The following is a 56,221-nucleotide window of genomic DNA, read 5'->3' as shown; positions in this document are numbered from 1 at the left end:
GGCTCAGGTCGGATGGTGGTTGATGGGCTTTGGTGCCGTGGGTTTGATCGGCAATGGTCTGGGTGGACGTTATGTGGACCGCAGCCCGCTGGGCTCGACCATGGTGTTCGCCTTGCTGTTGGCGCTGGGCATGAGTGCCAGCGTGCCGATGGCCGGTTCGTTGCCGTTGCTGGCGGTGGTGCTGATGGTATGGGGCATTGCACACACCGCGCTGTTCCCGATCTGCCAGATTCGCGTGATGAAAGCCGCACCGCAGGCCCAGGCACTGGCGGGCACCTTGAATGTGTCGGCGGCCAATGCCGGTATCGGGCTGGGCTCGATCATCGGCGGTGCAACCATCGAGCATCTTGGGCTTGGGTCGGTGGGGTATGTCGCAGCCGGGGTCGCGCTGCTTGCGATTGCCGTGGCATGGTGGACGCAGCGTCAGACTCGTCAGTTGCAGGGCTGACAGCATCTGGCTGAACAGCCCGCTTGTTTGGCCTGCCCCTGAGCGAATTCACTGGCTCTGCCTGCATCAAGTGTTGTGATGTCTCTGGCGCTGCGCTGGTAATACTGTGGGAGGCGGCTTGCCGGCGACAATATTTCGGGATTACTGGCAAAAGGCTCTTCCCATGTATGCCGCCATCAGGCGAAACTCTTGCCTTTCGGTCAAGTACAGGGGTTTCTGGCCGGGTCGCACAACAGTCCGGTAAGCGCTATGAACACACAACACGGCAAAGGTCTTTCATTTGCCAAAAGAATCTATGCCCCACGCACCCTTGGCGTGAGCATAGGTTTCTTCACTGTGGCAGTGTCGTTGTATCAGGTCAGTGCCCCACACTGGCTATGGCCGTTGGTATTGCTCAATGCCTTTGTCTGGCCTCACGTCGCTTACCAGATCGCAAAACGCTCCTCTTACCCCTACAAAGCCGAATGGCGCAATCTGCTCACGGACTCCCTGATGGGTGGTTTCTGGGTCGGGGCGATGGGGTTCAGCGTGCTGCCCAGCGTTACCGTGCTGGCGATGATGGCCATGCACAACATCGCAGCCGGTGGCACACGATTGATGCTCCAGGGTTTTCTGGCTCAGTTTCTGGGGACAATCATCGCGCTTCTGGCGCTGTCCCCGGTGATCAATATCGACAACAACACGGCCCAGATCTATGCCTGCCTTCCGGTGCTGGTGATCTATCCGATATTCATTGGCTGGATGAGCCATCAGCTCGCTCTCAGGCTATGGGAACACCGGAATATCCTGAGTGAACTCAGCCGCACCGACAGCCTGACGGGCCTCATCAATCACGGCTCGTGGAAAGACCTGCTCGAAGCCGAGTTCATCAAGAGCCGCAAACAGGAGCATCCGTGTTCCATCGCTCTGATCGACATTGACCATTTCAAGTCCATCAATGACACCTATGGCCACATCATGGGTGACACGGTGCTCAAGAACATCAGCGAAGCACTGTCTGAAAACCTGCGCGATACCGACCTGGCAGGCCGTTATGGCGGCGATGAGTTCTGCATCATCCTGCCCTCCACCTCCGCCGAGCAGGCCAGCGAGATACTTGAACGCCTGCGCAGTGTGGTCAAGGAAAATACCGACGCCCTGCTCCCTGACCTCAATATCAGCCTGAGCATCGGGATTGCGGCTTACCAGCCTGATATCACGGATGCGGCCATGTGGCTGCACGCCGCGGACAAGGCGCTCTACATGGCCAAGGCCAGCGGCCGAAACCGGGTGGTCAGCATCAAGGACAACTCGCAGGAATATCTGCGCCTGACGATCCAGCACTGATCACCCCGCCTCTGCCCTTGCCAGGCTCAGCCATCAATGGGAACTCCCCGCCAGTACGCAAAGGTTCTCCAGCAACCATTCAGGCGTATGCGTTTCGAAAATCACGCTCAGTGGCTGGGTCAGGTCGAGATTGCCGTACAGGGCTTCCTCGTGATCGAGATGGCTTTGCTGAACCGCTCGATAGTTGAGCGGGTAAATGCTCTGTTCCACCGGCAGCAAGCCGTCGAAATGTTCCAGCAGGCCATGAAAGACAATGCGCCGCTCGACCGTGTCACGAGTCGTGGCAATAAGCTTGGCGAAATACTCGCTATCGCGCTGGCGTAACGCTTCGCCTGCGGCATAGCGCTCAGCCTGGGTATAGGGCGCCGCTTCGTCATACACGACACAGCACAGGAACTCCCGGGACATCCCGGTAAAAGGGTTCTGCGTGACCTCGCGCCGACGGTAACGCCCAAGGATGAAGCGGACGGTCTTTTCTACCAGCAACTGATGGTCACGGTCCTTGATCTCATACAGGTCCTCAAAAACCGATGCCTGCCTCCCCAGTTGCGGGATCTCTTGGGAAAACCTGGCGAACAGCCCCTTGGGCCCCAGCAAGTTGGCCTGCTGCTCGCTGAGTTGGGCCATGGACAATGCGGACTGCCGGGCCGCCAGGTGTTGAAAATCCATCAGGACAGCAATACCTGACGCATGGAGGGCCAGCCGCACTGACTGATGCGGCTGCTCCTCACTCTGAATGAAACAGACATCCATGAAATAACTCCTTCTTATTGTTTGCTCTTTCGTTGTGCTGAATTTAAAAACCGATATTTATCGCCATGCCGCACAAACGAATGAGCGCCAAAGTTCAGCAATCGGTTCTGTGCCCACAAGTTTCATCCGGCAAGTAAAACCACGACAGCCTCCCCAACTGCCAGGTCACTGACTTCAAGGCACCGGACACTTTTTATCGAACAAACCGAATGCAGCCAGTCCCTTGATCACACTAACCGGCCCCACCCGGAACAAAGCGAATTATGTGCAGTCTGTCTCGTTGCACAACCCGACAGATGTAGGGGGTTGCACGTTCTTTCTTGTCATCAGCCGAGCAACATAGCCAGCAATAAGCTCGGTGCGAGTCTTTACCTGGCTCTTCCTGAGCAGCGAAGAAACGTGATCGCGCACGGTGTAGCCACTGATACAGAGCTGCTGCGCTATTTCCTTGTTGGTGCAGCCTTGCAATAGCAGATGCAAGACCTCCCGTTCCCTGATTGTCACCCACATGTTGTTTCTCCTTGTGATTAGCCTGTCCACATGCAAACTGTAGGAAGTTTCTTACACTCACCTTCCTTGGCATCAATAACAAATCGGCACACCCATACATTTATTTAGAACTATTTTTCACAGCTCACCCTGTACACAAAAACAAATTCAAACCCACATAAAGAAAACCACCAGAAACTCTCATAGACAAAGAAAACTCCTACACTACTGCCAGAACACTCCCAGCTAATTCATTAAAAAATCCCCATAGAAAACTTTTACCCAGCTTTTAGATTGGATAGTTTTATTCGACGGCATGAATAGCGCTGCGCATAGGCAGGCGAAAGATAAACTTGCACAATGAGAATTACAATCAGTTGTTACAATTGGATCCAGTTACTGACACATATTCAAACACACGTCACAACAATGTATGTCACAACCACTCAGCCCTTCTGCCATGGCAGGCAGGCTGAGTACTCGTCACGCTTGAGAGGGGGTTGAACATTGCCGGCGCGAGGCTCAACTCCGGCTGGCCGCACCATCATCGACCGACATTCCCTTGTGCAGGCCAAAGACGGCTGCGGTCAGCAAACCTGCGCCGCCCATGACAACGCCATAGGCGACACAGACCCATGGGCTCCAGGGCATCAGGGCAATGAGCATCAGCGGAGTGGTGCTGGCCCAGAGGGCGTAGGCGATGTTGTAGGTGAAGGAAATACCCGATACCCGAATGCCGGGCGGGAATAGCCCCACCATGACCGACGGCACGACACCGACAATTCCACAGGCCAGCCCGGCAATGGCATAGGCGATGGCCGGGGTAAGCCACTGCAGGATAAGGCTCGCGTACAGCACGCCGATGCCCAACGGCAGCAACAGGCTGTAGACGATCACGCCACGCCAGGCACCGATACGATCCACCAGCATGCCGGCCAGCACACAACCGATATTGAGGAACACAATGCCCACGGCACTCAGGGCAAAGGTGTCGCTGGCGCTGATGCCAAAGCGTTTTTGCATGACGGTCGGGGTGATCACCACCAGCACCACGACAGCCGAGGTCAGCACACAGGTGAGCAGGGCCGCAGGCAACAGCGACTGCCGGTGTTCGCGCAGCACCTGGCCCAGCGGCAGGCCCTGCATGTTTTCGCGCTGGGCCTGCATGGCGACGAATACCGGCGTTTCACTCAGCCAGCGACGTAACCAGACACCCACGACACCAAACACACCGCCCAGCAGGAACGGAATGCGCCAGGCGTAATCGAGGACTTCCGCCGGCGTGAACACTCTGGCCAGCCAGGTCGCTGTCAGCGCGCCCAGCAGATACCCGAACGTCAGCCCGGCTTGCAGAACGCCCAGGGCATAGCCGCGATGCCCTTGAGGCGCATGTTCGGCGACAAACACCCAGGCACTCGGCACTTCACCGCCCACGGCGGCACCTTGCAGGATGCGTAACGCCAGCAGGATCAACGGTGCCCAGTAACCGATCTGGGCGTAGGTCGGCATGATGCCGATCAGCAGGCAGGGTAAGGCCATCATCAGGATGCTCAGGCTGAACATCCGTTTGCGGCCCAGACGGTCGGCAAAATGCGCCATCAGAATTCCGCCCAGCGGACGCGCCAGATAGCCGGTGACGAAGATGCCGAAGCTTTGCAGCAGGCGCAGCCATTCGGGCATGTCTGGCGGGAAGAACAGCTGGCTGAGGGTCAGGGCGAAAAATACGAAGATGATGAAGTCGTAGATTTCAAGAGCGCCGCCCAGGGCTGCAAGGCTCAAGGTCTTGTAGTCGCCCCTGGAGAATGGCTGAGGGCGTGTTTTAACAATGGCTGTCATGGAGCCCTCGTAAACATGTCTGAAAAGAGCGCCTGCGTGCGCAAGGCGCGAAGATTTGCGTGGTGGAACGCCCAGTAGGAGCGAATTCATTCGCGATAGGCCGGTACATCCGAAGAAAATCTATCGCCTTCAATGATGCCTCGCGAATGAATTCGCTCCTACCTGTTCGCCTCCGGGTGCTAGAAATTGACCGAAGCCGACAGGGTCGCCGTTCTCGGAGCACCCATGAACAGGTAGTCGTCGCCCAGGTATTCCCCGGCATCGCGCCAGTAGCGTTTATCGAACAGGTTATCCACGGTCAGGCGAAATACGGTGTCGTAGTCGCCCAGGCGGGTGCTGTAACGGCTGCCGATATTGAACAGAGCGTAGTCGTTGACCTTCACGGTGCCTTCACGGTTGGCATATTTGCTGGCGCTGTACTGCATGCCGCCCAGCAGCGCCAGGCCACGGATCGGCAAGCTGTAATCGGCCTGGAGGCTGCCGCGATACTTGGGAACGTTGAGCGCCTGATGATCTTCATAAGCCGCCGTGCCGCTGCCCTCGACCCGCGCCCGGATCGCCGCCGCACTGGCAGAAAGTTGCAGACGGTCGGTCACCCAGCCATTGGCGCCCAGTTCAAGGCCGGTGTTCTTCTGCTCGCCCTGCTGAACGTAGGTGAAGCTGCCATCATCATTGGGTTTCGAGTACTGATAGGCCTGACGCGCCTGGAACAGCGCAGCCGTGAAGCTCATGCGCTGCCAGTCGTACTTGATACCGGCTTCCAACTGACGCGACACGGTCGGCGCAAGAATTTCACTGGCGTTGGTGGTGAACCAGGCCGCCGTGCCACCCAGCGACAAGCCTTTGCTATAGCTGGTGTAGAGAGAAATGTTTTCCACCGGCTTGTAGATCAGGGCCGCCTGCGGCAGGAAGATCGAGCGCTGGGTATGACGCTGTTCGCTGCCATCTTCGGCGTAGGCGTGTTCGTCGAGACGCACCTGACGCCCGCCCAGCACGGTCTGCCATTGTTCGTTGAAGCTGATCCGGTCAGTAACGAACAGCCCGTACTGGCGGCTGTCCAGACGGCGTTCGGTATGCGGCAACGGCAGATCCGAAGGCGAGATGGATTCAGGAGTCGTATTGATGTTGCCCGAACCGACCATCTCGTTGAAGGTGCCGCGAGTGTCCACGGTACGCCGGAACGCGCTGGTGCCGAAGGTCAGCTCATGCTTGAGCGAACCGGTGTCGAAGGTGCCGGTCATGGCCGCTTCGACTTCATCGTTGCGGCGCGTGTCGTCAGGGCTGCGGAAGTCGTAGATGTCGTAGCCGCCCTCGGCGCTGAAGTGATTGGGCACCGCTTCGGCGGCACAACTGGCCGAGCCATAGCAGCCCCAGGCGAAGGCGCTGTAGTCATCGATCACCACACGGCTGCGCGAAGCGCTGAGGCTGCCTTTCCAGGCATCGTTGAAACGGTACTCGAAGCGGCCATTCATGTTCAGCGAGTCAATGCCCACCGGGTTCGACCAGCTCTGATAGCCCAGCAGCCTGCGCGGCGAGGCGTTGTGGGGCAACGCCGTACCGCCCAGCAATTGATAGCCCGGCACCGAGCGCTGTTCCTTGGTCTGGTATTCGACGTCCAGTTGCAGCAAGGCCCGGTCGCTGATGTTCCAGTCAAAGGCCAGGGAAGCGAAGTCACGCTGGCCATCGGCATGCTCGACGTAGGAACGCAGGTCTTCATGGGCAAGGTTGGCGCGCAGGCCGAACTGGTTTTCGCTGCCAAACCAGCCACCGACGTCTGTCGCGATGTAGCGACCGCCGTGCTCATTGGTGGACACCGTCACAGAGCGCACATCCTGGGCACGCTTGGTTTCGTAGTTGATCAGGCCGCCCGGCGCGGCAGCACCGCTCTGCAATCCGGACAAGCCCTTGAGTAATTCCACCTGTTGCTTGTTTTCCAGCGCCACATTCTGCTCGCCCGCAATGGTGCGGCCGTTGATGCGATAGCTGTTGGCGGCATTCAATGAAAAACCGCGAACCACGAAGTTCTCGTAATAGCCGACCGGGGCATAGCCGTCGCCCACTGAAGCGTCATTGCGCAGGACTTCACTGAGCAGCCTGGCCTGACGGTCCTTGATCAGCGCCTCAGTGAATACCGATACCGAAGCCGGCGTGTCGATCAGTGCTGTCTCGCCAAAGCCACCCACCGATGCCTGACGGGCCTGATAATCGGGGCTGGATGCGTCTGCGGTTCCCGACACTTTAACGGCATCCAGATTCACCGGCTCTGCGGCCAGCAACGGTGAAGTGACGGCCATGCCAAAGGGCAACAGACACGAAGCCAGACGCGCGGCAGGTCGGCGTGACGTACTCATCAATGAAACTCCAGCGGAATGGGGACCGGGAAAGCGACGAGGCACCATCCGGCCGGGGGCCACCTTTTACGTTCACCGCCGCTTTTTTACAACCTCTGCCTGCCTGCGTCGGAAACTTTGTCTACCAAGACGCAAGAGGCGACTTTCGGCCAGACACGCACACCTTGAACATTTAAGGATGAATTAAGTAAGGCGCATTAATCTGGCTTCAACAAAACAGTTGAACGAATCAACTGGTAAAGCATCCATTAAGCAGTCCCATCAGAAGGAATAACCCATGAAACTTATGCCTGCTCTTTTCACCGCCTTTGCACTGACCACTGCTGCCGGTATGGCCCAAGCCGATATTGGCCCTGACGAAGTAATCCGCCTGCAGAAATCCGGCGCAGTCGGGGACTTTGAACAGTTCAACAAACAGGCACTGGCCAAACACCCAGGCTTCCAGATTCACGATACCGAGCTTGAAAGACACGCTGGCCGTTACGTGTATCAGATCGAGCTGAAAGACGCCAAGGGCGTGGAGTGGGACTTCGAGGTCGACGCCAAGACCGGTGAAGTGCTGCGCGACGCTCAGGATCGCTAAGCGATTCGCTCAAGCCTCCCCGTTTGAGAACGCTCCCGCATGAACCTTTCATGCGGGAGTTTTTATTTATTATTGCAAACCGACTTTGAGCAACTTCCCCTTATCGTCATCGGTCAGCACATACAAGTAACCATCCGGCCCCTGACGGACATCACGGATGCGTTGTTTCATATCGCCCAGGAAACGTTCTTCGTGAACAATCCGGTCGCCTTCAAACTGCAAGCGGATCAACTCTTCGGTGGCCAATGCGCCAATAAACAAGTTGTGATCCCAGGCTTTGAAACGGCCGTCGCTATAAAACGCCATGCCGCTAATACCCGGTGACTTTTCCCACACATGGAACGGTACTTTCGTGCCTTCAACAAACTTGCCCTTGGCTTCCGGAATCGGTTGCCCGGAATAGTTGATGCCGTGGGTCGCGAGTGGCCAGCCATAATTCTGGGCGCGCTCGATGATATTCACCTCGTCACCGCCCTTCGGGCCGTGTTCGTTGGTCCATACGGTTCCGCTCCAGGGGTTCAGGGCCGCGCCCTGCTGGTTACGATGGCCGTAAGACCAGATTTCGGGGCGCACATTGTTCTGCCCGACGAAGGGGTTGTCTTTCGGGACATTGCCGTCCGGGTAGAGACGCACGACCTTGCCTTGCAGCTTGTCCAGGTCCTGGGAAGTCGGACGGTTATTGTTTTCGCCCAGCGCGATGAACAGATAGCCCTCGCGGTCGAAGACCATCCGCGAACCGAAGTGATTCCCTACCGACAGCTTGGGCTGTTGGCGGAAAATCACGGTGAAGTCTTCCAGTCTGGTCAGGTCGGCCGACAGGCGACCGCGTCCGGCAGCAGTGCCTGCATTGTCGCCTTCGGCGGCTGTCTTGCCGCTGCCTTCGGAATAGGTCAGGTAGACCAGACGGTCTTTGGCGAAATCAGGAGAAAGCACAACATCCAGCAAACCGCCCTGCCCTCTTGCCCAGACTTGTGGAACACCGGAGATCGGGCTGGACAGCTTGCCCTCCGGCGAGACGACACGCAGATTGCCCGATCGCTCAGTGACCAGAATGCCTTTCTTGTCAGGCAGGAACGCCAGAGCCCAAGGATGATCCAGCCCGCCAACCACTTCACTGACACTGACAGTGCCCAGCTCGCTCTTGTACTGCTGCACGGCCTCGTCAGCCGCACTGGCAGTCAATGGCAGGCTCAACAAAGCGGTGGCACACATTGTCGCGATCAGGGTTTTTCTTAACATGGGCGATTCCTTATGCATTGAGTAGAAATCCCGACTTCTGCGGGAGATGAGTCATGGGCGTTTAGGCGTGGTGTTCTGATTGGTCGGGGTGGTCGGGCTGGTTGGCGTCTGCCGGGTTGGATAGCCATTGCGGATCCCGCCGTTTTCCAGGGTCGGCTGACGAGGCTCTGGCCCGATGCTCGGACGTACCTGAGGCGTGCTCGGCTGAGTGCCCTGGCGGCTGTTGGGATTGGCGCGATGAATCGGGCTGTTATAGGGGTTGCTGGTAGCACCGTTTCTGCCCGGCTGATCCTGCGCCTGGGCAATGCCGATGCCTGACAAGGCAACGAGCGCCGCGATTGCGAGGTTTCGCACAAAACTGTTCATCACTTGCCCTCAAGGGAAATGGTAAGGCTTTGATAGCGATTGGGTTGTCAGGTTCGACCTTGAATGACAGATGAGCAAGTTTATAACGAGGGAGTTTGTAACAAGGATGGTCTGGGGCAAGGCAACACAAAACGATGTGGGAGGCTGCGTGGTGTTGACGCAGCGCTCCGACGTCGTGCTCGCACCTGCGGATTTCAGGCTGTCTGGGGAATGCTCGCGGTAAAGGTCGTGCCATGTTCGGCCGTGGAAAGGACGGTCACGTCTCCCAGGTGTGCCCGGGCAATCTCCCGGACAATGAACAATCCCAGGCCAACGCTGCGATTTTCATCCGTGTCACCTGAGTTGCGCACAGCAGGCTCGAACAGGTTATCAAGCATTTCGGGCGGTATCGGCTCCCCGAAGTTATGCACCGACAATCGAACCCGGTTCGACTCCAGCGCGGAAGTCACCACAATTTCCCCATCCACCGAGCCATAGTTGATGGCATTGGCAACCAGGTTACTGATGACCTGCACCAATCGGTCTGCATCGGCAATACAGGAGCCCTGGCCTTCGCAACGATGAGTGATGACATGGCCAGGGAATGCCCCGCGCATTTCCTCAACACAGCGGGCAATCACGGCATGCAGGTCAATGGGCAGAGGAGAAACCGAGATGCCGCGCCCGACTCTTGCATCGGTGAAATCCAGCAGATCGACAATCATGCGCTGGGCGCGGTCGGTCGCATGATTGATGTGGCCCAGCATGCGTTCCTGCCGGGGTTCCAGCGCGCTACGCCCCAGTAATCCGGACGCCATCTTGATCGCCGATAACGGATTGCGCAGGTCATGGCTGAAAATGCTCACCATCTGCTCGGCAAAGATCGCCCGGATTTCGGCCTCGACATGGGCCAGGCGCAAGCGGTTGCGGGCCGATGTCAGCTCTGTCTGGACGCTCATCTGTTGCAGCAGCAGCTCTTCGGCAAGCTTTTGCGCCGACAGCAGTTCACGTTCGTACTTGTTGCGCTCTTCAGCCACAAACACTGCAAGTTCATGGAAGAAGCCGCCAGCATGTTCACGGCGTATACCGTTGAGCATCATCGGGATCGGGCGGCCATCAGCATGAAGCAGCTCAAGTTTGACTTCGGCAACCGAACCACGCGCCTGTAGCAGAGGCGCCCAGTGAGTCTGATGGAAAATCTTGCCGGCCATGCTCAACAAGTCTTGAAAACGCCGCCCCAGCAGCGACTCGCGCTCCATGCCCAACCAGACACAGAAGGCCTGGTTGACCCGTTCGATGGTGCCGTTTTCCCGTGTCAGCAATAAACCGCAGGCAGCTCCGTCAAACAGGTCGTCAGCATCAGGCAAGGCAGGTGAATCAGACCGCATGTTCGGCATATCCAAAAGGTTGCAGGAATTCGCTCATCGCCGCGATACAGGCTTTGGGCGCACTCATGTGAGGATAGTGGCCGACGTTTTCGATGACGCGCAATGTGCTGTTCTCAATGACACGGTTAAGGTACTCGCCCACCTGGACCGGCACGATCATGTCATCGCTACATTGCAGAATCAGGGTTTTACCCGAAAAATTCGCGACATCCCTGCGGTGGTCCGACATGAAGGTCACGCGGGCAAACTGCTTGGCGATATCGGCATTGGTGCGACAGAAACTGTCGGCCAGTTCCTCGCCCAGTTCGGGACGGTCAGAAGAGCCCATCAGCGTTGGCGCCATAGTGCTGGACCAGCCCAGATAGTTGCTTTCCAGGATATGCAGCAATGAGTCGATATCCGCCTGGCTGAAACCGCCGACGTAATCGTCATCGTTGAGGTAGCGAGGCGACGGGCCGACCATGATGTGGGCGGCAAAACGGCCGGGAGCCTGGATTTCAGCCAGTACCGCGATCATGGCGCTGACCGAATGCCCGATATGAATGACCGGCCCGGTATTGGCGAACTCCTCGACAACTTCCAGCAAATCGCTGGCATAACCGCGCAGGGAGGCATATTTGTGCGGGAAGTAAGCCGACAACTCGGACTTCCCGCTGCCCACCAGATCAAACAGCACGACCTTGAAATGTTTGGCGAACACCGGCGCGATGAAGCGCCACATGTTTTGATTGCAGCCAAAACCGTGAGCAAAAATCAATGTGGCCGGTCCATCGCCCATGACGTTTACGTTATTGCGTCGCTGAACCGGCATTACTGACTCCGTACCACATGAACAATGAGTCGAGATTAACACCCTTCACAGAGCCCGCGAAGGCTTGATAGCACTAAGCTTTCACTCCCCGATGTCTTCACTCCACAGCTCAGGCTTGCTGGCAATGAAACCATGCATCATGTGCTGGCAAGTCGTGTCGTGCAGCACATCGACTTGCACCCCACGGGAGCGCAAAAGCTCCTCTTCGCCCATGAATGTCTCGTTTTCGCCCACGATGACCTTGCCGATGCCATAGAGCAGAATCGCACCGCTGCACATCGCACAGGGCGACAACGTGGTATAGAGCACAGAGTCGCGATAAACGCTGGCAGGCTGGCGACCCGCGTTCTCCAGGGCGTCCATCTCGCCATGCTTGATTGCACTGCCCTCTTGTACCCGGCGATTGTGTCCACGCCCGATGATCTTGCCGTCATGAACGATGACCGAACCGATAGGAATCCCGCCCTCGGCCAATCCCTGTTGCGCCTCATCAATGGCGGCTTGCATGAATAGGTCCATGGTGTTGTTCCTCGCTTTCGTGTTGCTTTGATAGGAGCAGGCTCTGTACGAAATGTGTTCGAGCGAAGGTGAGCCTGTTTTCAACGCTGCATCACCGAACGCAGGTGGATTTCCTGCAGAGCCTCAATGGGCGAGTGACTTCTGAGCATTGCCCAGCGCTTGGGCAACGAAAGCCTTCAGCAGTTCGGACGAACGCGCTTTCATCTGTGCGCCGACCTCGTTGTTCCTGACCTTGAACTTGTTCATCAAGGACAGGGAACTGCTGCCCTGATTCAGAGACTGCAATTCTTGCGCCGTAAAGGAATGAGCATAGGCTGCCGCAAGATTGCGGTCCCACTGCATCTGATAGGTGGGTTGCAGGCGCTGCAATTCCTTCTGCACCAGGTCCTGGGCCTGGGTCTTGCCAATGGACTGGACAAGGCTTGCAAAGGTGACAGTGCGCGACGCGACCTGATAACCCAGCCAGGCCAGGCTGTCGCCAAGATGGCGTTCCTGAACGAACAGCAGCGCCGTATCGTCCGCGTCTTCATCGGCGCGAACATCCAGAGTCAGCGCCAAGGACAGCAGCAGGCTGCATCCCAAAAGGGTCAGGCTTGTTCTGGATACACGTGCCCTGAATACAACAGGCGGCAGACCCTGATAGTCATTCATGGCCTCCTCCCGAGATGAATTGACTGCAACCTTGAACTTAACAGTTAATCCACGCTTTTCCAGAGTCGGGGTCGCATCCCGTCGAGTCATGCCGTTATCAGGAAGATCCCGTCAGCCATTGCTCACACGTCATGCGATAAATCCGTACACCCAGGCGATGGTATTGGCTATGAATAAAGCCGCTGAACCCTGTCTTGCGCAGGATATTCACCGAAGCGGTGTTTTCAGGCTGCACGATTGCAATGACCGAAGGCATGCCCAGCACGGCAAAGCCGTGCTGCAACATGGCCCGGACGGCTTCGGTGGCAAGGCCCTGGCCCCAGAAGGCGGTGCCCAGCCGGTAGCCGATCTCGACTTCCCGGACGCCATCCACCCGTTCGGCGTTAAACCCGCAAAATCCGGCGAGCCGTGACGAAGCCTTTTCAATCACGGCCATCGGCCCAAAGCCATCGGTGTCATAGCAATGAATACAGCCCTGAACGAACTCGGCGGTGGCTTGTTCGCTGAGCACGCCCCGGACCGAATAGCGCATGACCTGAGCATCCCCAAGAATCGCCGCCAGGGCCGGGATATCGGTGCTGCCCAGCTCACGGATCAGCAAGCGGGGAGTATGCAATTCAACAGGTTTTCGGCTCATGGATAAATCATAGACCGCGGTTGATATGAGTCACGTCAGCGGGTCGGGCCTCTGTATGATGGCCCGCCTCGAACAGCAGAGCCCGACCATGCCCGACATTCAGTTCAGCATCCTGCCTGATGCCTGCCGCCCCTTGCTGGACAAGTTCTACCGCGAGCATAAATCGTCCATGCGCGCCGTGCCCCGCGGGACTCTGTGGGTGGCAAAACAGTCGCAGATCGTCGGCGCTCTTTGCCTGAGCGAAGTCGCCGACGGACATTGGCTGACCGGGTTGTTTGTCGACCCGCACCTGCGTGGCCAGGCCGTTGCCCGACGCCTGATCGGGCATGCCGTGGAGCCATTGGCGGGGCCGGTCCGGCTGTTCTGTCATCCGGATTTGCTGGAGCTCTATCGGCTGAGTGGTTTCGAGCCAGCCCAGAGGCTGCCGCATGCACTGGGCGAAAAGTTCATGCGCTTCAGCCGCAGCAAGGCGCTGGTTGCCTTGTGCCGGGCAGGCCACTGAGTCAGTCGTCGGCGTTGGGGTCCATGTCCGGGAACATGACCTCGATAAAGCCGAACTTGCTGAAGTCGGTGATGCGCGAAGGGTACAACCGACCAATCAGGTGATCGCATTCGTGCTGGACCACTCGCGCATGAAACCCTTGGGCGATGCGCTGGATCGGCTGGCCGTCGGGGTCAAAACCTTCATAGCGAATGCTTTCGTAGCGATCGACCATGCCACGCAGGCCCGGCACCGACAGACAACCTTCCCAGCCCGCTTCAAGAGTTGGGCTCAGTGGCGTGATCAGCGGGTTGAGCAGGATGGTCTGCGGCACCGCTTCGGCATGGGGATAGCGCTCACTGCGCTCGAAACCGAATATCACCAGTTGCAGATCGACACCGATCTGCGGCGCAGCGAGGCCAACGCCGCCGACACTTTTCATGGTCTCGAACATATCGGCAATCAGCGTCTTGAGTTCACTGCTGCCAAACATCTCACGGGGCACAGGCGGCGCAATGCGCAACAAGCGCTCGTCGCCCATCTTCAGAATGTTGCGGATCATGGTGAGTGTCGGTCCCTTGAACGAAAAAGCGATTCTGGCACTCTGGCTCAGGATTCGTCAGCCTTTAATGTGCCATGCACCGAATGATCGCGTCCCAGCCCGGAAACATGCTGCTTGGTGGTTGAGTGTACGCCATTGTCGCCGGCCTCTTTCTCTCCGGCATCCTTGCCCTCTTGGGACATGTGCTCGATCACGGCATTCATCTCGGCACCGAGCAGCAGTACCGCCGCCGATATGTAGAAATACAGCAACAGCACAATGATCGCGCCGATGCTGCCGTACATGGCGTTGTAGTCGGCAAAAGTCTTGACGTAGAAGCCAAAGCCCAGCGACGCGATGATCCACACCACCACGGCCAGTACGGAACCGGGAGTGATGAAGCGGAATTCCTGCTTCACGTCAGGCATGACGTAATAGATCAAGGCCACGGCAATCATCAGCAGCAGGATGATCATCGGCCAGCGCAGGACGGTCCAGAGCGTGACGATGAATTCCTCCATGCCGATCTGCGAAGCGAACCAGCTCATGACCTGCGGGCCGACCACCATGAACCCTGCAGCAGCCAGCAACATGCCAGCGATGCCCACGGTGTAGAGGATCGATAACGGAAAACGCTTCCAGATAGGCCGCCCTTCAACGACGTCGTAGGCCGCATTCATGGCGCTCATCATCAGGCGCACGCCTGCCGACGCAGTCCATAACGCAACAACGATACCGATGGACAGCAAGCCGCCCTTGGATTGTTGCAACTGATCGATTACCGGGTTGACCTGCTCCAGCGCCTGAGGTGGCAGAACCAGCTCAGACTGAAGACGCAGCCAGGAGAAGAAGTCCGGCAGGTGCAGGAAACCGATCAGGGCAATCAGAAACAACAGGAACGGAAACAGCGAAAACAGCATCTGGTAGGCCAGTGCCGATGCGTAGGTAGACATCTCGTCATCGAGAAACTCAGTGACGGTACGAACCATCACTTTGCCCAGTGGCAACTGACGCATGTGAGGAAAGATCATGGCGTCTCCTTGCGCTAAAAACCCGAATACATTACATCGCCCGACCGACAAACGCTGCGATTATGCGGCTGCCCATATGCCAGTAGCATTGCACTGGCGTCAAATGGACTGGGCGAGTTGTAAAAGGTTTCAAGGCCATGATGGATAAAGGCCACCTCGGCGATGACCTTTATCCGTTCTCCTTCAGGGCTACGCCTTGTCTACACCCTTTTTCAGTACTTCCTTGGTTTTACCTTTGGCTTGCTGGGCTTCGCCCTTGAGTTCCTGCGCCTTGCCTTCGGCCTTCAACCGGTTGTTGTCGGTCGCCTTGCCGATGCCTTGCTTGACGTTACCAGCCACTTCATTAGCTTTGCCTTTGATTTTGTCGCCAGTACTGCTCATGACGTTTCTCCCGGGTCTTGAAGACCGTTCTGAAATCAAATGTCGTAACCTCGACAAGAAAATTGACCGGGGGCCGTCGCGCAGAGTTTCAATTATTTTCCCGCCAAAGCCCTCCGTTCGTCAGCTTATGGGCAGGTCTTATTTCCGGTGTTTGTGCGAGAATGCGCGTCGCAGTCAGTCTGTGCCCGGCACACTGAACAAACCGATTCACAGGAACGTTATGAAACTCGATAAAAAGCTGGCCATCGCACGCAGGAACCAGGATCTGGGCGGCGCAGTGCTGGGCGTCAACAACACCCACTTCGCCATTCTGGATACCAAGCGCAATATCTGGTGGTTCGATCTGCCCGTGGCACGCCTGCAAGTCGGCCAGTACGAATGGCTGCATCTGCTGCTGCACACTCCGGCAACCGACCAATTGCTGCACCTGAAGGTGACCACCGTCTTCATGCGTGATCACATCGAAGGCCTGGAAGTGCGCAATGCCGGCAAGCGCAAGCCGACCGTCAGCCTTGAGTTGAGCGCCGACAAGGATTCGTTCCTCAAGGACATGCGCCCCAAGGGCAGCAACCTCAGCTTTGCGGGTTTTGTGCAGAAGTAAGGGGTTCAGGCAAGGCGGCGTGTCGCCAGATACCCCGCCGTCCCGGCCAGGGCCGAGACAACGGTGCCCCAGGCCAGATCGACCAGCGCCAACTGCGCAGGCCAACCCTGCAAGGTCGCCCAGTTCGTCAGGTCGTAAGTGCCGTAGGCAATCAGCCCCAGCAGCCCGCTATACAGGGTTGCATGCCCAAGGCGTTGCGCCTTGAGCGCGGGCAGTACGCCGAATATCACCAGCCCCGCCGCGTACAGCAGATAGAACACGACCGCCGGCCCCAACAGCGGCGCGGCGAGCATCAGCGGCCCGAGCCAGTCCCGATAGGTCGAGCCCATGAGCAATCCCAGCCAGATACCATCCAGGATCAGAAAAGCCAGAAGCGTACTGAAGTAGGCTGTAAGGACTTTTTTCATGGGCGCACCCGGTATCAGGTCAGTTCGATACGGTCAGGATGAATCACAATCTGACCCTGTTTATACAAGGCACCGATAGCCTTCTTGAAGTTCCCTTTACTGACGCCGAACAGGCCACTGATGACCTGTGGATCGCTCTTGTCGCTGACCGGCAACACGCCATTGTTCTCACGCAATCTGGCGAGAATCTTGGAGTTCAGGCTGCCCGCCGCTTCGGCGCCGACCGGTTGCAGGCTCAGACTGATGTTGCCGTCGGCGCGGATTTCCTTGATGAAGCCTTTTTCCTGCTTGCCGGGACGCAGGAACTTGAACACTTCGTTCTTGTGGATCAAGCCCCAGTGCTTGTTGTTGATGATCGCCTTGAAGCCCATGTCGGTGGCTTCGGCAACCAGCAGGTCGACTTCCTGACCCACGCTGTAATTGGCAGGCGTCTTGTCCAGATAGCGATCCAGGCGCGCAGTGGCGGTGATGCGGCGCGAGTGTTTGTCCAGATAGACATGCACCACGCAATAATCACCTGCCTGCAACGTGCGCTTCTCTTCGGAGTACGGCAGCAGCAGATCCTTGGGCAGCCCCCAGTCCAGGAACACGCCGATGCTGTTGACCTCTACCACCTTCAGGCTGGCGAACTCACCCACTTGAACCTTGGGTTTTTCAGTGGTGGCGATCAGCTTGTCTTCGCTGTCCAGATAGATGAAAACGTTGATCCAGTCTTCATCTTCAGTAGGAATATCCTTGGGGATATACCGGTTGGGCAGCAGGATTTCACCATCCTGAGCACCGTCCAGATACAGACCGAAGTCAGTGTGCTTGACCACTTGCAAGCTGTTGTAACGCCCGATTAACGCCATTTGCAGATACCCTCATTACGTAGGCGGCATTCTACCCGACTTTACGTCGGCATTCGCGCGGCAGATCACCGGCCCTCGCGGCGGGCAGCGTGCTGGCGAACAGATGCCCGGGATGTGCAGGCATTACTGACCAGCTCCCGCTCGTCAGTTTTCCGGGCAGAACATCCACAGACAAAACCAGCCGCCATCAATGATGACTTCCCATTTAAAACAGAGAGTTAAGGGTGTCATGCCGGGCCTTCACCTTCACTGCTCACGGGCCGCTCATTTGGCTGCGCGTCTTATTAAGCCAGCAGAGACCCTTCATTTCCTGTACGATGGCTGGCCGTACGAAGTTTATGAAGGTTATGGCAGTCATGCGTATCAAGGCATCCCACACCAAAGCAAAGCCAGCTCCAGCCGTTGAAACGAGCGATTCGATCAACGCCCAGATCGCAGCTTTCCTTAAGTCCGGCGGCGAAATCCAGCAAATCGCCAAAGGCGTGAGCGGCCAGACTTTTACCCCGTCCAAGCACATCAACCTCGGCAAGAAGTAATTCTCCCCGACTGCTTTGCGGTTTCTATGCGCCCTGATCAATGCAGGGCGCTAGCTACATCTCCCGTCTCACTGCTAATCTCCTTCATTATCTCCAAACCAAGAGCAGGAAAACGCTCTGGTAGCAGACCCCTTTTGCTTTGCGGAATGCTTGAATGAAGAACTGGATGCTTTTCGGCGCTCTGATCTACCTGGGTGGTTGTGCATCGCAGCATTGCGAAAACGGCCCCAATGAAAATCCCCTCACTGACAGCCCTTGCCGTGCAGGCCATCTGCTGTATCAGCACGATATGCTTCAGGCCAAGCTGCTGATCAGCGAAGCTGACCGCGAAAACTACGAACTGGCCGAAGCCATGCTGCGACGCGCCGCCATCGACGATGCATCCGGTGAAGCCGAGTTCTATCAGGCAGTGTTGCTGATTCGCGAGCAGGCCGAGCAGAAGCGGATCATCGATCTGTTGCAGACCGCAGCCGACAAATACCGGCACCCTCTGGCCATCGCCCTGCTCTCCCAGCAACTGAGCATGAGCGACCCGCAAAAGTCCGAGCGCTATCGCACCGAATACGCCGAACTCGACGTGGCCAAGAGCGGCTATCCCTCGTTCGAGCAGGCTCTGGTGGTGATTCGCGGGCTGATCATTGCGCCCACCGAGACAACAGCCAGCAACTGAAGCTCCTGCGGATCGACGAACGGTCCGCATCCCCGGCATTTCATCGGTATGCTTGCGAGGCTCTAGCTCGCGGCTTGTGTCGGGCCCCTGCGCCGTTTTCGATACGCCATTGTGACCACACTCCTCGACACGCTTAAGGAGTGAGCCATGCTCAATCTTCGATTACAGATGCTGTCTCTCAGCACGCTGCTGTTGTGCCAGCAGGTTTACGCCCAGGTTCTGGAACGGGACCTGGGCGACTTCGACCTCAAACTGGCGACCACCCCCACACGCAGCATGGCTCAGGGGCTGGTGACACCCAACGGCAACTCCGGCTCCTTCCACGGCGGGCTGGACCTGACCCATGAAAGCGGCTTTTACTTCGGTCAGTGGTCACCGAACATGGGCTTTACCGAAGACACGACACTTGAAGTCGACTCCTACATGGGCTTCAAGAAACCCTTCGACAACACCCTGGGTTACGAACTGGGGATGATTCGCTACAGCTATCCCGACACCAGCCAGATCGACAGCCATGAGTTCTATGCCGGGCTGCGCGTGCTCAACAGCCGGGTTGGCGCGGCATTCAGCAATGATGTCGGCATCCGCAACAGCACTGTTTTCATCGACCTTGGCGCCATTGAGCAACTGGGCCTGGGCGTTCGCATGCAATACGCTAATCACCAGTTCGACACGCCGCAGGCCGGCGATGACGGTTCATTGATCAGCGGTTTCAACGACTGGTCATTGAAGCTGTCACGACCATGGCTGGGGATCGACATGAACCTGATTTACAGCGGATCGAGCCTCAGCGGCTCCGATTGCAGCGTCTACAGCGGCCATAATTCCCGGTGCGAAGGGATGTTCACGATCAAGGCCGTACGCTCGTTCTTCTAGGCTTGCATGACACTTCAGGTAACCGGTTTTCGTGCAACGCCTCAAGTAAGTTGAACTGCCAGCTCCTACACTCCTCTACAAGTCACTCAATGCGTCGAGGAGCTGTCATGCATTGTTTCAAAGCCTTCATTAAGCTATTGATGGCCGTGCCGTTGCTTGTTGCATGCAGCCAGGTGGGTCTGGCGTATCGCAACCTTGACGTGATCATTCCCTGGACGCTCAACGACTATCTGGACATGAGTCGTACGCAAAAGAACTGGCTCGACGAACGCCTCAAACAGCACTTGAGCTGGCATTGCAGCACACAACTGCCCGACTACCTGACCTGGTTCAATCGCCTGGAAGACATGGTTAAAAACGATCAGGTCACCCAGGCAGAGCTGGAAGCGCGTACTGAAGAAGCCAAGGAAGCCATCGCGAAAATCTCCCGCCAGATCACGCCCTCGGCCGTCGAATTGCTGGCCCGCTTCGATGACAAGCAGGTTCAGGAGATGCAGAACGCATTCGCCAAGGACAAGCGCAAACAGGAAAACAAACTCCTCAACGAGCCGCTGGACAAGCAGATCGCTGAACGCTCCGAGCGCATGGAAAAACGCCTCACGCCCTGGCTTGGCCAGTTGAGCACAGCACAGAAAGCGCGGGTTCAAACCTGGTCGGCCTCACTGGGCGAACAGAACCGTGCCTGGATAGAAAACCGCACCCGCTGGCAGAACCTGTTCCTGGCTACGGTGCAGCAACGTCAGGCCAGCGACTTCCCGCAGCGCATTGCCGCCCTGCTGCAGAATCGCGAAACCTTCTGGACGCCTGAATACCGCCAGAACTACAACAAGGCCGAGCATGCCGCGATTTCGCTGCTCGTGGACGTGATCGCACAGAGCACACCCGAGCAGCGAAAACGCCTGTTGGCCAGAATCGCAGACATGCGTGAGGACTTCGCGGACCTGGATTGCCTGAAGGCCTCACAAAAGGCATGACGGGGGCTCAGGCCACTTGCGCCTTGGACGCGACCTCATCGAAGGTCGAAGGGTCGAGTGCATCGGCCTGATCATCCAGCACCTGCCGCGGATGATCGTTGCCCGGAATGCTGCTGTCGATCATCGCCAGCAGGCTCGACCCGCGAGCGGTCAGGACAAAGTTCGAGCCCGTGCCGCCTTCCTCTTCGGGACGCGGTTCGATGTAGTTGTGCTTGAGCAATAGCGCTTCCAGATCGGCAGCTTCGGTCTTCAAGTGATCCAGATTACCCACAGACTCGCCTTCAGCAGCCTTGGCTGCCGCATGATCCTCGGCATATTTGCGCGGAGCAAAGGACTCGCCAGCGCTGTTCTGTACTTCATGGAGCAGACGTTCGATAAGGTCCCAGTTGTAAGCCATTTTGTAAAACCTCCGTCCAGCATGGATGAATAGCCCATGACGTCCGGCCACGGGCTTGCTACTCAGAGGTTGTGACCTGTTGCGAGGGTGGCCGTTCAGCCGGGGAGACGGAGGGAGATCGTTCGTGACTGAAGTCGCTCCCACAGGCTGTGTGTGGGAGCGACTTCAGTCGCGAGTGGCAGATTACTCAGCCGCAGGTGCCGGTGTGCTGCGTTTCTTCAACGGCGCCATGCCGTCCTTGCTTACCAGCGAATCAGACTTGGGACGATTGACGCTCTTGCGCTTGGTCGGCCCCTTGGCGGCAACCTTTTTCTTGTCGCCCTTGGTATCAGTCTTTTTCTTCTTGGTGCCGACAGCCTTGCCCGACGCCTTGACCTTCTTCGGTCCGCCGTAGGTGCCTTTGACTTCCTTGACGGTGCGACGCTCGAAGCTTTGCTTGAGGTAGCGTTCGATGCTGGACATCAGGTTCCAGTCGCCGTGGCAGATCAGCGAAACCGCCAGACCTTCACTGCCCGCACGCCCGGTACGGCCTACGCGGTGAACGTAATCATCGCCGCTACGTGGCATGTCGAAGTTGATGACCAGATCCAGGCCATCCACATCCAGCCCGCGCGCCGCCACATCAGTGGCCACCAGTATCTTGGCGCCGCCCTGTTTCAGACGGTCGATGGCCGCCTTGCGGTCCTTCTGGTCCTTGTCGCCGTGCAGCACGAACGCCTTGTATTCCTGAGCGACCAGACGCCCGTACAGACGATCGGCCATTGCCTTGGTGTTGGTGAACACAATGGCTTTCTGGTAGGTCTCGTTGGCCAGCAGCCAGTTGAGAATCTGCTCTTTGTGGACATTGTGGTCAGCGGTGATGATCTGCTGACGAGTACCGCTGGCCAGCTCGCTGACGTTATTGAGCTGCAGGTGCTGTGGGTCTTTCAGCACCTTGCGGATCATGTCCCGCAGACCCGAACCACCGGTGGTGGCCGAGAACAGCATGGTCTGCTGGCGGTCGGCACATTCGCCCGCCAGACGCTCGACGTCTTCGGAGAAGCCCATGTCCAGCATGCGGTCGGCTTCGTCGAGAACCAGCACTTCAACCAGCTTGAGATCCAGGTTGCCGGCGTTGAGGTGCTCCAGCAGACGACCCGGCGTACCGATCAGGATATCCGGCACCTTGCGCAGCATTGCGGCCTGGACCTTGAAATCTTCGCCACCGGTGATCAGGCCAGCCTTGATGAAGGTGAACTGCGAGAAACGCTCGACTTCCTTGAGGGTCTGCTGAGCCAGCTCGCGGGTCGGCAGCAGGATCACGGCGCGGATATCCACACGTACCTTGGCCGGGCCGATCAGGCGATTGAGGATCGGCAACACAAAAGCAGCCGTCTTGCCGCTACCGGTTTGTGCAGTCACCCGCAGGTCACGCCCTTGCAATGCCAGCGGAATAGCGGCGGCCTGCACAGGCGTAGGCTCGACAAATTTAAGCTCGGCCACAGCTTTAAGCAGGCGTTCGTGCAGGGCGAATTCGGAAAACACGGGTACTACCTCGACGAAATACAAAAATACAGCTGCATAGCGTAACGGTTTCGAGCGCCGGGGCCGAGTTTCTTTACCACTGTGGGTGGATTTTGTTGCTCGACCGGGCATTTAGCCGCGCTCTACGAGGCCGGAATGCGCGAATCGGAGGGCATCACTGGATAACCGGTGGGCATGCATGACAGTCGATCAGCACCGGACGATTGCCGCCAGCCTGAAAAATGGTCATATTATGGGCATATACCCATTAAACCAGTGACGCTTGCCTTGCCGCTGATGCCCTTGCACTGATACCGGATCTGCCATGTCAAAACTCCCCCCGGTGGTTGCTCAGCAACCCGCAGCTACAGCATCGCGCCCCATCAACTCTGCCCGTGAGAGACTGCTGACCGGGCCGATTCTGTCGACGTTACTGCTGCTCGCCTGGCCAACGGTCGCCGTACTGCTGGCACAGACCGCCGTGACCATGGCCGAAGCCTATTACGTAGGGCTTTTGGGAACGGCTGCATTGGCAGGTGTCGCTCTGGTATTTCCGTTCTACATGCTCATGGTGACGATGTCCGGCGGCGGAATCGGCAGCGGCGTAGCCTCGGCGGTAGCCCGTGCCGTTGGAGCGAGAAACGAACACGATGCCGATTCACTGCTGATGCACTCCATCATTCTCGCGGTTTTCATCGGCCTGGCATTTACAGTGGCCGCGCTCCTGCTGGGGCCTTTTCTCTACCACGCAATGGGCGGGCGCAGCGAAGCTCTGGATGCGGCCCTGAAGTATTCCAACTATCTGTTTCTGGGCGCGGTGCCCATGTGGATCGTCAACATGATCACCGCATCGCTTCGTGGCTCGGGAAACGTAAAGATCCCCGCGCTCATCACACTCATAGGCGCAATCATTCTGATCCCGGCTTCCCCGGCGCTGATCTTCGGGTTTGGTCCAGTCCCGGCAATGGGAATCGCGGGCGCCGGTACGGCCTTCGCCATCTACTACGTGGCCGCCGCGTTTTTCCTTGTGCGCTACATGGTGTCCGGCAAGACGAACCTCACCCTCCGGAAAGTCTCGTTCGAGTGGCGCCTGATCAGGGAAATATTGAAAGTCGGCCTGCCCGCTGCACTCAGCACTGTAATGACCAACCTGATTGTCATCCTGATCACCGGCGCAGTCGGGCTGGCGGGTACGGACGCGCTGGCCGCCTTCGGGATTGCTTCGCGTCTGGATTACGTGATGATTCCGCTGCTGTTCGGTTTATCGGCTGCGGTATTGACGATGGTGGGCGTCAACATAGGTGCTGGCGAAACTGATCGGGCCAGACAGATTGCCTGGATCGGGATACTTGTCGGTACCGCCTTTGTCGGGGTCATTGGCGTGATAGTCGCAGTCTTCCCGATGCTGTGGCTGCAATTTTTCAGCACCGACCCGGCCGTGCTGGAGCCTGCGAAAAACTACCTGCACATTGTTGCGCCATTCTACGGCGCACTCGGGTTCGGCTTCGTCTTCGGGTTCGCTGCCCAAGGGGCTGGCCACGCAGGCGCGCCCTTCATTGCGATTACCACTCGCATGCTTTTGGCCACGTCGCTGAGCTGGCTGGCCGCTTTGTATCTGGAGCCCCAGCTATCAAACATTGCCATTGCCACGGCTTTTTCACTGGTGGCATATGCTCTGGTCAGTTACTTCGCGATGCTCAAAGGGGTCATTCGAGCGCCTTGAGCGCTCATCACTCTTCGGTGAGCACCAGGCGTTCGTCGTAGGCAATGCTGAGCAATGCCTTGCACAGCTCACCCGCCGCGTCCTCACCGAAAGTCTTGAGAAACCGCTCCTGAGCCTGTCGCCATAACGTGCGTGCATCCTTGAACGCCTTCTCCCCCTCAGCCGTCGCAACAATAAGACGGCGGCGACGATCAGCAAGGCTCGTCTGCTGGGCAACGAGCCCATCGCGCTCAAGGGGTTTGAGGTTGTGACCCAGCGAGGAACGATCCAGAACCAGCGCATCGGCCAGTTCCTGCAAGGTAGGAGGTGATTTGGCCCGAGGAACCAGCTCCGCAAGAATCGCAAACTGGGTCGAGCGAAGCCCCGAAGGGGCCAGAGCATCATCATAGAGCTGAGTAAGCCGTCTTGAAGCCTTGCGCATTGCCGTCGCGTAGCAGCGCACGGGCGGTTGAACAGCCATTTTTGAAACGCTCTATTGATGTGGGACCTGCCGGAGTATAGCGAGGTCGACAGCTCCACCACCAATAGCAACTTGAACGATAATGTTCGTTCCCAGAAACCAGGCCTCACTGCGCGGAGAAACCGATTTGAAAAAAAGTGAGCTGCCAGTCAAAACCTGTGCGACTTGTGGGCTGCCTTTCACCTGGCGCAAGAAATGGGCGCGCTGCTGGGATGAGGTGCGTTACTGCTCGGAGCGTTGTCGGCGACATAAACGTGTTGCCTGTCATTGAGTCGTCGCGGCCAAGGCCCCTCCCACAAGTGACAGGTATGCCTTAATTGATCAGCATTAGCCCTACTGCCCCCTCACCAGCAAAGGCCTGGCCCCCAACCGGCTGATCCAGAGTGACACCACGATCAGCGCGCCCCCAATGAACAGACGACTCAGGGACTCGTGCTGGTTCCAGATCAACAGGTTGACCAAAAGGCCTACCGGCACATGCAGGACGTTGAACACGGCCAGGGTTGACCCCGAAACGAGGCATGCCCCTTTGTTCCACCAGTACATGCCCAATGCAGTGGAGCACAGGCCCAGGAACAGCAACACGCTCCATTGCTGGACGTCGGTGGGAACATTCTGCGGGTTGCCGAACATCAGGAAGGCTGGCAGGACCACGGCCAGCGCGCCGAGGTAGAAGTAGCCGAAACGCCGATAATGCGGCAGGTCGCTCGGGTGGCGCGCCACCAGATGTTTGTAGAGCACCTGCCCGGCGGCGTAGGTGAAGTTGGCCAGTTGCAGCAGCAGGAAACCGCCAAGGAAATTGCCGTCCAGCCCGTCGTAGCGAATCACGCCCGCCCCCAGCACCGCGACCACGGCAGCCAGCAAGGCCCATGGGTTGAAACGCCGGTTGAGGGCGTCCTCGATCAGGGTCACATGCAAGGGAGTGAGGATGGTGAACAGCAGCACTTCTGGCACTGTCAGGACACGGAAGCTCAGATAGAGACAGACATAGGTAATGCCGAACTGCAACGCACCGATCAGCAGCATCCCGCGCATGAAACGCGGTTCGACCTTTCGCCAGTGGGTCAGCGGAATGAATACCAGCCCCGCCAGCACCACGCGAATCAGCACGGCGAGGTAGCTGTCGACATGGCCCGCCAGATAGACACCGATCAGGCTGAAGGAAAACGCCTGGATCAGCGTAACGATAAGTAGATAGCCCATGAGCGCCCCTTTTTTGAAGGTCGCGAACATAGCGGGTTGGTGGTTTGGGTGTCTAGCGATTCTGTAGGAGCGGATTCATCCGCGAGAGTTCAGTTGAGTCAGACAGGGGTATGTCGTTTTCAATGACGTCTCGCGAATGAATTCGCTCCTACACAGTCTTCAATCAGGCCACTTCAGCGAGCCTGGCAATCGCCTGATTCAGGCCTTTCTCACTGAATTCACCGCCCATGTTCAAGCCTTCGGCATGGATAAAGCTGACATCGTGAATCCCTACGAAACCCAGTACCTGGCGCAGGTAGGGTTCCTGATGATCATTGTTGCTGCCGGCATAGATGCCGCCGCGGGCGGTCAGCACGAAAGCGCGTTTGTCGGTCAGCAAGCCTTGGGGGCCGGTTTCGCCGTATTTGAAGGTCACGCCGGCACGCAGCACATGATCGAACCAGGCCTTGAGGGTGCTGGGGATAGTGAAGTTGTACATCGGTGCCGCCAGGACCAGCACGTCGGCAGCGATCAGTTCATCGGTCAGCAGGTTGGAACGCTCCAGCGCGGCTTGCTCGATGGCAGTACGCTGCTCGGCAGGCTTCATCCAGCCGCCAAGCAGGGTTGCGTCCAGGTGAGGAACAGGATCGATGGCCAGGTCACGCACAGTGATTTCATCGCCAGGGTGCGAATTTTTCCACTGACTGATGAATTGCTGGGTCAGTTGACGGGAAACCGAATCCTGTTGACGAGCGCTGCTTTCGATAATGAGTACGCGGGACATGACCTGTGATCTCCATCCAAGAATGTGTTGAGTCGATGGAGAGAAGGCTAAACGTGAACCTATCGATAAAAAAGCGCAAAAACCTGCTTCTATATATCGAATAATTTGTCTTATCCCGCAGAGCGCTCTACTCTCAGGCCTATGCAGGCTCACAACTGAGCGTGATCCGCAGCTTGATAATGCTGCGATTGAACTTGGACGAGACATCGACGCTTTTCCCGGCGGCCACCTGAACACGACGAGTGCGTGGCGCCTCGGGACCGTTGCGAAACACCACCGAGCACTTGGCATCGACACTGCCGTAGTTGTTCACGGTGATGGAGCCGGTGTCGTGGTAGGTGTCGTGGCTGTTGTAGTCGATCTGAACGCCCTGATACTGCTTCTCCACCTCGATTGGGTAGGCAAAAGCACTCAAGGGCAGCATCGCCAGCAATACGCAGCACAATCTGTTCATCCGACAGTCTCCAGAGAAAGGACTGTCAGAGTAGGACAATAGGGATAGAAAGAGGAATAACAGAATGAAAGCCCCTCGCGTGACCCTCGATCAATGGCGCACTTTGCAGGCCGTTGTCGATCACGGTGGTTTTGCCCAGGCAGCCGAGGCCCTGCACCGCTCACAGTCGTCAGTGAGTTACACCGTTGCGCGGATGCAGGATCAGCTCGGTGTGCCGCTGTTGCGCATTGATGGGCGCAAGGCTGTATTGACCGAGGCTGGAGGCGTGCTTCTGCGTCGTTCGCGACAACTGGTCAAGCAAGCCAGCCAACTGGAAGATCTGGCTCATCACATGGAGCAGGGTTGGGAGGCTGAAGTGCGTCTGGTGGTCGATGCGGCCTACCCCACCGCGCGACTGGTACGCGCCTTGACCGCCTTTATGCCGCAAAGCCGTGGCTGTCGGGTGCGGTTACGCGAAGAAGTGTTGTCGGGCGTCGAGGAAGTGCTGCTTGAAGGCGTGGCCGACCTGGCGATCAGCGGCTTCAGCATTCCCGGTTATCTGGGCACGGAAATGAGCACTGTGGAGTTCACGGCAGTTGCCCATCCCGAGCATCCCTTGCATCTGGCCAATCGCGAATTGACGTTCCAGGACCTGGAAAGCCAGTTGCAAGTAGTGATCCGCGACTCAGGCAGGCAACAGCCGCGTGACGTCGGCTGGCTCGGCGCCGAACAGCGCTGGACGGTCGGCAGCCTCGGCACGGCGACCACTTTTGTCAGCAGCGGCCTGGGCTTTGCCTGGTTGCCACGACACATGATCGAACGGGAACTCAAGGACGGCGTGCTCAAGATACTTCCGCTGGACAAGGGTGGCAGTCGCAATCCGTCGTTCTATCTTTACTCAAGTAAAGACAAGCCATTGGGGCCGGCGACACAGATCCTGATCGACTTGATCCGAACGTTCGACACGGCGCCGCTGACAGCGGCATTCGCGGCGCCTCAACAAGCCTGACGGGGAAGGACCCAATGACTTTTTTCGAGCATGACGGCTGTTCGCTGCATTACGAGGAATACGGCCAGGGCGAACCGGTATTACTGCTGCACGGCCTGGGCTCCAGTTGCCAGGACTGGGAATACCAGATTCCGGCACTGGCCGAACACTATCGGGTCATTGTCATGGATGCCCGAGGCCACGGCCGCTCGGACAAGCCCCATGAGCGTTACAGCATCAAGGGCTTCAGCGCCGATGTCGAAGCCCTGATCGAGCATCTGCATCTGGGGCCGGTGCATGTCATCGGCCTGTCCATGGGCGGGATGATCGGTTTTCAGATAGCAGTCGATCAACCGCATCAGCTCAAGAGCCTGTGCATCGTCAACAGTGCGCCACAGGTCAAGGTCCAAAGCTTCAGCGACCTCCTGCAATTGATCAGGCGCTGGACGCTGTCGCGGGTGGTGAGCATGAACACCCTGGGCCATGCGCTGGGCAAGCTGTTGTTCCCCAAACCGGAGCAGGCCGAACTGCGCCAGAAAATGGCCGAGCGCTGGAGCAAGAATGACAAGCGCGCTTACCTGGCCAGTTTCGATGCGATTGTCGGCTGGGGTGTGGAGAAAAAGCTGTCGAGGATTACCTGCCCGACGCTGATTATCAGCGCTGACCGCGACTACACGCCGGTAGCGCTCAAGGAAGCCTACGTCAAACGGCTACCCAACGCCCGACTGGTGGTCATCAAGGACTCCAGACACGCCACGCCGCTGGACCAGCCCGAGCAATTCAACCGGACCGTTCTGGAATTCATCGCGTCAACGCAGGTCTGAAAAACCACAAGCGGTTCACATGCGGGGTTTCGGGTGTCGATCCCACTGGGCAAAAAAAGCCAAACGTGGTTACCTTGCCAGCCACAGTCGACATATTCACTGAAGGACTCTCTGCCCCATGCTGAAAAAAATCGCCCTCGCCGCCTGCTCCGTGCTGTTCGCAGCCAACCTGATGGCGGCCCAGCCTCCGGCCAAGGCCACTCATGTGGTGCTCAACACCAGCTTCGGCGAGATTGAACTTGAACTCGCTAACGACAAGGCGCCCATCAGCACTCAGAACTTCCTGGGTTATGTCGACAGCGGTTTCTACAACAACACCATTTTTCATCGCGTGATCCCGGGTTTCATGGTCCAGGGCGGCGGTTTCACCCAGTATCTGGTGCAGAAGCCCACCAAGGACCCGATCAAGAACGAAGCACAGAATGGCCTGCATAACGTGCGCGGTACCATTTCCATGGCCCGCACCTCTAGCGTGAACTCTGCGACCAGCCAGTTCTTCATCAACACCAATGACAACGCCATGCTCGACAACGGTGTGCGCGACTACGGTTATGCGGTGTTCGGCAAAGTGGTCAAGGGCATGGACGTGGTGGACCAGATCGTCAATGCCCAGACCAGCAACCAGAAAGGCATGCAGAACGTGCCAATCGACCCGATCCTGATCAAGTCGGCCAAGCGCGTCGAGTAAAGGGAACTCAGGTGCATGCAGCCCGGCACTCAACACCGGGCTCATGCGCTCTGTCAGGGAGAGCCTCCAATCATCGAGGAGAACCCACATTGCGTGGGTATCATTGCCAATGCTTTATCGTCGTTTTGAAAAGCTGATCGATACCTTCCGAGACGCACCTACCGCCTCCCCGCCCAACACCGTTCTAGCGTTCTACGTCTATTACCTGCGCCAGGTATGGCCTGTTTTCTCCGCGCTGCTGGTCGTCGGGCTGATCGGCGCACTGATCGAAGTGGCGCTGTTCAGTTACCTGAGCCGCATCATCGACCTTGCCCAGACAACGCCGGCCAAGGACTTCTTCACTGTCCATGGCAACGAGCTGATCTGGATGGTGATCGTGACCCTGCTGCTGCGTCCGGTCTTCGTCGGCCTGCATGACCTGCTGGTGCATCAGACCATCAGCCCCGGCATGACCAACATGATTCGCTGGCAGAACCACAGTTACGTGCTCAAGCAGAGCATCAACTTCTTCCAGAACGATTTCGCCGGGCGCATCGCCCAACGCATCATGCAGACCGGCAACTCCCTTCGCGATTCGGCCGTGCAGGCCGTGGATGCGCTGTGGCATGTGCTGATCTACGCCATCAGCTCGCTGGTACTGTTCGCTGAGGCGGACTGGCGCCTGATGATTCCGCTGATGCTCTGGATCGCTGCCTACATCCTGTCACTGGCCTACTTCGTGCCCAGGGTCAAGGAGCGCTCGGTGGTGTCCTCGGATGCGCGCTCCAAACTCATGGGGCGGATCGTCGATGGCTACACCAATATCACCACCCTCAAGCTGTTTGCCCACACCAACTTCGAGGAGCAGTACGCCCGCGAAGCCATCAGCGAGCACACCCACAAGACCCAGATGGCCGCCCGCGTGGTCACCGCCATGGATACGGTCATCACCACCATGAATGGTCTGCTGATCGTGTCCACCACCGGCCTGGCCCTGTGGCTCTGGACCCAGTCGCTGATCTCGATGGGCGCCATCGCCCTGGCGACGGGGCTGGTGATCCGTATCGTTAACATGTCCGGCTGGATCATGTGGGTGGTCAACGGCATTTTCGAGAACATCGGCACCGTGCAGGACGGTCTGGAAAGCATCTCGCAGCCGGTCACGGTCAACGACAAGCCTGCCGCACCGCAGTTGAAGATCGACAAGGGCGGCGTGAAGTTCGAGGGTGTGGATTTCCACTACGGCAATGGCAACGGCATCATTCACAACCTCAACCTGGATATCCGGCCGGGGGAGAAAATCGGTCTGATCGGCCCTTCCGGCGCGGGCAAGTCGACACTGGTCAACCTGCTGCTGCGCATGTACGACGTACAGGCAGGCCAGATTCTGATCGATGGCCAGGATATCTCTGACGTTACTCAGGAAAGTCTGCGGGCACAGATCGGCATGATCACCCAGGACACGTCGCTGTTGCACCGTTCGATCCGCGACAACCTGCTGTATGGCAATCCGGGCGCAACCGACGAGCAACTGTGGGATGCCGTACACAAAGCCAGCGCCGAAGAGTTCATCCCGCTGCTGTCCGACTCCGAAGGCCGCACCGGTTTCGATGCCCATGTCGGGGAGCGTGGCGTGAAACTGTCCGGTGGTCAGCGGCAGCGCATCGCGATTACGCGGGTTCTGCTCAAGGACGCGCCGATCCTGATCATGGACGAAGCCACATCAGCGCTGGACTCGGAAGTCGAAGCCGCGATTCAGGAAAGCCTGGAAACCCTGATGCAAGGCAAGACCGTCATCGCCATCGCCCACCGCCTCTCGACCATCGCCCGCATGGATCGTCTGGTGGTTCTGGAGAAAGGCCAGATAGCCGAAACCGGCACCCACGCCGAACTGCTGGCCCGTGGCGGGTTGTATGCACGCTTGTGGCAGCATCAGACCGGCGGGTTTGTAGGGGTTGATTGAGACAACCTGTAGGAGCGAATTCATTCGCGAATAAATTCGCTCCTACACGCCTGACTGCCGATACGGCAAAGCCCCTCGCGCATCCTCGGCGTAAGCCAGGATGCCGACCCGCTCCTGCTCCAGGAAGTCACTCACGGCGTCCTTCAATCCCGGATGCAGCAGGTAGTGCCAGGAATGGGTGATCTGTGGCTCGAAGCCACGAATCAGCTTGTGCTCTCCCTGCGCTCCCGCATCGAAACGCTGCAGCCCCTTTTCGATGGCGTAATCCATGCCCTGATAGAAACAGGTCTCGAAATGCAGGCGGTCGAATTCCGCCAGGCATCCCCAGTAACGGCCATAGAAACTGTCGCCACCAGTAAGACTGAACGCCATGGCCACCGGACGATGGCCCTGACGGGCCAGCACCACACGAATAGCCTCGGGCATGCGCTCGGCCAGCAGGCTGAAGAATTCTCGCGTCAGGTACGGCGCCTGCCCGCGTACTTCATAGGTATTGGAATAGCAGGCATAAACGAAGTCCCACAGCACCTCGCTCATCTGCGCCCCTTCAAGCCACTCGAACTCGATCCCCTGCCCCGCGACCTGCTCACGCTCCTTGCGCATCTGTTTGCGTTTGCGCGAACTCAAGGCATCGAGAAAGTCCTGAAAGTCCCGATAGCCACGGTTATGCCAATGGAACTGGCAGCCATAGCGCTGCAACCAGCCCGGCTGAGCGCTCAGCAGGGCATCGGCAGCAGGGTCGGTGAAGTTCACATGGGCGCTCGACAAGCCTTCGCCTTGCAGATAGCCCGGCAACCCCGCGAGTAATTGCAGACCGGCCTCTGGCGTTTGCGCCAGGACCCGCGCCCCACTCACCGGGCTGAACGGCACAGCCGCAAGCAGTTTGGGGTAGTAAGCGATGCCCGCACGCCGACAGGCATCAGCCCAGCCGTGATCGAAGACGTATTCGCCGTAGGAATGCCATTTACGGTAAGCGGGCAATGCAGCAATCAGTTCGCCGTTCTCGTAATGAAGCAAATGCTCGGCCTTCCAGCCCGAACGAGGCCCGAGGCTGCCGCTGTCTTCCAGGGCGCTGAGAAAGGCGTGACGAAGGAAAGGCTGGCCATCGGGAACCAGCGCATCCCAGTGCGCAGGCACAACATCACTGAGGCTGGCGGTTGGTAAGGACATGCAGGCTTTCCAGACTGATCGAAGGACGCAGCAGTATCCCCCATCGAAACGCAATGTTCACGAATTGTTGCTGCGAAGGCTCTAGCTCGCATGTTTACGACTTTTAATCGTCACCAACATGCCATCGTATTGCCACCTTACTGAAATAACCAGTCGCAATACTGGCGCCTGTTTTTAGAACAGAGGGTACTAACCCTCACCGCGCCCTGCCTGTTGGGTGGTTTTTACAAGGATGGTTTTCGCCATCCGCTATTCAGTTATGGAGATTGACATGCGTCTTGTTTCTACACGTACTGCAGCCGCCCTTTCCGGCAGCCTGGCATTGGCCATGAGTGTTTCCGCCAACGCCGCAGTCGACGCTAAACTGCTGGACATGCTGCGGGCCAACGGCTCGATCAATCAGGCCCAATACGCTGAGTTGCAGACCGAACTGGCAAAAGACCAGCAGGCTCAGAAACAAGCGTTGGCAGATATCCAGCAGAGCAAGTCTGCCTCTCAAGCCGAGTTCGAGAAAAAGATCGCCTGGGCCACCAAGACCCAATTCAAGGGTGACGTGCGCGTCCGTCAGGAAACCATCAACATCGACGGCCAGACCAACGCTCAGGACAAAGACCGCCAGCGTATCCGTGCCCGTCTGGGTGCTTACACCGAAATCAACCCTCAGGTGAGCACCGGTATCCGTATCGCCACCGGCGGCAGCAGCGATGCACGCTCCACCAACCAGGATCTGGACGGCTACTTCGTCAAGAAGGATCTGTGGCTGGATCTGGGCTACATCGACTACGCCCCGACTGCGGTCAAGGATCTGCACGTGATCGGCGGCAAGATGAACCAGCCATGGGTCAGCATGGGCGACGTCATCTGGGATAGCGACATCAACCCGGAAGGTCTGGCGGCCACCTACAAACTGCCGCTGGGCGGCAAGACCGAACTGTTCGGCAGCGCCGGTCACTACACCCTCAAGGACAACATCGACGGCGACGGCACCCAGTTCCGTCACGACCTGACCATGTACGCCGGCCAGTTGGGTGCCCGCTTCGCACCGACCGATGACCTGAAAGTCACCCTGGGCGGCAGCCTCTACGGTTTCCGTAACGACAAGGACAGTGCTGCCCTGCGCGTCAACGGCAACACCACCAACCAGTTCCGTCTGTATGAAGGTTTCGGCCAGATCGACATCAGCGGCCTGGCCTTGCCGCTGGCTCTATATGGACAGTACGTCGTCAACAATGACAGCACTGACGATCAGGACACTGCCTGGCTGACCGGTGTGAAGACCAAGGTGTTCGGCTTCAACCTCGACTACAACTACCGCGACACTCAGCGTAACGCTGTGGTCGGCGCCTTCACCGACTCGGACTTCGCCAACGGCACCACAGGTTCACGCGGGCACAAGCTCAAAGTCGGTTACGAAATCGACAAGAATTTCTCTGTCGGCGCAACTTACTTCCTGACCAAAGCCGACTACGCTACTTCAACCAGCCCACGTGATGCAGATGTGAATACCCTGCAGCTGGACGTAGAAGCCAAGTTCTAACGCAAACTGGCTGCGCGTCGATCATGCGGCGTTGAAAACAGGCTCGTGCGCGAGTCCGATCGGAATGCTCATTTACAGCAGTAAAGTCGAGCGCGACTCCGACCGTTCCTCGCCTGTTTTCGCCTTGCCTGATCACCGCTCGCCGACGTTTCGTAAATAGCTACACGCTCTCGTTTTTGACAGGCTGGCCTTGGCATATCGATCCCCATCATCCGTCGATCTGCCAATGTCAGCCTGTCTTTCTTTTCAGGCTCTATAGCCCTTCAGGCAGTGATCAGCACTTGCGCAGGATCACGCTGCCAATCGAATAACCCGCCCCGAACGAACTGAGCACACCCAGCGCGCCTTTGGGCAAGTCGTCCTGATAGGAATGAAAGGCAATCACTGAACCTGCAGAACTGGTGTTGGCATAGGTATCGAGAATGACCGGTGCCTCTTCGACGCTGGCTTCGCGCCCGAGCAGTTTCTTGACGATCAGGTGGTTCATGCTCAGGTTCGCCTGATGCAGCCAGAAACGCTGCACGTCACTGGCATTCAAACCGTTTTCATTCAAATGGGTACCCACCAGTTCCGCCACCATCGGGCAGACATCGCGGAATACCTTGCGGCCTTCCTGAACGAACAGCTTGTCCGGCGCACCTTCACCTTCATCCGAAGCCCGATTGAGAAAACCGAAGTTGTTGCGGATGTTGTTGGAGAAGGTGGTCAGCAGTTTGGTGCTGACGATATCGAACTGATGCGCAGACGTAGCCAGATCGGCACGCTCGACAACCACGGCAGTAGCACCGTCGCCAAAAATGAAGTGGCTGTCGCGGTCACGGAAATTCAAATGTGCCGTACAGATTTCCGGGCTGATGACCAGCAACGCACGGGCCTGACCCAACTGCACGCTGTTGCAGGCGGCCTGAATGCCAAAAGTGGCCGAAGAACAGGCGACGTTCATGTCGAAGCCATAGCCCTGCACACCGAGGGCTGACTGGATTTCGATGGAAATGGCCGGGTAAGCGCGTTGCAGATTGGAACAGGCGACGATCACGCCATCGATATCGGCTGCAGTCTTGCCTGCGCGCTGCAAGGCTTGCTCGGCAGCGGCCACGCCCATCTGGCAGAGAATCGACCACTCGTCATTGGAGCGCTCCGGCAGATTCGGCTTCATGCGCTGCGGATCGAGGATGCCTTGCTTGTCCATCACAAAACGGCTCTTGATACCCGAGGCCTTTTCGATGAAGGCTGCACTGGACTCGCTCAGCGCCTCGACTTCACCACGCTCGATGGCGGCTGCGTTCTCGCTATTGAATTGGGCGACATAGGTATTGAAAGACTGCACCAGCTCTTCGTTTGAGATGCTGTTGGCCGGGGTGTACAGGCCTGTGCCGCTGATGACGACGTTGTGCACGGTCGTTCCTCTCTTATGAATGTTGCTGGTAGTAGTACGGTAAGTGGCGGCCAACAACTTATTGGAACCAGCGTACCAATACGCATGTAAAAACAGCCTGCGGGGGCAGGACAACACCCCGAGGCACACTTCAAGGCAAGGCGCGAAGTGTGCCATAACGGCGGGGGTTTGGCGCTAGTCAGGCGACCGGGAACGGTACGCAATCTGTGTGGGACCGGATTTATCCGGGAAGAGGTCTGTACTTCCAGAGCCTCTTCATCGGCAGAGAGAATGCCTTCCCGGATAAATCCGGTCCTACGGTTTGTACAGGAATCGTGTTCTCAGGCTTCCACCTGACTCCACTGCTTGCTCAGACGCTTGTCCGATACGGGCATTCGGGTGCCCAGTTGCTGCGCGAACAGGGACACGCGATATTCTTCCAGCCACCAGCGGTAGACCACCAGTTCCTGATCGCGCTTGCCTTCCTGGGCATGTTTGGAGGCGCGGGCCTGATATTGCGCCCACAGGCCGGAGAGTTCGATGCTCCAGACCCGGTCCTTCTGTACCTGACCCGGCAGTTTTTCCAGACGGATTTCGATAGCCTTCAGATAACGCGGCAGTTCCTTGAGCCACTGGGCAGGGGTTTCGCGCACGAAGCCCGGATAGACCAGTTGCCCCAACTGGGACTTGATGTCGTTCAACGCCACAGCCTGGGACAGGTCGATCTTGCCCTTGAAGCGCTTTTGCAGGCCGTGCCAGAGCTTGAGAATCTCCAGGGTCAGCTTTGCCAGACGCTCTGCATGCTCGGTCCAGTTGCCACGCTTGCGCTCGGCCAGCGACAGCAGACCTGCGCCGTCACGGGGCAGCTCCGCTTCGCCTTCCAGGATGCACGTGTCGAGGCTCGCCAGCAGAATGTCTTCCACCAGCGCATCGATACGCCCAAGCTCGCGATGCAACAAGGCCAGCTCGGTTTGCCCCGGCAACTTGCTGCGCAGGAACTTGGCCGGCTCTGCCAATTGCTGCAAGAGCAAGCGCTGCAAGGCCCGGCGATGTTGATACTCAGCCTCGGCCTGGGTCGAGAAGCGCCCTTCCTTGACCGTGCCCGCCTCTTCCACCAGAGCCGGATACACCGTCATCGACAGGCCGGCAATGTTTTGCTGAGTCTTCTGAGCCACCGGGGCAAATACCTTGGCCTCCACCGGCTGCTGACTTTTCGCGCTTTGCGGCACTGCCAGTGCTGCCTGGCTGGCCTCGGCAAAACGCGCCGTCAGCTCGGCCAGATCACGCCCCTCGCCAAGGAACTTGCCGCTGCCGTCGAGGATTTCCAGATTCATTTTCAAGTGGTTTTCAAGCTGCTGAGCCGCTTCGGCCCAGGCTTCGTCCGCCACTCTTGCGCCGGTCATGCGCAGCAGTTCACGCCCCAATGCCTGAGGCAAAGAGCCTTCGCCAAAGGTGATGCGCTGCAAGGCCGCCTTCACGAAGTCCGGCACCGGCACGAAGTTCTTGCGGATGGCTTTGGGCAGGTTGCGAACCAGCGCAATGCACTTGGTTTCCAGCAAGCCCGGAACCAGCCATTCCAGACGCTCGACCGGCAACGACAGCAACAGCGGCGCCGGTACGCGCAGGGTGACACCGTCACGGGGATGGTTCGGCTCGAAGTGGTAAGTCAGTGCTAGGCTCAGCTCACCCAGGCGCAAGGTGTCGGGGTACTGCGCAGCCGTCACTTCACTGGCTTCGCGGGCCAGGACGTCCTCTTCTCGCATGATCAACAGTTGCGGATTTTTCTGGCTATTGACCTTGTACCAGCTGTCAAAGGTTGCGGTCTGGTGAATCTCGGCCGGAATCCGCGCCTCGTAGAAACTGTAGAGCGTGTCTTCGTCGGCCAGAATGTCGCGACGGCGGGCCTTGGCTTCCAGTTCGTCCAGTTGCTCCAGCAGGCGAGTGTTGGCGCTCAGACACTTGGCGCGGGACTGAATATCGCCACGCACCAGCCCTTCGCGGATAAACAGTTCACGGGAAACAACCGGATCGACCGGGCCGTAATGCACCGGACGACGACCGACAACGATCAGCCCGAACAGGGTGATCTGCTCGAAAGCCACCACCTGACCGCGCTTTTTCTCCCAGTGCGGCTCGAAGTGGTTTTTCTTGACCAGATGCCCGGCCAGCGGCTCGATCCAGTCGGCATCGATTTTGGCGACCATGCGCGCATAGAGCTTGGTGGTTTCCACCAGTTCGGCGGTCATCAGCCATTGCGGGCGCTTCTTGCCTAACCCCGACGACGGATGAATCCAGAAGCGCCGCTGCCGCGCGCCCAGGTAATCGCCCTCTTCCGCCTTCTGGCCGATCTGGCTCAGCAAGCCGGAGAGAATCGCCTTGTGGAATTTGGGATAGTCGGCAGGTTCCTTGTTGATCGCCAACTGCAAGTCACGGCAGATCAGGCTCAATTGCCGATGGGAATCGCGCCACTCGCGCAGCCGAAGGTAATTGAGGAAGTTGCGGCGGCACCAGTTGCGCAACGGGCTGGCCGTCAACGCCTGGCGCTGCTCCTCGAAACCGCGCCACAGATTGACCAGCCCGGCAAAGTCCGAGTCGGCATCCTTCCATTGCGCATGAGCCTGATCGGCAGCCTGCTGGCGCTCGGGCGGACGTTCGCGCACATCCTGCACCGACATGGCGCTGGCGACGATCAAGACTTCCTGAAGGCTGCCCTGCTTCGCCGCTTCAAGCAGCATGCGCCCCATGCGCGGGTCGACCGGTAGCCGCGCCAACTGGCGGCCCAGCGGCGTGAGCTGGTTTTCGCGATTGACGGCGGACAGCTCCTGCAACAGGTTGAAGCCGTCACTGATGGCCTTGCCGTCCGGCGGCTCGATAAACGGGAATGCCGTGATTTCCCCCAGACGCAGATGCAGCATCTGCAGGATGACCGCCGCCAGGTTGGTGCGCAGAATCTCCGGGTCCGTGAATTCAGGACGCCCGTTGAAATCCTCTTCGCTGTAAAGACGCACGCACAACCCGGGCTCGACCCGGCCACAGCGCCCTTTGCGCTGGTTGGCACTGGCCTGGGAAATCGCTTCGATGGGCAGGCGCTGGACCTTCGCCCGATAGCTGTAGCGGCTGATGCGCGCAGTACCGGTATCAATCACATAACGAATGCCCGGCACTGTCAGGGAAGTCTCGGCGACGTTGGTCGCCAGCACCACGCGCCGCCCAGGGTGCGACTGGAAAATCCGCTGCTGTTCGGCGGGCGACAGGCGCGCATACAACGGCAGAATTTCCGTGTGCTTGAGTTGAGCCTTGCGCAGCACTTCCGCCGCGTCACGGATCTCTCGCTCGCCGGGCAGAAACACCAGCACATCACCGGGGCTCTTGCGTTCGCTGCGCTCGAAAGCCGCCAGCTCATCCAGTGTGGCCAGAATCGCCTGATCGACTGTCAGGTCCTCTTCGACGCTATTGCCTTCTTCGTCCTGTTCGCTGGTCAGAGGGCGATACCAGGTTTCCACCGGGAAGGTGCGACCGGACACTTCGACGATGGGCGCCTTGTCGAAGTGCTCGGAGAAACGCTGCAGGTCGATGGTGGCGGAGGTGATGATCACCTTGAGGTCCGGGCGACGCGGCAGCAGGGTTTTCAGATAGCCCAGCAGGAAGTCGATGTTCAGGCTGCGTTCGTGGGCTTCGTCGACGATGATGGTGTCGTAGCGTTCCAGAAAGCGGTCATGCTGGGTTTCAGCCAGCAGGATGCCGTCGGTCATCAGCTTGATGAGGGTATTGCTGTCGCTTTGATCCTCGAAGCGCACCTGATAACCGACCAGTGCGCCCAAGGGCGTGGCCAGTTCTTCCGCAACCCGGCTGGCAACGCTGCGCGCCGCGATACGGCGGGGCTGGGTATGGCCGATCAGACCGTGCTGGCCGCGACCGATTTCCAGGCAGATCTTGGGCAACTGGGTGGTTTTACCCGAACCGGTCTCACCGGCAATGATGAGTACCTGATGCTTGAGCAGCGCTTCCTTGATTTCATCGCGCTTGGCGGCAATCGGCAGGTTTTCGTCATAACGGATCACCGGCACGCTATCGCGCCGCGAAGTCACCTGAGCAAAAGACGCCTGCACCTTCTCCACCCACTGCGCCAGCTTCGCTTCGTCAGGCTTCTTGCGCAGCTCATGCAGTTGACGACGCAAACGATGGCGATCGCTGATCATCGCGTGATCGAGGTTTTTCAGCAGTTGGTCGACGGAGGGAGATTCTTCGGTCATCAGGCGCGCAGGGTCTTTTTGCAGATGCGGAGCGCGGATTGTCGCAGATTTGCAGGGGGGATGCTTTTGCGAATGACGTGGGAGATCAACCGCTGCCTCGGCGCTGTCACGCAATCACAAGGAGTAATGCCGATCAGTCAAGGCACAAACAACACGTGTGGGAGGCAGCTTGCTGGCGAAAAAAGCCTGAAACTGGCAGATATTCTGCGTCGTACGCTGAAGTCGCCAGCAAGCTGCCTCCCACAAAGTGATTTATTGACCTTAACTGATCGGCATTACAAGGAGCAGACTTACTTCTTGACGCCCAGCTTTTTCAGCTCTTCGTCACGCAGTTCGCGGCGCAGGATCTTGCCGACGTTGGTGGTCGGCAGAACATCCCGGAACTCGACGCTGCGCGGTACCTTGTAGCCGGTCAGGTTGGCGCGCATGTGCTCCATGACCTGCTCTTTGGTCAAGGTGACGCCAGGTTTGGCGACCACGAAAACCTTGATCGCTTCGCCGGATTTTTCGTCCGGTACACCAATGGCTGCGCATTGCAGTACGCCCGGCAAGCCTACCAGCACATCTTCCAGCTCGTTGGGGTAGACGTTGAAACCCGAGATCAGAATCATGTCTTTCTTGCGATCGACGATACGCATGTAGCCATCGGGCTGGATAATCGCGATGTCGCCCGTCTTGAGCCAGCCTTCGGCATCGAGCATTTCGTCGGTGGCTTCCTGGCGCTGCCAGTAGCCCTTCATGACCTGAGGGCCTTTGACACACAGTTCGCCCACTTCACCCAATGGCAACTCGTTGCCCGCATCGTCGATGACCTTGCACAGGGTCGAAGGCACGGGAATACCGATGGTGCCTATCTGGATGTTGCTGATGGGGTTGACCGTCGCCACCGGGCTGGTTTCGGTCATGCCGTAACCTTCGCAGATCGAGCAATTGGTGACTTCCTTCCAGCGCTCGGCCACTGCCAGTTGCAACGCCATACCGCCAGACAGCGTGACTTTAAGGCTGGAGAAGTCCAGGTTGCGGAACTCCTGGTTATTGCACAGCGCAACGAACAGGGTGTTGAGCCCCACGAAACCGCTGAACTTCCACTTCGACAACTCCTTGACCATCGCCGGTAGATCGCGAGGGTTGCTGATCAGGATGTTGTGGTTGCCGATAAGCATCATCGACATGCAGTGAAAGGTGAAGGCATAGATGTGGTACAGCGGCAGCGGCGTGATGAGGATCTCGCAACCTTCATGCAGGTTGGAGCCCATCAGCGCCTTGCATTGCAGCATGTTGGCGATGAGGTTGCGGTGGGTAAGCATCGCGCCCTTGGCCACGCCCGTGGTGCCGCCGGTGTATTGCAGCACCGCAACATCGTTGTTGTCGGGCGACGCTTCATTGACAGGCTGGCCACGGCCCTTGCTCAGGACGTCGTTGAACCTGATGGCGTTGGGCAGGTGATAGGCCGGCACCATCTTCTTGACGTACTTGATGACGCTATTGATCAGCAGGCGCTTGAGCGGCGGCAGCAGGTCGGCGACTTCGGTGACGATGACGTGCTTGACCTGGGTCTTGGGCACGACCTTCTCGGCCAGATGCGCCATGTTCGCCAGACAGACCAGTGCCTTGGCTCCGGAGTCATTGAACTGGTGTTCCATTTCCCGCACGGTGTACAGCGGGTTGGTGTTGACCACGATCAGGCCAGCCCGCATGGCTCCAAATACTGCTACTGGATATTGCAGGACGTTGGGCAACTGGACCGCAATACGGTCGCCCGGTTGCAGGTCGGTATGCTGTTGAAGCCAGGCAGCGAAAGCACCCGAGAGCTCATACAGCTCGCCATAGGTAATGGTCTTGCCCAGGTTGCTGAAGGCCGGTTTATTGGCGAAGCGCTGACAAGACTGCTTCAATACCGCCTGGACGTTTGGATACTCATCAGGATCGATCTCGGTAGCGATACCGGACGGGTATTTATCCTTCCAGAAGTTCTCGATCATGCAAGCCAGCTCCGTAGCGATAGCGAATTCTTCACACCGCTGTACGCGATGATTTTTTTGTGTTTTGGAATTATGCTGTTTCCCGCTTTTTCCGCTTCATGACTGGGCAGAAAGCGGGCCGAGAGTAGCAGCTTTGCCAGAGGCCGCCTAGAGGCAAAAAAGCCCTGACCAGTCACAATAATGACTCTTGAATAACAAAAGGTCATTTTTAGAGCAATGATTCTATTTATTGCAAATCAAACCGGAAACACTGGGCCAAACACTCGGCGCACACCACGAAACATCCTCCCCGGACACCTCCCCGATCATCGCGACACCCACCCCGCACGCCAGCCTGAAATGATGACTACGTGATTTTTGCAGTCGGGCAGACTGGCGTTTGTCATCGGCGATACACTGAATGGACACCTCATTCGGGCATCGATCCAGACTCGGGAAATTGCCATGAACCACGAAGCCTTCTGGCTTGATGCCAGTGATCACAGTCGCCTCCACGTCAATGCCTGGCTACCGGCGCAAAAGCCGAAAGCCGTTGTGATGCTGTCTCACGGAATGGCCGAGCACAGTGGACGTTATGCAAGACTGGGCGCCGCATTGAACGCGGCAGGCTTCGCACTCTATGCCCATGACCAGCGCGGACACGGGCTGACGGCCTCGCAAGGCGAACTGGGTCACTACGCCGATGAAGACGGCTGGAGCAAGGTAGTCGGCGACCTGGCAACTCTGAGTCAGGCCATCGGCCAGAAACACCCGGGCCTGCCGCTGTTCCTGATGGGCCACAGCATGGGCAGCTACATCGCTCAGGCCTACCTGATGCACCATGGCGCCAGCCTGCAAGGTGCGATTCTCAGTGGCTCGAACTTCCAGCCGGTTTCTCTCTATCGCAGCGCTCGCCAGATCGCCCGGCTGGAACGTTTGCGTCAGGGACCAAAAGGTCGCAGCGCCCTGATCGAGTGGCTGTCGTTCGGCTCGTTCAACAAGGCATTCAAACCGGCACGCACACGATTCGACTGGCTTAGCCGTGATCCGGAGGAAGTCGACAAGTACCTTTTCGACCCTCTTTGCGGTTTCCGCTGCACCAATCAGTTATGGTTCGACCTGCTCGGCGGGCTGCAGAAAATCAGCAAGCCTTCCAACCTGAAACAGATCGATCAGGGCCTGCCATTACTGATTATTGGTGGTGAATGTGATCCGGTGAGCAATGGGAAGCGTCTGAGAGATCTTGCTCATGCATTGGGGCAGGCAGGTCATCAGGCAGTACAGCTTGAAATCTACCCCCAGGCGCGACATGAACTGCTCAATGAAACCAATCGCGATGACGTTATCCGTGACTTGATCGACTGGCTGCTGCACGCTCTCGAACAACCACGTCCACACCGGGCTGAATGACTCCTCCCGGTTTAAAACTTTCATTTTCAGGACAGCCACATGACCCAAGTCACCAACACACCTTACGAAGCACTTGAAGTCGGCCAGACCGCCAGCTACAGCAAAACGGTAGAAGAGCGTGACATTCAGCTGTTCGCCGCGATGTCGGGCGACCACAATCCAGTCCATCTGGATGCCGAATATGCTTCCAGGACCATGTTCAAGGAGCGTATCGCTCATGGCATGTTCAGCGGTGCGTTGATCAGTGCCGCCGTGGCTTGCGAGCTGCCTGGGCCGGGCACTATTTATATCGGTCAGCAAATGAGCTTTCAAAAGCCGGTAAAGCTGGGCGACACCCTGACCGTGCGCCTGGAAATCCTGGAAAAACTGCCGAAATTCCGCGTGCGCATCGCAACCCGCGTGTTCAACCAGAACGATGAGCTGGTCGTTGATGGCGAAGCGGAAATCCTGGCACCTCGCAAGCAACAGACCGTTGACCTGACCGTTCTGCCGGAAATCACCTTCGGCTGATACAGCTGGAGCGAATTCATTCGCTCCTACCTGGCCCCATATGGCTTTCTCCAGGCAAAAAAATGGGCGACCGAAGTCGCCCTAAATGCCTTGCGTGCTCTTGTTATGGAAGGCCTGAGCCTTTACTTGCGCTTTTGCGAGTCCTTCCAGATAAAAAGTCCGAAGCCTGCGAAGAAAACAAGCATCAGGCCAACGGTGACGATCCCTGCGACAACCACATTGTCCAGAAACATAACTTCGCCTCCTGCTCTGCCCTGTTCGATGGAGCTAGATTAACCAGAACGGCGCGCAAAGAAATTGACCCAGATCAGTTGTCCATAAGCTCGGCAGGTGAGCGTGTGGGCAACTGATCTGGGTCAACGGATCTGAAGCGGGATCTGAAACAGGAGGTATCAGCGTTTTTTCGGTTTCTTGCCGGGCTTTTTCTTGCCACTCAATGGCATGGCCTGTTCAAAGGCGTTGCGCACTTCATTAAGGCGTTTATCGTTCAGGTCGTGAACACGCTTGGCGCGCTCAGCATTCAGATCGATCAGCTTTTCATCTTCGCTCATGACTCGCAGCTCTCGGACACTCGGTATCAGGGCCAATAATGCTCAATCGCAACGGCTATGACCAGCGAGGATGCGTCCTGCATCAAACCTCGACATCCACCCACAGGCCCTGACGCGGTTCATTGTCGATCAAAGGCACGACAGGCACGGTGTTGTCGGCATTCAGGGAGGTACCGGGAACGGCCAGATGCTCGATAGGCTCGCCCTCCTCTTCGTGATGCTGACGCTGTTGCTGCTGGCGTTGTTGCTCTTCACGCAGCAGCAAGGCGCTTCTCTCGGTGTCTTCGTTGCGAAGGTCGATGGTGGTTTCGCTGGAACCTGGTTGAACCGGTGCGACAGGTGGTATGTCCGGCATACGCTTGGCCGGGTCCAATTGCGACGTCACGGGTACCACACTCAGCGGAAGCGTCGGTTGCAGCATGATTTTCGTCTCCTGTTATCGGGCTTTCGGCTGCCACTCCGTCGACTTGAAGGCCATTTTGGAAAACTTTTCGACTATGTTTTAAGTAATAAGTGCCCACAGAGACGTATTTGTCAGATTTACGGCCAATAACAGGTGTTTTTTCACTCCTGTCTTTGGCTTCAGTGCGTGTTCCGTTAACATAGTCGGCTTTTCAAAAGCGGGAGTCAGGCAGCATGGCGCAGCAGTATCAACCGGGGCAACGCTGGATTAGCGACAGCGAAGCCGAGCTGGGTTTAGGCACCGTTCTGGCACAGGATGGCCGCTTATTGACCGTGCTCTATCCGGCCACTGGCGACACGCGCCAGTACGCACTGCGTAATGCTCCATTGACCCGGGTACGCTTTTCTCCGGGTGATGTGATTACGCACTTCGAGAACTGGAAGATGACCGTGCGCGAAGTCGAGGATGTCGACGGGCTGCTGGTCTACCACGGCCTCAATGCGCAGAACGAGGCAGTCACCCTGCCGGAAACCCAGTTATCGAACTTCATCCAGTTCCGTCTGGCCACCGACCGCCTGTTTGCCGGCCAGATCGACCCGCTGGCGTGGTTCTCGCTGCGTTACAACACCCTTGAGCACACCAGCCGCCAGTTGCAGTCTTCCCTGTGGGGCCTGGGCGGCGTGCGCGCCCAACCTATCGCTCACCAGTTGCACATTGCCCGTGAAGTCGCCGACCGTATCGCACCACGGGTCTTGCTGGCTGACGAAGTGGGTCTGGGTAAAACCATCGAAGCAGGCCTGGTGATCCATCGCCAACTGCTGTCCGGCCGCGCCAGCCGCGTGCTGATCCTGGTCCCGGAAAACCTTCAGCACCAGTGGCTGGTGGAAATGCGTCGCCGCTTCAACCTTCAGGTCGCACTGTTCGACTCGGAGCGCTTCATCGAAAGCGATGCCGGCAACCCTTTCGAGGACACCCAACTGGCGCTGGTCGCGCTGGAGTGGCTGGTCGAAGACGAAAAAGCCCAGGACGCCCTGTTCGCCGCGGGCTGGGACCTGATGGTGGTCGACGAAGCCCACCACCTGGTCTGGCATGAAGAAAAGGTCAGCCCCGAATACTCGCTGGTCGAGCAACTGGCCGAAGTCATTCCCGGCGTCCTGCTGCTGACCGCAACCCCGGAACAACTGGGCCAGGACAGCCACTTTGCCCGTCTGCGCCTGCTGGACCCGAACCGCTTCCATGACCTGCAAGCCTTCCGTGCCGAAAGCGAGAACTATCGCCCGGTAGCCGAAGCCGTGCAGGAGCTTCTGGACAAAGGCAAACTGTCGGCCAGTGCGCACAAGACCATTCATGGTTTCCTGGGTGCCGAAGGCGAAACCCTGCTGAGCGCCGTGAACGCTGGCGATGAAGAAGCCAAGGCGCGCCTGATCCGCGAACTGCTGGATCGCCATGGCACCGGCCGGGTCCTTTTCCGTAATACCCGCGCAGCCGTGCAGGGTTTCCCTGAGCGTCAGTTGCATCAGTATCCGCTGCCCTGCCCTGCCGAATATCTGGAACTGCCGCTGGGCGAGCATGCCGATCTGTACCCGGAAGTCAGCTTCCAGTCGCAACCGGAGATCACCGAAGAAGAACGCTGGTGGCGCTTCGATCCGCGGGTCGACTGGCTGATCGACACACTCAAGATGCTCAAGCGCGTCAAGGTGCTGGTCATCTGCGCCCACGCCGAAACCGCCATGGATCTGGAAGACGCGCTGCGTGTGCGCTCCGGCATCCCGGCAACCGTGTTCCATGAAGGCATGAACATTCTGGAGCGCGACCGCGCAGCGGCCTATTTCGCCGATGAAGAATTCGGCGCGCAGGTTCTGATCTGTTCGGAAATCGGCAGTGAAGGCCGCAACTTCCAGTTCTCCCATCATCTGGTGCTGTTCGACCTGCCATCGCACCCGGACCTGCTGGAGCAGCGTATCGGCCGTCTGGACCGTATCGGCCAGAAACACACCATCGAGCTGCACGTGCCATTCCTGGAAACCAGCCCGCAAGCGCGTCTTTTCCAGTGGTATCACGAAGCGCTCAATGCCTTCCTCAATACCTGCCCGACCGGCAACGCCCTGCAACACCAGTTCGGCCCGCGCCTGCTGCCGTTGCTGGAAAGCGGTGACGACGATGAATGGCAGAGCCTGATCAACGAAGCCCGTACCGAGCGTGAGCGTCTGGAAAGCGAACTGCATACCGGCCGTGACCGTCTGCTGGAACTCAACTCCGGTGGCGCTGGCGAAGGCGAGGCGCTGGTGGAAGCGATTCTGGAACAGGACGATCAGTTCACCCTGCCGATCTACATGGAAACCCTGTTCGACGCCTTCGGTATCGACAGCGAAGACCATTCGGAAAACGCCCTGATCCTCAAGCCGAGCGAAAAAATGCTCGACGCCAGCTTCCCGCTGGGCGACGACGAAGGCGTGACCATCACGTACGACCGCAATCAGGCGCTGTCTCGCGAAGACATGCAGTTCATCACCTGGGAACACCCGATGGTTCAGGGCGGCATGGATCTGGTGCTGTCCGGCTCGATGGGCAACACCTCGGTGGCGCTGATCAAGAACAAGGCGCTCAAGCCTGGCACCGTGCTGCTGGAACTGATCTACGTCAGCGAAGTGGTCGCACCGCGCTCCCTGCAACTGGGTCGCTACCTGCCGCCTGCTGCACTGCGCTGCCTGCTGGATGCAAACGGCAACGATCTGGCCAGCCGCGTCTCGTTCAGCACCTTGAACGATCAACTGGAAAGCGTGCCACGGGCCAGCGCCAACAAGTTCATCCAGGCACAGCGCGACGTGCTGACGCCCAAGATCAACGCCGGTGAAGAAAAGATCGCCCCGAAACACGCCGAGCGCGTGGCCGAGGCACAACGTCGTCTGGCAGCCGATACCGAAGAAGAACTGGCGCGTCTGACTGCCTTGCAAGCCGTCAACCCGACCGTACGCGACAGCGAACTGGTCGCCCTGCGCAGCCAACGCGAACAAGGCCTGGCAATGCTTGAAAAAGCAGCACTGCGCCTGGAAGCGATTCGGGTGCTGGTGGCTGGCTGATAGCCTGCTCGAGAATGAATTCGCCCCTACGCCCCGGTAGGAGCGAATTCATTCGCGAAAGGCACACCTACACAGGACTCACCATCCTGTCCGTCATCCGCTTGGCATCTCTGGTGAAACAACGGGTTGCCAGCAGCAGAAACACCAGGGTCATGCCCAGGGTAACCGGGATCAGGTACATCGCATCGTGCAACCCGGTGGCCTTGAAGCTTTCATCCATCTGCACAGCTCCCGCCAGCGTCATCGCTTCATGGGCATAGTGATCCGACAGCCAGCCGACCACTACCGGCCCAAGCCCTCCACCCAACAGGTATAACCCGGCAAAGAACAACGCCATGGCCGTCGCCCGCAGGCGCGGTTCCACCACGTCCTGGATGGCGGTGTAGACACAGGTATAGAAGTTATAGGCAAACAGCCAGCCTATGCTGAATACCGCGACAAACACGCCGATCTCGACCCGTCCCGCGTGCAAGGCATAGCCCGTTGCCAACGTGGCGACCAGCATGCTGAACGCCGCAAACAGCAGCCGCCCGTTAGGCGAGCGCTGGTGCAGTTTGTCCGCGATCAGGCCGCCCAGTGTCAGGCCGACCAGGCCGGTGACGCCGACAATGATCCCGGTTGCCACAGCCGCTTCCTGCAAGGACACCTGAAAGTAGCGTTGCAGCATCGGCACCATGAACGAGTTGCAGGCATAGGTCGCGAAGTTGAAAGTCAGCCCGGCCAGGACCAGCCAGCAAAAGGTCGGGATCGACAACACCCGGCGAACCGGCTTTTCGATCTTCTCCTCGGACATCTGCACACTTTCGGCAGCGCCACGCTTGGGCTCACGAATAAAGAAGATGAACACCGCCAGAATCAGGCCGGGCACCGCTGCAATAAAGAATGGCGCCCGCCAGCTGTCGAACGCCTTGACCATTGCGCCGATTGTAAAGAACGCCAGCAGAAGCCCCAACGGCAGGCCCAGCATGAAAATGCCTATGGCCCGTGAGCGACGATGGGCCGGGAACAGATCACCGATCAATGAGTTGGCCGCTGGCGCATAACTGGCTTCGCCGATCCCGACGCCCATGCGCACCAGCAGGAACGTCCAGAAACTGTTGGCCATCCCGTTGACCGCCGTCAGCCCGCTCCAGACAGCAAGCCCCCAACCCATGAGTTTCTTGCGCGAACCGGTGTCGGCCATTCGCCCAAGAGGCAAGCCGGCAATCGCATAGACCAGGGTGAACGCCGTGCCCAGCAGTCCCAGCTGGAAATCACTCAGATGCCATTCCTTGCGAATGGGCTCGGTGATAATCGCCGGAATCGCTCGATCGAAGAAGTTGAACAGGTTGGCCAGAAATAGCAGAAACAAGACACGCCAGGCATTGGAGGCCTGAATAGAGTTGTCTGTCGGGGTGTTGTTCATGAGGCATCCATCCCTTTTTTCTGTCTACTCTAGAGCCCCTCTGCCAAACCGACTGTAAACATTCGTAAAAGGCCGGAAATATTGAAATCCGGCTTTTTATAACCATTGGTTATTGAGTCAATTCCATTTTTTTGAGTGTTGACACTGGCAGGTTTTTTACAGCCTCTATACTCACCACTATTCGCCAGGCTTAGCGCCTTGGTGAACCCTGGTAGTGAACAATAGGGCTCGCTATGGAATGGCTCGGTTTGAATATGTTTGTCGGCTTCCCGGCAAACGGGCAATTACTGATCAACTGCAGTCATAACTTGTTTCTGGTAGCGCTAGCCTACGGGGTGGCGTGCGCAGCCTGTTTTGCAACACTGGATATTGCGGACCGGGTCATTCAGGTCGAGGCGACAAAGAGCCGTCGTGTCTGGAAGGCTCTGGCTGCGCTTTGCCTGGCCGGCGGTATCTGGGCCATGCATTTCATCAGCATGCTGGCTTTCCAGGCCCCGCTGAAAATCAGCTACGACCTGCCCATCACCGTTTCGTCCCTGCTGATCGTGCTGGTCGCCGGCCTGTTCGCGGTCAAGGCGCTGAGCATGGAAACCCTGACCCTCAAGCGTTGCCTGCTCACCTCCCTGATCATGGGGCTGGCGATCAGCGCCATGCATTACGTCGGCATGGCGGCAATGCAGTCCGATGCCACCCAGTATTACGAACCGGGCATGTTCGCCCTGTCGGTTCTGGTCGCCATCGTGGCCAGTCTGGCGCTGTTGACCCTTTCCAGGCACCTGCGCCACCACAGCGGGATGTTTCATCAGATGTTCAGGTACGGCGTCAGCCTGTTGCTCGGCGCAGGCTTGTTGACCATGCACCTGATGGGAATGGAAGCACTGCAACTGGTGCTGCCCCTCGAAGCGCAATTACAGATACCCAATACCGAAAACAGCCAGCAACTGGGCCTGACCATCGCAATCATTACCTTGCTGATCATCGCCGGGAGCATCAGTGCCGCGATGGCCGACAAGAAGCTGCAAAGCAAGGAGCATGACCTGCAACGGGTCAACGCCCTGCTCAGCCAACTGGATCAGGCCCGTGTTTCCTTGCAGCAGGTTGCGCACTACGACCCTCTGACCAACCTGATCAACCGGCGCGGCTTCAACCAGATATTCGGGGAGAAACTGCTGGAGCACAGTGTCAGCAATGGCATGCTGGCCGTGATGTTTCTGGATATCGACCATTTCAAGCGCATCAACGACAGCCTGGGCCATGACGCCGGGGATGAACTGCTCAAGGTAATTGCCGAACGTATCCGCAGCGCAACGCGGATACAGGATGTGGTCGCCCGGTTCGGCGGCGATGAGTTCTGCATCCTGCTCAGTATTCCCGACTACGAAGAGGCGCGGCATCTGGCTTATCGGGTCATGCAAAAGATGAAGGAAACCATCGCGCTGGCAGGCCGGCGCATGGTGATGACCACCAGTATCGGTATCGCGGTCTTCCCCCGTGACGGTTCAACCTGCGACGAACTGCTCAAGCACGCGGATCTGGCGCTTTATCAATCCAAGGGCAACGGCCGTAACCGGGTCAATTTCTTCAGCCCGGCCCTCAAGACCAAAGCCAGCCTGGAGCTGCATCTTGAGGAAGAGCTGCGCAATGCCTTGCGCGAAGAGACCGGCCTGCAGGTTTACTACCAACCCATCGTCGACCTGCGAACCGGGCATGTGGCCAAACTTGAAGCGCTGGTGCGCTGGCATCATCCGCAACATGGCTTGCTCATACCCGACCGTTTCATCGGCATTGCCGAAGCCAACGGGCTGATCGCCGAGCTTGATAACTGGGTATTGCGCCGTGCCTGCAAGGATCTGGGCGCCCTGCGTCTGGACGGGTTCGACAAGATGATCATTGCCGTGAACTGCTCGGCACTCAATCTGGCCAGGGATGAACTGGCCGATGAAGTCGAGCAGGCTTTGAGTGAAGCCAATGTTTCCCCTGGTCGCCTGGAACTGGAAGTGACCGAAAACGCCCTGATGGGCAACATCAGCAATACCATCTTGATGCTCAAGCACATTCGCAGCCTGGGCGTATCGCTTTCCATCGACGACTTCGGCACCGGCTACTCATCACTTGCCTATCTGAAACGCCTGCCGCTGGACACCCTGAAGATCGACCGCTCGTTCATCATCGACATTCCCCAATCGCCGCAGGACATGGAAATTGTTCAGGCGATTATCGTCATGGCTCACACATTACGCCTGAAAGTCGTCACAGAAGGCGTGGAAACCCCGGCACAACTGGAGTTCCTCAGCCAGTACGGATGCGACTATGTGCAAGGCTATCTTTTCAGCAAGCCTCAACCCCTGGAACGCTTGCTGCCTCTGGTCAAGCAGATGAACCAGCGCGAACCTGCGAGCCTGTTGCCAAACGCGCTCATGCTTGAAAGCAGGGATCTGGATAAAGACACCCCCTACTCACTCGACCTTTTCAGTGAACTGCCCGGCAGTGAAAACCTGCAAATGCGTAACGCCAGCCGCACAAAACGCTCCCGTTGGTCGGATTAAAGAACCAGAAGGCCATGCCGATTCAGTACCCATGACAAGGGACTCCCGTGTCTTGTCAGCAGCGCTGAATGTCGTTCTTTCTTCCTTTGAGATGGCCCGATGCTGTTTATCGAGCGGCCATCCTTTCCAGACCAATGGCGCACGATGACTAAAAAAATCAATACTTCAGATGTGGTAGCCGAGACCGTCTATAACAACCAGAACGATAAAGTGGCAGCCAATAGCCGCGCTTATCGCACCCAGAGCACTCCCACCCAGCAATACATGTACTTCACCGAAACAGACACCGACCGGATTCTCGATAATCTCGACGGCCTGCGAGACATGGTTTTCCCGCCCTCGCCCCATGTCGAAGAAAACGCCATGCGCCGGGACCAGCAGTTTCCCTCCGTATGCCTGATCGGTCTGGGTCGTTGTGGCTCCAACATTGCGCTGGATGTAGCCGAACTGGTTTACAACGCGCGCAAGTTCTACCTCAATCAGTTCAACAACGAAGACCGGCTTGCCAACGAAAAGAGCTACAACCCTGGCCGCTGGATTCGCAATAACCTGCGCCTGGTACAGAACAAGGCAAGCAAGCCGGTGTTTCTGGTCGAGCCTCTGGTGATGCTGGGCGATCTGGACAAAGACATTGCCGGACGCATCCGCTTCTCCCGCAAGGGCGAGAAAAACGGCTTTATCAGCGACTACAGCAAAATGAAGATCATGGACCTGTCCGAAGTCCATGCAGGTGGTGCGGGCAACGCCCCGATCCTGGGCCAGTATCTGGCCAAGATCATCCTGAACAAGGACACCAGCCACTTCTCCAGCCCCGACTGGAAGCTGATCCACTCGTACCTGATAGATTCCTGCGGGATCAAGGCCAACCAGTCACGCCTGTATTTCTACATCTTCAGTGCCGGCGGCGGTACCGGTTCGGGCATGGCTTCGGAGTTCGGGCTGGCCCAGCAATACTCGTACATGAACAAGACGTTCGATACCCGGCCTACCAACGAAAACGACAGCAAGCGCGGCCGCTCCTTTGTGTTCGAGCCGATCTTCACCAGCGGCATCTGCGTACTGCCGAACATCTCGGACCACCGCAGCGAAATGTCCGAAGCCCTGCACATCAACGCTGGACGCCTGCTCTGCAAGTATCTGGCTGAAGAATGGGACTTCTCGTACAACTTCGAGAATGAAGACAGCAGCGAAGCCAGCGTGATGGGCCGTATCCGGCCATGGAACGCAATGATGCTGATCTCCAACGACATCATGCGTTACGCCGAAGAGAGCGATGACGGCAACATCGAGAATATCGACGTCAACGCCATGGAGCGTCACGCCAACCAGTACATCTCGCAGCAGATCTTCAACATTCTGACCGCTCAGGCCGTCACCACCGACTACGACCAGAACTATTTCCGGCGTGCCGGGATCGACATCGGCGAAACCATTCGCCTGGATGCGAACGACCTGTTCATGAGCCTCGCAGGCCCGGTGGCGATTGCCTATGCAGAATCCGTGGTGCCGGAAACACCCGCGCCGGGTTCGGACAAGTTCAAGGTGTTCGAGAAAGATCCACCACGCCTGAACATCGACGATCTGTTCTTCCGCTCCATCGACCTGCCACACTTCAACAAGGTCACTCAGGCCATCGAAGGCATCAGCCTGTTGCCCATCGAGTCACGCCGCTATCGCTCGGCCCTCGATCAATACAAGACCTCGGGCTATGACGCTGCGGCGCTGCACGACCTGCACTTCTTCAAGAACTGCTCGTCGGTGGTTTCCATCGTCTCGCTGCCCAAGGACTACAAGCTGTCCTATATGGACCTGAACCGGCTCAAGACTCACCTCAACAGCCTGTTCCCCAACACCACGCTCAAGCGCTACGCGCTGGTCATCGGCGCTTCGGCCAACCTGTCGCTGACCACGCTGATCGCGAAAAGCCCGTGCCTGTCGGACGACTTTCTGACCCTGATCGTGGCGTTCATCAAGCGCTGCTTCGCGAAGACTCCATTCCGCTTCGATGACACGCTGGATAACTCGATCATCGATTTCATCATGAGCGAGGAGTTCGACGAGGAGCGTATCGACGATCTGCTCAACGAGTACGAAAACCCGGCCAAGATCCTCGATACCAACTGGTATGCGATCAAGCCGATGTACGAGAAGAAGTATCGTGAGCTGATCGATGAGAAATCCAGGTTCGTCTCGATCAACGATATCCGGATCTCTCGCGAAAGCGTGAAGAAGGCTATCAAGTACCTGCGCGAGATCTACCGCCACCGTATCGGCAAGACCCGCGTCATCTCGCTCAATCAGTACACGGGCAGAACCGAATACTGATGAGGGTGTGCCTTCGCGGGCCTATTGCGTCGCGAAGGCACCATTGCAGTGCGCGAGCTAGTCGGCCGCCTTGTTCTGGATCAGTACCCAGGGCGCTACCACTACGGCCCAAAGCAGCGGATCGCTTTCCACAAGTTCCATCGCCTTTGACTCAGACACCTTGCCGACCTGTCCGCTGGTCAGCCAGGCGGAAACCCTGCTGGCGTCATTTTCGGCCATAGCCTCGGCAACTTCGATCAGATCCAGCGGTTCCTCGACCCACAACAGGGCACCCTTGGCAAAGAATGGTTGCAATTCTTTCCAGGTAATCGAAGCGGTTTCGCCAAGCAGTTTGGCATAGAGGGTGCTAGGTTCTTGCGTCATGGGTTTCACCAAAAGAAAAATCGGCGCAATGATAGCGCTGCCTTTTCCGCAGACAAGCCCGGATGTATGCCATTGATCGCAACAGAGTTATATGGGAGTCCATGAAATGGGGGTCGAATTCATGGGCTTAAATGGTTGGATTATGTAACTTTCTTTCGATTAAGCGACATCCATCGATTTCCTTCCCCGCACCCAGCTTTTCAAGCCATCGACCGGCGCTCTAAACTGTTCCGGTACAGTTGGCAGAGTGGGGAGGCGATCGGTCATCAAGTCCGATCCTGCAGCTTTAGCCATCAGGATTATAAAAACTACAACGCAAGAGTGGAGCATCATGACTAAGGGTACCAAGAAGCTTTCGAAGCTGTTTGCCGCATTGGTTATGGCGGGAGTTGCCAGCCATTCGTTCGCAGCCGACACCATCAAGATCGGCATCGCAGGTCCAAAGACCGGCGCAGTCGCTCAGTACGGCGACATGCAGTTCAGCGGCGCGAAAATGGCCATCGAGCAGATCAACGCCAAGGGCGGCGTTGATGGCAAGAAGCTTGAAGCGGTTGAATACGACGATGCCTGCGACCCGAAACAAGCGGTTGCCGTGGCCAACAAGATCGTCAACGACGGCGTGAAGTTCGTCATCGGCCACTTGTGCTCCAGCTCGGCTCAACCGGCTTCGGACGTCTACGAAGACGAAGGCATCATCATGGTGACTCCAGCGGCTACCAGCCCGGACATCACTTCCCGTGGCTACAAGCTGGTGTTCCGCACCATCGGTCTGGACAGCGCTCAAGGCCCGGCCGCAGGCGAGTACATTGCCAAGCAGGTCAAGCCGAAAGTCGTTGCCGTCATCCACGACAAGCAGCAGTACGGTGAAGGCATCGCCACTGCCGTCAAGCAGACCCTTGAAAAAGACGGCGTCAAAGTCGCTCTGTTCGAGGGCATCAATGCTGGCGACAAGGACTTCTCTTCGCTGATCGCCAAGATGAAGCAAGCCAACGTCGACTTCGTCTACTACGGCGGCTACCACCCTGAACTGGGCCTGATCCTGCGTCAGTCTCAGGAAAAAGGTCTGAAAGCCGGCTTCATGGGTCCTGAAGGCGTGGGTAACGCTTCGATCTCGCAGATCGCCCAGGATGCTTCCGAAGGCCTGCTGGTCACCTTGCCAGCCTCGTTCGACCAGGACCCGGCCAACAAGGCGCTGGTTGACGCCTTCAAAGCCAAGAAAGAAGATCCGAGCGGCCCGTTCGTGTTCCCGTCCTACTCGGCGGTGACCGTGATTGCCGATGCAATCAAGATAGCCAAGAGCGAAGACACCGACAAAGTCGCTGCTGCCCTGCATGCCAACACCTTCAAGACTCCGACCGGCGACCTGGCATTCGATGCCAAGGGCGACCTGAAAGACTTCAAGTTCGTGGTCTACACCTGGCACAAGGACGGCACCAAGACCGAGGCGCCCGTGAAGTAATATACGGCCTTGATCTACACCAAAGCCCACTGCAACCGCAGTGGGCTTTGTTTTGCGAGGCGAAAGGACTCCACAAGATCCTGACGTCCCTGAATATCTTGAAACCGTTACCCGTGATTCACGAGGGTCTGTTGGGGGGGGGGGGGGGGGGGGGGGGGGGGGGGGGGCCCCCCCCCCCCCCCCCCCCGGGGCGGGGGGCGGCCGCGGCGGGGCGGGGGGGGTGT

The 56,221-nt window shown here is 57.9% G+C and carries 53 protein-coding genes (1 of these 53 cut by a window edge); 22 read left to right on the top strand and 31 right to left on the bottom strand.

All coding sequences use genetic code 11. The features are described 5' to 3' along the window. Both Q6A51_RS24670 and Q6A51_RS24665 read left to right on the top strand, forming a co-directional pair. Window positions 1–448, top strand: partial view of an MFS transporter gene (locus Q6A51_RS24670; protein ID WP_304575953.1) — the 3' portion only. 758 nt of this gene lie to the left of the window's left edge; the window shows 448 of its 1,206 coding nt (coding positions 759–1,206); its start codon lies beyond the left edge, outside the window; its stop codon occupies window positions 446–448. Window positions 449–697: 249 nt separating this feature from the next. Next, entirely contained in the window at window positions 698–1,774 is a 1,077-nt protein-coding gene (locus Q6A51_RS24665; RefSeq protein ID WP_304575952.1) for a diguanylate cyclase, read from the top strand. Between the two features lie 33 nt (window positions 1,775–1,807). Here the strand turns inward: Q6A51_RS24665 and Q6A51_RS24660 are convergent, their stop codons facing one another. The 4 genes from Q6A51_RS24660 to Q6A51_RS24645 form a co-directional block, all read right to left on the bottom strand. Further along, window positions 1,808–2,527 carry a hypothetical protein gene (locus Q6A51_RS24660; RefSeq protein ID WP_304575951.1) on the bottom strand — a complete coding sequence of 240 codons (720 nt, stop codon included), beginning with the start codon at window positions 2,525–2,527 and terminating at the stop codon, window positions 1,808–1,810. Between the two features lie 261 nt (window positions 2,528–2,788). Further along, window positions 2,789–3,037, bottom strand: a complete 249-nt coding sequence (locus Q6A51_RS24655) for a helix-turn-helix domain-containing protein (RefSeq protein ID WP_201000024.1) — start codon at window positions 3,035–3,037, stop codon at window positions 2,789–2,791. Between the two features lie 501 nt (window positions 3,038–3,538). Beyond that, the gene (locus Q6A51_RS24650; RefSeq protein WP_304575950.1) at window positions 3,539–4,852 is read right to left on the bottom strand and encodes an MFS transporter; all 1,314 of its coding nucleotides are present in this window, start codon (window positions 4,850–4,852) and stop codon (window positions 3,539–3,541) included. A 179-nt stretch (window positions 4,853–5,031) separates the two neighbouring features. After that, window positions 5,032–7,203 carry a TonB-dependent siderophore receptor gene (locus Q6A51_RS24645; RefSeq protein ID WP_304575949.1) on the bottom strand — a complete coding sequence of 724 codons (2,172 nt, stop codon included), beginning with the start codon at window positions 7,201–7,203 and terminating at the stop codon, window positions 5,032–5,034. A 277-nt stretch (window positions 7,204–7,480) separates the two neighbouring features. Here Q6A51_RS24645 and Q6A51_RS24640 point away from each other — a divergent pair, with 277 nt between their 5' ends. Further along, window positions 7,481–7,786 carry a PepSY domain-containing protein gene (locus Q6A51_RS24640; RefSeq protein ID WP_025261403.1) on the top strand — a complete coding sequence of 102 codons (306 nt, stop codon included), beginning with the start codon at window positions 7,481–7,483 and terminating at the stop codon, window positions 7,784–7,786. Window positions 7,787–7,855: 69 nt separating this feature from the next. Here the strand turns inward: Q6A51_RS24640 and Q6A51_RS24635 are convergent, their stop codons facing one another. The 7 genes from Q6A51_RS24635 to Q6A51_RS24605 all read right to left on the bottom strand — a co-directional run bounded on the left by Q6A51_RS24635 (window position 7,856) and on the right by Q6A51_RS24605 (window position 13,376). Continuing rightward, window positions 7,856–9,025, bottom strand: a complete 1,170-nt coding sequence (locus Q6A51_RS24635; protein ID WP_201000027.1) for a PQQ-dependent sugar dehydrogenase — start codon at window positions 9,023–9,025, stop codon at window positions 7,856–7,858. A gap of 51 nt (window positions 9,026–9,076) precedes the next feature. Further along, window positions 9,077–9,391: a hypothetical protein gene (locus tag Q6A51_RS24630; protein WP_304575948.1), complete on the bottom strand. Its 315-nt coding sequence runs from the start codon at window positions 9,389–9,391 to the stop codon at window positions 9,077–9,079. Between the two features lie 194 nt (window positions 9,392–9,585). Beyond that, window positions 9,586–10,758, bottom strand: a complete 1,173-nt coding sequence (locus Q6A51_RS24625; RefSeq protein WP_304575947.1) for a PAS domain-containing sensor histidine kinase — start codon at window positions 10,756–10,758, stop codon at window positions 9,586–9,588. Continuing rightward, window positions 10,748–11,569, bottom strand: a complete 822-nt coding sequence (locus Q6A51_RS24620) for an alpha/beta fold hydrolase (RefSeq protein WP_304575946.1) — start codon at window positions 11,567–11,569, stop codon at window positions 10,748–10,750. The genes Q6A51_RS24625 and Q6A51_RS24620 overlap by 11 nt, the downstream gene beginning before the upstream one ends. An 81-nt stretch (window positions 11,570–11,650) precedes the next feature. After that, window positions 11,651–12,088: a nucleoside deaminase gene (locus Q6A51_RS24615; RefSeq protein ID WP_025261408.1), complete on the bottom strand. Its 438-nt coding sequence runs from the start codon at window positions 12,086–12,088 to the stop codon at window positions 11,651–11,653. 123 nt (window positions 12,089–12,211) lie between these two features. Next, window positions 12,212–12,739, bottom strand: coding sequence for a hypothetical protein (locus tag Q6A51_RS24610; protein ID WP_304575945.1), 528 nt, complete (start codon window positions 12,737–12,739; stop codon window positions 12,212–12,214). Between the two features lie 97 nt (window positions 12,740–12,836). Beyond that, the gene (locus Q6A51_RS24605) at window positions 12,837–13,376 is read right to left on the bottom strand and encodes a GNAT family N-acetyltransferase (RefSeq protein ID WP_201017300.1); all 540 of its coding nucleotides are present in this window, start codon (window positions 13,374–13,376) and stop codon (window positions 12,837–12,839) included. A gap of 88 nt (window positions 13,377–13,464) precedes the next feature. Here Q6A51_RS24605 and Q6A51_RS24600 point away from each other — a divergent pair, with 88 nt between their 5' ends. Next, window positions 13,465–13,878: a GNAT family N-acetyltransferase gene (locus Q6A51_RS24600; protein WP_304575944.1), complete on the top strand. Its 414-nt coding sequence runs from the start codon at window positions 13,465–13,467 to the stop codon at window positions 13,876–13,878. Window position 13,879: 1 nt separating this feature from the next. Here Q6A51_RS24600 and def read toward each other — a convergent pair whose 3' ends face one another. From def to Q6A51_RS24585, 3 genes are all read right to left on the bottom strand, one after another. Next, complete coding sequence (gene def, locus Q6A51_RS24595) at window positions 13,880–14,419, bottom strand: peptide deformylase (RefSeq protein ID WP_201000033.1); 540 nt, start codon at window positions 14,417–14,419, stop codon at window positions 13,880–13,882. A gap of 47 nt (window positions 14,420–14,466) precedes the next feature. Next, complete coding sequence (locus tag Q6A51_RS24590; protein ID WP_025261412.1) at window positions 14,467–15,429, bottom strand: YihY/virulence factor BrkB family protein; 963 nt, start codon at window positions 15,427–15,429, stop codon at window positions 14,467–14,469. A gap of 189 nt (window positions 15,430–15,618) precedes the next feature. Continuing rightward, window positions 15,619–15,810: a CsbD family protein gene (locus Q6A51_RS24585; RefSeq protein ID WP_025261413.1), complete on the bottom strand. Its 192-nt coding sequence runs from the start codon at window positions 15,808–15,810 to the stop codon at window positions 15,619–15,621. Window positions 15,811–16,030: 220 nt separating this feature from the next. Here Q6A51_RS24585 and Q6A51_RS24580 point away from each other — a divergent pair, with 220 nt between their 5' ends. After that, entirely contained in the window at window positions 16,031–16,411 is a 381-nt protein-coding gene (locus Q6A51_RS24580; RefSeq protein WP_201000035.1) for a hypothetical protein, read from the top strand. Between the two features lie 5 nt (window positions 16,412–16,416). On the opposite strand, the gene Q6A51_RS24575 is transcribed toward Q6A51_RS24580, so the two are convergent. Continuing rightward, window positions 16,417–16,818, bottom strand: a complete 402-nt coding sequence (locus Q6A51_RS24575; protein WP_201000036.1) for a DUF2177 family protein — start codon at window positions 16,816–16,818, stop codon at window positions 16,417–16,419. A 14-nt stretch (window positions 16,819–16,832) separates the two neighbouring features. Beyond that, window positions 16,833–17,669 (bottom strand): CvfB family protein, encoded by an 837-nt coding sequence (locus Q6A51_RS24570; RefSeq protein ID WP_304575943.1) that lies wholly within the window; start codon window positions 17,667–17,669, stop codon window positions 16,833–16,835. Window positions 17,670–18,016: 347 nt separating this feature from the next. On the opposite strand from Q6A51_RS24570, the gene Q6A51_RS24565 reads away from it, so the two are divergent. From Q6A51_RS24565 to Q6A51_RS24550, 4 genes are all read left to right on the top strand, one after another. Beyond that, window positions 18,017–18,205 (top strand): hypothetical protein, encoded by a 189-nt coding sequence (locus Q6A51_RS24565; RefSeq protein WP_025261417.1) that lies wholly within the window; start codon window positions 18,017–18,019, stop codon window positions 18,203–18,205. A gap of 154 nt (window positions 18,206–18,359) precedes the next feature. Next, a complete protein-coding gene (locus Q6A51_RS24560) occupies window positions 18,360–18,875 on the top strand; it encodes a hypothetical protein (RefSeq protein WP_304575942.1) in 516 nt (171 codons plus the stop codon). A 147-nt stretch (window positions 18,876–19,022) separates the two neighbouring features. Continuing rightward, the gene (locus Q6A51_RS24555; protein ID WP_304575941.1) at window positions 19,023–19,751 is read left to right on the top strand and encodes a TorF family putative porin; all 729 of its coding nucleotides are present in this window, start codon (window positions 19,023–19,025) and stop codon (window positions 19,749–19,751) included. A 107-nt stretch (window positions 19,752–19,858) separates the two neighbouring features. Beyond that, window positions 19,859–20,725 carry a DUF6279 family lipoprotein gene (locus Q6A51_RS24550; RefSeq protein WP_201017302.1) on the top strand — a complete coding sequence of 289 codons (867 nt, stop codon included), beginning with the start codon at window positions 19,859–19,861 and terminating at the stop codon, window positions 20,723–20,725. 7 nt (window positions 20,726–20,732) lie between these two features. Here Q6A51_RS24550 and Q6A51_RS24545 read toward each other — a convergent pair whose 3' ends face one another. Further along, window positions 20,733–21,122: a transcriptional regulator gene (locus tag Q6A51_RS24545; protein WP_201017303.1), complete on the bottom strand. Its 390-nt coding sequence runs from the start codon at window positions 21,120–21,122 to the stop codon at window positions 20,733–20,735. A gap of 183 nt (window positions 21,123–21,305) precedes the next feature. Further along, a complete protein-coding gene (locus tag Q6A51_RS24540; protein ID WP_304575940.1) occupies window positions 21,306–22,646 on the bottom strand; it encodes a DEAD/DEAH box helicase in 1,341 nt (446 codons plus the stop codon). Between the two features lie 304 nt (window positions 22,647–22,950). Between Q6A51_RS24540 and Q6A51_RS24535 the strand changes: the two genes are divergently transcribed. Next, window positions 22,951–24,348 (top strand): MATE family efflux transporter, encoded by a 1,398-nt coding sequence (locus Q6A51_RS24535; protein ID WP_304575939.1) that lies wholly within the window; start codon window positions 22,951–22,953, stop codon window positions 24,346–24,348. 7 nt (window positions 24,349–24,355) lie between these two features. Here the strand turns inward: Q6A51_RS24535 and Q6A51_RS24530 are convergent, their stop codons facing one another. Further along, on the bottom strand, window positions 24,356–24,808 hold the full coding sequence (locus tag Q6A51_RS24530; RefSeq protein WP_304575938.1) for a MarR family winged helix-turn-helix transcriptional regulator: 453 nt from the start codon (window positions 24,806–24,808) through the stop codon (window positions 24,356–24,358). A gap of 127 nt (window positions 24,809–24,935) precedes the next feature. Here Q6A51_RS24530 and Q6A51_RS24525 point away from each other — a divergent pair, with 127 nt between their 5' ends. Next, window positions 24,936–25,079, top strand: a complete 144-nt coding sequence (locus tag Q6A51_RS24525) for a DUF2256 domain-containing protein (protein ID WP_201000045.1) — start codon at window positions 24,936–24,938, stop codon at window positions 25,077–25,079. 62 nt (window positions 25,080–25,141) lie between these two features. Here the strand turns inward: Q6A51_RS24525 and Q6A51_RS24520 are convergent, their stop codons facing one another. From Q6A51_RS24520 to Q6A51_RS24510, 3 genes are all read right to left on the bottom strand, one after another. Beyond that, window positions 25,142–26,011, bottom strand: a complete 870-nt coding sequence (locus tag Q6A51_RS24520) for a carboxylate/amino acid/amine transporter (protein ID WP_304575937.1) — start codon at window positions 26,009–26,011, stop codon at window positions 25,142–25,144. A 163-nt stretch (window positions 26,012–26,174) separates the two neighbouring features. Then, the gene (locus Q6A51_RS24515; protein ID WP_201017308.1) at window positions 26,175–26,774 is read right to left on the bottom strand and encodes an FMN-dependent NADH-azoreductase; all 600 of its coding nucleotides are present in this window, start codon (window positions 26,772–26,774) and stop codon (window positions 26,175–26,177) included. Between the two features lie 139 nt (window positions 26,775–26,913). Continuing rightward, the gene (locus Q6A51_RS24510) at window positions 26,914–27,228 is read right to left on the bottom strand and encodes a 3-phosphoglycerate kinase (protein WP_304575936.1); all 315 of its coding nucleotides are present in this window, start codon (window positions 27,226–27,228) and stop codon (window positions 26,914–26,916) included. A gap of 64 nt (window positions 27,229–27,292) precedes the next feature. On the opposite strand from Q6A51_RS24510, the gene Q6A51_RS24505 reads away from it, so the two are divergent. The 4 genes from Q6A51_RS24505 (at window position 27,293) to Q6A51_RS24490 (ending at window position 31,649) form a co-directional block, all read left to right on the top strand. Next, window positions 27,293–28,216, top strand: coding sequence for a LysR family transcriptional regulator (locus Q6A51_RS24505; protein WP_201017310.1), 924 nt, complete (start codon window positions 27,293–27,295; stop codon window positions 28,214–28,216). Window positions 28,217–28,230: 14 nt separating this feature from the next. Then, window positions 28,231–29,019 (top strand): alpha/beta fold hydrolase, encoded by a 789-nt coding sequence (locus tag Q6A51_RS24500; RefSeq protein ID WP_304575935.1) that lies wholly within the window; start codon window positions 28,231–28,233, stop codon window positions 29,017–29,019. A gap of 118 nt (window positions 29,020–29,137) precedes the next feature. Continuing rightward, the gene (locus tag Q6A51_RS24495; RefSeq protein ID WP_201000051.1) at window positions 29,138–29,707 is read left to right on the top strand and encodes a peptidylprolyl isomerase; all 570 of its coding nucleotides are present in this window, start codon (window positions 29,138–29,140) and stop codon (window positions 29,705–29,707) included. A 109-nt stretch (window positions 29,708–29,816) separates the two neighbouring features. Further along, entirely contained in the window at window positions 29,817–31,649 is a 1,833-nt protein-coding gene (locus Q6A51_RS24490; protein WP_304575934.1) for an ABC transporter ATP-binding protein, read from the top strand. 42 nt (window positions 31,650–31,691) lie between these two features. On the opposite strand, the gene Q6A51_RS24485 is transcribed toward Q6A51_RS24490, so the two are convergent. Continuing rightward, window positions 31,692–32,819: a GNAT family N-acetyltransferase gene (locus tag Q6A51_RS24485; protein ID WP_201017312.1), complete on the bottom strand. Its 1,128-nt coding sequence runs from the start codon at window positions 32,817–32,819 to the stop codon at window positions 31,692–31,694. Window positions 32,820–33,090: 271 nt separating this feature from the next. Here Q6A51_RS24485 and Q6A51_RS24480 point away from each other — a divergent pair, with 271 nt between their 5' ends. Beyond that, window positions 33,091–34,356 carry a putative porin gene (locus Q6A51_RS24480; protein ID WP_201000054.1) on the top strand — a complete coding sequence of 422 codons (1,266 nt, stop codon included), beginning with the start codon at window positions 33,091–33,093 and terminating at the stop codon, window positions 34,354–34,356. A 274-nt stretch (window positions 34,357–34,630) separates the two neighbouring features. On the opposite strand, the gene Q6A51_RS24475 is transcribed toward Q6A51_RS24480, so the two are convergent. The 3 genes from Q6A51_RS24475 to fadD1 form a co-directional block, all read right to left on the bottom strand. Then, window positions 34,631–35,752 (bottom strand): beta-ketoacyl-ACP synthase III, encoded by a 1,122-nt coding sequence (locus Q6A51_RS24475; protein ID WP_304575933.1) that lies wholly within the window; start codon window positions 35,750–35,752, stop codon window positions 34,631–34,633. Window positions 35,753–36,072: 320 nt separating this feature from the next. Continuing rightward, window positions 36,073–39,984 carry an ATP-dependent RNA helicase HrpA gene (gene hrpA, locus Q6A51_RS24470; RefSeq protein WP_201017314.1) on the bottom strand — a complete coding sequence of 1,304 codons (3,912 nt, stop codon included), beginning with the start codon at window positions 39,982–39,984 and terminating at the stop codon, window positions 36,073–36,075. 290 nt (window positions 39,985–40,274) lie between these two features. Next, window positions 40,275–41,966: a long-chain-fatty-acid--CoA ligase FadD1 gene (gene fadD1 / locus Q6A51_RS24465; RefSeq protein WP_304575932.1), complete on the bottom strand. Its 1,692-nt coding sequence runs from the start codon at window positions 41,964–41,966 to the stop codon at window positions 40,275–40,277. A 444-nt stretch (window positions 41,967–42,410) separates the two neighbouring features. On the opposite strand from fadD1, the gene Q6A51_RS24460 reads away from it, so the two are divergent. Continuing rightward, window positions 42,411–43,355 carry an alpha/beta hydrolase gene (locus Q6A51_RS24460; RefSeq protein WP_304575931.1) on the top strand — a complete coding sequence of 315 codons (945 nt, stop codon included), beginning with the start codon at window positions 42,411–42,413 and terminating at the stop codon, window positions 43,353–43,355. Window positions 43,356–43,394: 39 nt separating this feature from the next. Then, window positions 43,395–43,865 carry a MaoC family dehydratase gene (locus tag Q6A51_RS24455; RefSeq protein WP_201000059.1) on the top strand — a complete coding sequence of 157 codons (471 nt, stop codon included), beginning with the start codon at window positions 43,395–43,397 and terminating at the stop codon, window positions 43,863–43,865. A 122-nt stretch (window positions 43,866–43,987) separates the two neighbouring features. On the opposite strand, the gene ccoM is transcribed toward Q6A51_RS24455, so the two are convergent. The 3 genes from ccoM to Q6A51_RS24440 all read right to left on the bottom strand — a co-directional run bounded on the left by ccoM (window position 43,988) and on the right by Q6A51_RS24440 (window position 44,837). Beyond that, a complete protein-coding gene (ccoM, locus tag Q6A51_RS24450; RefSeq protein ID WP_304575930.1) occupies window positions 43,988–44,098 on the bottom strand; it encodes a cytochrome c oxidase subunit CcoM in 111 nt (36 codons plus the stop codon). 159 nt (window positions 44,099–44,257) lie between these two features. Continuing rightward, window positions 44,258–44,416: a hypothetical protein gene (locus Q6A51_RS24445; protein WP_201000060.1), complete on the bottom strand. Its 159-nt coding sequence runs from the start codon at window positions 44,414–44,416 to the stop codon at window positions 44,258–44,260. 82 nt (window positions 44,417–44,498) lie between these two features. Beyond that, entirely contained in the window at window positions 44,499–44,837 is a 339-nt protein-coding gene (locus Q6A51_RS24440; RefSeq protein WP_201000061.1) for an aspartate-semialdehyde dehydrogenase, read from the bottom strand. 215 nt (window positions 44,838–45,052) lie between these two features. Between Q6A51_RS24440 and rapA the strand changes: the two genes are divergently transcribed. Next, window positions 45,053–47,899 (top strand): RNA polymerase-associated protein RapA, encoded by a 2,847-nt coding sequence (rapA, locus tag Q6A51_RS24435; protein ID WP_304575929.1) that lies wholly within the window; start codon window positions 45,053–45,055, stop codon window positions 47,897–47,899. 67 nt (window positions 47,900–47,966) lie between these two features. On the opposite strand, the gene Q6A51_RS24430 is transcribed toward rapA, so the two are convergent. Beyond that, window positions 47,967–49,304: a spinster family MFS transporter gene (locus tag Q6A51_RS24430; RefSeq protein ID WP_201017318.1), complete on the bottom strand. Its 1,338-nt coding sequence runs from the start codon at window positions 49,302–49,304 to the stop codon at window positions 47,967–47,969. A gap of 233 nt (window positions 49,305–49,537) precedes the next feature. Between Q6A51_RS24430 and Q6A51_RS24425 the strand changes: the two genes are divergently transcribed. Next, entirely contained in the window at window positions 49,538–51,850 is a 2,313-nt protein-coding gene (locus Q6A51_RS24425; RefSeq protein ID WP_201017319.1) for a putative bifunctional diguanylate cyclase/phosphodiesterase, read from the top strand. A 264-nt stretch (window positions 51,851–52,114) separates the two neighbouring features. Further along, window positions 52,115–54,175 (top strand): hypothetical protein, encoded by a 2,061-nt coding sequence (locus tag Q6A51_RS24420; protein ID WP_405046183.1) that lies wholly within the window; start codon window positions 52,115–52,117, stop codon window positions 54,173–54,175. A 57-nt stretch (window positions 54,176–54,232) separates the two neighbouring features. On the opposite strand, the gene Q6A51_RS24415 is transcribed toward Q6A51_RS24420, so the two are convergent. Continuing rightward, window positions 54,233–54,538, bottom strand: a complete 306-nt coding sequence (locus tag Q6A51_RS24415; protein ID WP_201000066.1) for a DUF2288 domain-containing protein — start codon at window positions 54,536–54,538, stop codon at window positions 54,233–54,235. A 331-nt stretch (window positions 54,539–54,869) separates the two neighbouring features. On the opposite strand from Q6A51_RS24415, the gene Q6A51_RS24410 reads away from it, so the two are divergent. Beyond that, window positions 54,870–55,997, top strand: a complete 1,128-nt coding sequence (locus Q6A51_RS24410; RefSeq protein ID WP_201000067.1) for a branched-chain amino acid ABC transporter substrate-binding protein — start codon at window positions 54,870–54,872, stop codon at window positions 55,995–55,997. Window positions 55,998–56,221: the final 224 nt, after the last annotated feature.

Origin of the sequence: Pseudomonas serbiensis, assembly GCF_030580745.1 — a bacterium.
Classification (GTDB): domain Bacteria; phylum Pseudomonadota; class Gammaproteobacteria; order Pseudomonadales; family Pseudomonadaceae; genus Aquipseudomonas; species Aquipseudomonas serbiensis.
The sequence above is the reverse complement of the archived record's forward strand: the minus strand, read 5'-3'. Positions and strand labels throughout refer to the sequence as shown.

What these genes read in the sequence shown, in the direction of transcription:
- Q6A51_RS24560 (WP_304575942.1), top strand. Translation starts at nt 18,360, where the DNA reads ATGAAGAACTGGATGCTTTTCGGCGCTCTGATCTACCTGGGTGGTTGT.
- Q6A51_RS24600 (WP_304575944.1), top strand. Translation starts at nt 13,465, where the DNA reads ATGCCCGACATTCAGTTCAGCATCCTGCCTGATGCCTGCCGCCCCTTG.
- Q6A51_RS24410 (WP_201000067.1), top strand. Translation starts at nt 54,870, where the DNA reads ATGACTAAGGGTACCAAGAAGCTTTCGAAGCTGTTTGCCGCATTGGTT.
- Q6A51_RS24585 (WP_025261413.1), bottom strand. Translation starts at nt 15,810, where the DNA reads ATGAGCAGTACTGGCGACAAAATCAAAGGCAAAGCTAATGAAGTGGCT.
- Q6A51_RS24545 (WP_201017303.1), bottom strand. Translation starts at nt 21,122, where the DNA reads ATGGCTTACAACTGGGACCTTATCGAACGTCTGCTCCATGAAGTACAG.
- Q6A51_RS24505 (WP_201017310.1), top strand. Translation starts at nt 27,293, where the DNA reads ATGAAAGCCCCTCGCGTGACCCTCGATCAATGGCGCACTTTGCAGGCC.
- Q6A51_RS24415 (WP_201000066.1), bottom strand. Translation starts at nt 54,538, where the DNA reads ATGACGCAAGAACCTAGCACCCTCTATGCCAAACTGCTTGGCGAAACC.
- Q6A51_RS24460 (WP_304575931.1), top strand. Translation starts at nt 42,411, where the DNA reads ATGAACCACGAAGCCTTCTGGCTTGATGCCAGTGATCACAGTCGCCTC.
- Q6A51_RS24660 (WP_304575951.1), bottom strand. Translation starts at nt 2,527, where the DNA reads ATGGATGTCTGTTTCATTCAGAGTGAGGAGCAGCCGCATCAGTCAGTG.
- Q6A51_RS24635 (WP_201000027.1), bottom strand. Translation starts at nt 9,025, where the DNA reads ATGTTAAGAAAAACCCTGATCGCGACAATGTGTGCCACCGCTTTGTTG.
- Q6A51_RS24620 (WP_304575946.1), bottom strand. Translation starts at nt 11,569, where the DNA reads ATGCCGGTTCAGCGACGCAATAACGTAAACGTCATGGGCGATGGACCG.
- Q6A51_RS24515 (WP_201017308.1), bottom strand. Translation starts at nt 26,774, where the DNA reads ATGTCCCGCGTACTCATTATCGAAAGCAGCGCTCGTCAACAGGATTCG.
- Q6A51_RS24440 (WP_201000061.1), bottom strand. Translation starts at nt 44,837, where the DNA reads ATGCTGCAACCGACGCTTCCGCTGAGTGTGGTACCCGTGACGTCGCAA.
- Q6A51_RS24480 (WP_201000054.1), top strand. Translation starts at nt 33,091, where the DNA reads ATGCGTCTTGTTTCTACACGTACTGCAGCCGCCCTTTCCGGCAGCCTG.
- rapA (WP_304575929.1), top strand. Translation starts at nt 45,053, where the DNA reads ATGGCGCAGCAGTATCAACCGGGGCAACGCTGGATTAGCGACAGCGAA.
- hrpA (WP_201017314.1), bottom strand. Translation starts at nt 39,984, where the DNA reads ATGACCGAAGAATCTCCCTCCGTCGACCAACTGCTGAAAAACCTCGAT.
- Q6A51_RS24530 (WP_304575938.1), bottom strand. Translation starts at nt 24,808, where the DNA reads ATGGCTGTTCAACCGCCCGTGCGCTGCTACGCGACGGCAATGCGCAAG.
- Q6A51_RS24590 (WP_025261412.1), bottom strand. Translation starts at nt 15,429, where the DNA reads ATGATCTTTCCTCACATGCGTCAGTTGCCACTGGGCAAAGTGATGGTT.
- Q6A51_RS24665 (WP_304575952.1), top strand. Translation starts at nt 698, where the DNA reads ATGAACACACAACACGGCAAAGGTCTTTCATTTGCCAAAAGAATCTAT.
- Q6A51_RS24510 (WP_304575936.1), bottom strand. Translation starts at nt 27,228, where the DNA reads ATGAACAGATTGTGCTGCGTATTGCTGGCGATGCTGCCCTTGAGTGCT.
- Q6A51_RS24420 (WP_405046183.1), top strand. Translation starts at nt 52,115, where the DNA reads ATGTACTTCACCGAAACAGACACCGACCGGATTCTCGATAATCTCGAC.
- Q6A51_RS24555 (WP_304575941.1), top strand. Translation starts at nt 19,023, where the DNA reads ATGCTCAATCTTCGATTACAGATGCTGTCTCTCAGCACGCTGCTGTTG.
- Q6A51_RS24495 (WP_201000051.1), top strand. Translation starts at nt 29,138, where the DNA reads ATGCTGAAAAAAATCGCCCTCGCCGCCTGCTCCGTGCTGTTCGCAGCC.
- Q6A51_RS24615 (WP_025261408.1), bottom strand. Translation starts at nt 12,088, where the DNA reads ATGGACCTATTCATGCAAGCCGCCATTGATGAGGCGCAACAGGGATTG.
- Q6A51_RS24570 (WP_304575943.1), bottom strand. Translation starts at nt 17,669, where the DNA reads ATGGCGTTAATCGGGCGTTACAACAGCTTGCAAGTGGTCAAGCACACT.
- Q6A51_RS24640 (WP_025261403.1), top strand. Translation starts at nt 7,481, where the DNA reads ATGAAACTTATGCCTGCTCTTTTCACCGCCTTTGCACTGACCACTGCT.
- def (WP_201000033.1), bottom strand. Translation starts at nt 14,419, where the DNA reads ATGATCCGCAACATTCTGAAGATGGGCGACGAGCGCTTGTTGCGCATT.
- Q6A51_RS24520 (WP_304575937.1), bottom strand. Translation starts at nt 26,011, where the DNA reads ATGGGCTATCTACTTATCGTTACGCTGATCCAGGCGTTTTCCTTCAGC.
- Q6A51_RS24645 (WP_304575949.1), bottom strand. Translation starts at nt 7,203, where the DNA reads ATGAGTACGTCACGCCGACCTGCCGCGCGTCTGGCTTCGTGTCTGTTG.
- Q6A51_RS24580 (WP_201000035.1), top strand. Translation starts at nt 16,031, where the DNA reads ATGAAACTCGATAAAAAGCTGGCCATCGCACGCAGGAACCAGGATCTG.
- Q6A51_RS24535 (WP_304575939.1), top strand. Translation starts at nt 22,951, where the DNA reads ATGTCAAAACTCCCCCCGGTGGTTGCTCAGCAACCCGCAGCTACAGCA.
- Q6A51_RS24630 (WP_304575948.1), bottom strand. Translation starts at nt 9,391, where the DNA reads ATGAACAGTTTTGTGCGAAACCTCGCAATCGCGGCGCTCGTTGCCTTG.
- Q6A51_RS24425 (WP_201017319.1), top strand. Translation starts at nt 49,538, where the DNA reads ATGGAATGGCTCGGTTTGAATATGTTTGTCGGCTTCCCGGCAAACGGG.
- Q6A51_RS24500 (WP_304575935.1), top strand. Translation starts at nt 28,231, where the DNA reads ATGACTTTTTTCGAGCATGACGGCTGTTCGCTGCATTACGAGGAATAC.
- Q6A51_RS24565 (WP_025261417.1), top strand. Translation starts at nt 18,017, where the DNA reads ATGGCAGTCATGCGTATCAAGGCATCCCACACCAAAGCAAAGCCAGCT.
- ccoM (WP_304575930.1), bottom strand. Translation starts at nt 44,098, where the DNA reads ATGTTTCTGGACAATGTGGTTGTCGCAGGGATCGTCACCGTTGGCCTG.
- Q6A51_RS24550 (WP_201017302.1), top strand. Translation starts at nt 19,859, where the DNA reads ATGCATTGTTTCAAAGCCTTCATTAAGCTATTGATGGCCGTGCCGTTG.
- Q6A51_RS24610 (WP_304575945.1), bottom strand. Translation starts at nt 12,739, where the DNA reads ATGAATGACTATCAGGGTCTGCCGCCTGTTGTATTCAGGGCACGTGTA.
- Q6A51_RS24485 (WP_201017312.1), bottom strand. Translation starts at nt 32,819, where the DNA reads ATGTCCTTACCAACCGCCAGCCTCAGTGATGTTGTGCCTGCGCACTGG.
- fadD1 (WP_304575932.1), bottom strand. Translation starts at nt 41,966, where the DNA reads ATGATCGAGAACTTCTGGAAGGATAAATACCCGTCCGGTATCGCTACC.
- Q6A51_RS24605 (WP_201017300.1), bottom strand. Translation starts at nt 13,376, where the DNA reads ATGAGCCGAAAACCTGTTGAATTGCATACTCCCCGCTTGCTGATCCGT.
- Q6A51_RS24655 (WP_201000024.1), bottom strand. Translation starts at nt 3,037, where the DNA reads ATGTGGGTGACAATCAGGGAACGGGAGGTCTTGCATCTGCTATTGCAA.
- Q6A51_RS24575 (WP_201000036.1), bottom strand. Translation starts at nt 16,818, where the DNA reads ATGAAAAAAGTCCTTACAGCCTACTTCAGTACGCTTCTGGCTTTTCTG.
- Q6A51_RS24430 (WP_201017318.1), bottom strand. Translation starts at nt 49,304, where the DNA reads ATGAACAACACCCCGACAGACAACTCTATTCAGGCCTCCAATGCCTGG.
- Q6A51_RS24445 (WP_201000060.1), bottom strand. Translation starts at nt 44,416, where the DNA reads ATGAGCGAAGATGAAAAGCTGATCGATCTGAATGCTGAGCGCGCCAAG.
- Q6A51_RS24490 (WP_304575934.1), top strand. Translation starts at nt 29,817, where the DNA reads ATGCTTTATCGTCGTTTTGAAAAGCTGATCGATACCTTCCGAGACGCA.
- Q6A51_RS24625 (WP_304575947.1), bottom strand. Translation starts at nt 10,758, where the DNA reads ATGCGGTCTGATTCACCTGCCTTGCCTGATGCTGACGACCTGTTTGAC.
- Q6A51_RS24650 (WP_304575950.1), bottom strand. Translation starts at nt 4,852, where the DNA reads ATGACAGCCATTGTTAAAACACGCCCTCAGCCATTCTCCAGGGGCGAC.
- Q6A51_RS24455 (WP_201000059.1), top strand. Translation starts at nt 43,395, where the DNA reads ATGACCCAAGTCACCAACACACCTTACGAAGCACTTGAAGTCGGCCAG.